Origin of the sequence: Saccharopolyspora flava, assembly GCF_900116135.1 — a bacterium.
Lineage (GTDB): Bacteria > Actinomycetota > Actinomycetes > Mycobacteriales > Pseudonocardiaceae > Saccharopolyspora > Saccharopolyspora flava.
Genome location: NZ_FOZX01000006.1, coordinates 286,706 through 342,723 on the forward strand (window position 1 = coordinate 286,706; position 56,018 = coordinate 342,723).

Consider the following 56,018-nt stretch of genomic DNA (forward strand, 5'->3'; position numbering starts at 1 on the left):
TCCCGCCCATCGGCCGGCCGGACTCCACCACGTCGCCGATCACCGACTTCAGCTGCAGGCCGATGTAGGCGAACACCAGGCTCTCCAGCAGCAGGTTGATCGCGCCCCACACGGTGTGCTCCTGCAGCCGCCCGGCGGCGCGCGCCCGCGGCAGGTTGTGGCCCACGTACAGCCCGGCGGTGACGACCGCGAGCACGCCGGAGCCGCCCAGCTCCTCAGCGGTCAGGTAGGCGATGAACGGCACCAGCACGCCCAGCAGCGTCGCCACCTGCACGTCGGGCACGTGCTGCCGGGCCAGCTGTGCGAGCATCCCGAAACCCAGCCCGAGCACGACGCCGACGACCACCGCGAGCGCGAACACCCACAGGCCCTGGGCCAGCGTCGGGGTCGTGCCGACGGCGGCCGTGATCGCCATCCGGTAGATCGTCAGCGCTGCCGCGTCGTTGATCAGGCTCTCGCCGCCGAGCACGGTCATCACGCCGCGCGGCAGCTTCAGCTGGCGGCCGATCGCGGCGGCCGTCACCGCGTCCGGCGGGGCGATCACCGCGCCCAGCACGATCGCCGATGCCAGCGGCAGATCCGGGATGAGCAGGAACGCGATCCAGCCGAGCACGAACGACGTGGCGATCACCTGCAGCACGCCGTGGTGCACGATCGGGCGGATCCGCGCCCGGAAGTTGGTGAACGAGCTCTCCAGCGCGGCCGCGTACAGCAGCGGCGGCAGGACCACGGTGAGCAGCAGTTCCGGGTCGATGTGCAGCGGGTCGAGCTCGGGGACCAGGGACACGGCCATCCCGATCGCCACCAGCAGCAGCGGTGCGGCGATCTCCCGCTTCCGCGCCACCGCCGTCACCAGCAGCGCCCCGATCAGCACCAGGATCAGCTGAACCACCGCACACCTCCGTCCACGATGGACACCCTAGGCGCGCACCACCACGATCACCCGAACCGACGAAACCCCCACCCCGAAAGGGGACCTCACGTTCACCCCACCCACACCTCAAGTCGAATACCGCGGTTTTCGACCGGTCAAAAACCGCGGTTTTCGACGGGGCGAATACCGCGGTTTTTGACCGGTGGGCGAGTCAGTGCTGGTCGCGGGCGGTGAGGGCGAGGTCGGGCATGTCGCTGAAGATGCCGTCGATCTTCTGGGCGTAGAGGGCGTGGAAGTAGCCGAGGACGTCGCCCCACTGGACCGGGTCGGCGGAGGACTGGAAGTCCGCGGGCAGGAAGGTGTTCTCGGCGCGGACCGTGTAGGGGACGACCTGGAGGCCGGCGGCGTGGGCGTCGGCGACGACCGTCGTCGGCTCGGTGAGGTGGCCGGTGTCGTCGACCGGCAGGATCACCTTGGTGTCGGGGCCGATGACGTCGGCGTAGGTCGCGATCTCCTTCAGCCCCTCCGGCGTGACCATGTCGGCGTAGGTGCGCGGGTCGCCCGCCTCGATGAAGTCCTGCGGGGCGCCGGTGTTGCTGATCAGCTGGACCAGCCGCACCCGCAGCTCGTCGCGCAGCCGCTTGAGGTTGCCGACCTCGAAGGACTGCACGACGACCTTCGAGTCCCGCTCGTTGAGGCCGTTGGCGTTGAGCGCCTCGACCAGACCCGGCTCGACCGGCAGGCCGATCGCGCGGAAGTAGCTGGGGTGCTTGGTCTCCGGGGCCACGCCGATGTTCCGGCCGAGCTCCTTCGACAGCCGGGCGCGCAGGTCCAGCACCTCCTGCAGCGTCGGCACCTCGTAGAGCCCGTCGTAGACCGTGTTGTGCTGCCGGACCTCCGGGATGCGCTCCTTCGCGCGCAGCGTCTTGAGCTCCGCGAGCGTGAAGTCCTCGGTGAACCAGCCGGTCATCTCGGTGCCGTCGATGACCTTGGTGGTCTTGCGGGAGGCGAACTCCGGGTGCTCGGCGACGTCGGTGGTGCCGCCGATCTCCGGCTCGTGCCGGGCGACCAGCACGCCGTCCTTGGTGGGCACCAGGTCCGGTTCGATGAAGTCGGCGCCCATCCGGGCGGCCAGCTCGTAGGAGGCCAGCGTGTGCTCCGGCCGGTAGCCGGAGGCGCCGCGGTGGCCGAACACCTCGATCTGCTCGGCGCCCGGCGTCGGCTCGGCGGCGGTGGCCGGTCCGGCGGCGATCACCCCCAGTGCGGCCGCTCCCGCGACGGACAACGCGATCAACCGTCCCCGAATCGTCATGTGCACTCCTCGCTGCGACTGTGGCGGGCCCACCCAACTCCCCGCAACCGACGCCCGGTGCACACCTGTGCGACCGGCGGCCGACCGGAGGGTGAACGCGGCCCGACGGACCGACGGCAGCGCGACCTGCGATGCGCCATCCGGACGCAACACTTCCCGGGGGCAGCGGCCACGTGGCCCACCGCACGCTCTACGCTGCGTTTCGTGCGAATCCTCGTGATCGGCGGTGGCGGCCGGGAGCACGCGATCGTGTTGTCCCTCTCCCGTGACCCCTCCGTGACGGCACTCGCCTGCGCGCCCGGCAACGCCGGTACCGCCGCGCTCGCCGAGTCCTACGGCGTCGACGTCGCCAAGCCCGACGAGGTGGCCGCGCTGGCCACCCGCTGGAAGGCGGACCTGGTCGTGTTCGGACCGGAGACCCCGCTGGTCGCGGGCGCCTCCGACGCGGTCCGCGCGGCGGGCATCCCGTGCTTCGGCCCGTCCAAGGCCGCGGCCCGCATCGAGGGCTCCAAGGCCTTCGCTAAGGACGTCATGGTGTCGGCGGGCGTGCCCACGGCGCGCAGCGAGATCGTGGACAACCCCGCCAAGCTCGACGCGGCGCTGGCCGGTTTCGGCCCCACCTGGGTGGTCAAGGACGACGGTCTGGCCGCGGGCAAGGGCGTGCTGGTCACCAGCGACTTCGACGCGGCCCGCGCGCACGCCATGAAGCTGCTCGACGGCGGCCACCCGGTGCTGCTGGAGTCGTTCCTCGACGGCCCGGAGGCCTCGCTGTTCTGCCTTGTGGACGGCACCACCGTGGTGCCGCTGCTGCCCGCGCAGGACTTCAAGCGCGTCGGCGACGAGGACGCCGGGCCCAACACCGGCGGCATGGGCGCCTACGCGCCGCTGCCGTGGGCCCCGGACGGCCTGGTCGACGAGGTGGTGCGCACGATCGTGCAGCCCACCGTCGACGAGCTGGACCGCCGCGGCACCCCGTTCTCCGGCCTGCTGTACGCGGGCTTGGCGCTGACCTCGAACGGCCCGCAGGTCATCGAGTTCAACTGTCGCTTCGGCGACCCCGAGACCCAGGCCGTGCTGGCCCTGCTGCACACCCCGCTGGCGCAGCTGTTCCACGCCGTCGCCAACGGCGAGCTCGCCGACCAGCCGCCGCTGGAGTGGGAAGCGGGTTCGGCGGTGACGGTCGTGCTGGCGGCCGAGGGCTACCCGGGCCGCCCGCGCGTCGACGACGTCATCCAGGGCGCCGACATCCAGGGCGTGCTGCACTCGGGCACCCGCCGCCGCGAGGACGGCGCGGTGCTGTCCTCGGGCGGGCGCGTCCTGTCGGTGGTGGCCACCGGCGCCGACCTGGCGGCCGCTCGCGACGAGGTCTACAAGCGGGTCGAGCGGGTTCACCTGCCGGGCGCGCACTGGCGCACCGACATCGCCCGCCGCGCCGCCGACGGCGAGATCACCGTCCCCCGCGCCTGACCTGACGCGTTCGCCCTGGCAGGCTTGCAGCCATGAGTGGTCAGCACCCCGCGCTCGCCGTCGCGGCGCGAGCCGATGTGGCTCCGTTCCAGGTCATGGAGGTCCTGTCCGCCGCTGCGAAGCGGCAGCGGGAGCTCGGTGACGTCGTGTCCCTGGCCGCCGGGCAGCCCTCGACGCCCGCGCCGAAGGCCGTGCGGGAGGCCGCCGCCCGCGCGCTGGAGGGCGACGCCCTCGGCTACACCGAGCAGCTGGGCGTCCTGGAGCTGCGGGAGGCCATCGCCGGGCACTACGAGAAGGCCTACGGCCGCTCGGTGCCGGTCGACGAGGTCGTGGTCACCACGGGCGCCTCGGGCGCGTTCCTGCTGGCGTTCCTCAGCGCGTTCGACGCCGGCGACCGGGTCGCGCTGGCCAGCCCCGGCTACCCCGCCTACCGCAACATCCTGTCCGCGCTGGGCTGCGAGGTCGTGGAGCTGCCCTGCGACGCCTCCACCCGGTTCCAGCCGACGGTGGCGATGCTGGAGGCCCTCGACGAGCCGGTGCGCGGGCTCATCGTGGCCAGCCCCAACAACCCGACGGGCACGGTCCTCTCCCGCGACGAGCTCGCCGAGCTGGCCGGCTGGTGCGACGCCCGCGGGGTGCAGCTGATCAGCGACGAGATCTACCACGGGCTGAGCTACGGCGAACCGCTGCACACGGCGCGCGAGTTCTCCGCCGAGGCGATCGTGGTGAACAGCTTCTCCAAGTTCTGGTCGATGACCGGCTGGCGGCTCGGCTGGATGCTGGTGCCGCCGCGGCTGCTGCGCGCCGTCGACTCGCTGACCGGCAACTTCACCCTGTGCCCGCCCGCGCTGTCGCAGCAGGCGGCCGTCGCGGCGTTCAGCCCGGAGGCCTACGACGAGGTCGAGGCGCACGTGGCGCGCTACCGGGAGAACCGCGCGCTGCTGCTCGACGGGCTGGCGAAGGCGGGCATCACCGACGTCGCCCCGGCCGACGGCGCGTTCTACGCGTGGGCGGACATCAGCGACCACACCGACGACGCCGCGTCGTTCTGCCGCCGCCTCCTCGACGACACCGGGGTCGCGCTCGTGCCGGGCGTGGACTTCGACCCGGACCGCGGCCACCACTACCTGCGCCTCTCCTTCGCGGGCGACCCCCGGGAGATCACCGAGGCCGTCGACCGCCTCGGCGCCTGGCTCTGACGGTTTTAGCCAGAATCACCCGGGATTTCAGTGCTCTGACCCCGGGCGGTTCTGGCTAGAACTGTCCACCGGCAACCCCGAGGAGACCCTGATGTTTCCCGGGTCCGGGTCTCGCGACCTGCCGTTTCGGGCGTTCTGTCTGGCAGGCTGGGACTGCGGGAAGGTCCCGGCGAGAGGTGGTCGCGATGTGGTGGAAGATCCTCGGCGGACTGCTGGCCCTGTGGCTGGTGATGTCCGTGGCCGGGTTCCTGATCAAGGGCCTGTTCTGGCTCGCCGTCATCGGCGGCGTCCTGTTCCTAGCCACGGCGGCCATCGGCTGGTCCAAGGACAAGAAGCAGATCAAGCCCTAGGCGGCGAGCTGGTCCTGGAGGAGGTCTCGGGCGCGGGCCGCTGAGGTCCAGAGCTCGGCGTGCAGGCCGGCCCGGCGGGCGCCTGCGATGTTGTCCTCGCGGTCGTCGAAGAACAGGCATTCCTCGGGGCGCGCGTCGAGGGTGTCGAGCAGGACCCGCCAGATCTCCGCGTCGGGTTTGACGACCCGCAGGTCACCGGAGAACAGCAGGTGCTCGAAGTACCGGGCCCACGGCTTGCTCTCGGCGGCGCGGCCGAACGTCGTCGAGGCGTTGGACAGCAGCGCCAGGCGCACGCCGCGCCGGTGCAGGTCCTCCAGCAGCGCCAGCGCCTCCGGATCGGTCGACATCCAGCCGTCCACGTCGACGCTGGTCAGCCGCTGGATCAGGGAGTCGTCGAGGTCGCGGTCCAGGCGCGCGGCCACCGCCCGCCAGTAGTCGGCGTCGGTGCAGCCCGCGTCGTAGGCGCGGCGCTCGGCCCAGTAGGCCCGCTCGAAGGTCTCCGGGTCGGCGTCCAGCAGCGCCGCGAGCTCGGGCAGCGCCGTGATGCGGCGGCTGATCACCTCGCCGTAGTCGAACACGATCCACCGCAGCACCGGCCACCTCCACGCATCGGGCGCCCGATCCGGTCCGGTCAGACCCCGGCTTCGGCGATCCGGCGCAACGCCTCTTCCACGTCCGACTTCGACACGTTCCGGTGCGTGACGAAGCGGACCTGGCCGTTCATCGGCACCGCCAGCACACCCACCGCGCGCAGGCGCTGCAACGTCAACTGCACGTCCGGGACCGCCGCCAGCAGCATGTTCGTCTGCGGGGCCGTGACCTGCCAGCCCTGCTCGACGAGGCCGTCGGCGAGGATCCGGGCGTTGTCGTGATCGTCCCCCAGCGCGTCGATCCGGTCCAGCGCGATCAGCCCGGCCGCCGCCAGCACGCCGCCCTGCCGGACGCCGCCGCCGAGCATCTTGCGGACCCGCCGACCGGCCTTGATGAACTCCGCCTCACCGGCCAGCACCGAGCCGACCGGGGCGCCGAGTCCCTTGCTCAGGCACACCTGCACGCTGTCCACGCCCACCGTCAGGGCCGCCGGCGGCACGCCGAGCGCCACCGAGGCGTTCCACAGCCGCGCGCCGTCGAGGTGCACCTTGAGCCCGAGCTCCTTCGCCGCGGCCGCGAGCCGGGCGTGCTCGTGCGGCGGGACGACCGCGCCGCCCGCGCCGTTGTGGGTGTTCTCCAGGCACAGCAGCGTGGTGTGCAGGGCGTCGTAGGCCATCGTCAGGTTGGCCTGGGCGCGCACCGCTTCGGCGGTCGGCCTGCCCGGTCCGGCGTCCCAGTCCAGCGGGTCCGGCATCCCTCCGGCGAGCCAGGCGGCCGAGCCGAGTTCGTGGTTGAGCACGTGCGCACCGCGCGGCGCCAGGAACCGGTCGCCGCGCTTGAGGTGCAGCATAAGCGCGATCAGGTTGCCCATCGTCCCGCTGGGCACCCACAGCGCGGACGAGGTGCCCAGCAGCTGGGCCACCCGTTCCTCCAGGGCGCGCATGGTGGGATCGTGGTCGAGTACGTCATCGCCGACGTCGGCGGCGGCCATCGCGGCCAGCATCTGCTCGTCGGGACGAGTCACCGTGTCGGAGCGGAGGTCGATGGGCGCCGGAGTGGTCACGAACCGATCACATCACACCTGCGGGGGGTCGGGGCAATGGCCCTGTGAGACGTGAATTCACCGCTGCGGTATCAATCACAGGTGGATCCGTCCCCGCGGGCGTGCAACGGCCGGGGCGCGCGATCCCGTCATAGCAGTGCAGGCAACGAACGAGCGGAGAGTTCCGCGTGGACCAGCGCGAGGAGCAGGAGTTCGCGGAGTACTTCGTGGCTCGGCGGGAGGCGGTGCGTCGCATGGCGTACATGATGTGCGGTGATTGGCACCGCGCGGACGATCTCGCCCAGACCGCGTTCATCGCCCTGCACCGTCACTGGCGGAAGGTCCGGGACAAGGGCGCGCTCGACGCCTACGTGCGCCGGACCCTCACCCGCGCGGTGATCGACGAGTCGCGGCGGCCCTGGCGACGGGAGAGGGCCGCCGAGACTCTGCCCGACAGTCCGGTCGACGACCCGGACGTGGACGACTCGGTGTCCACCAGGCAGACCCTGATAGCCGGGCTGCGCCAGGTGCCGCCGAAGCAGCGCGCCGTGCTGGTCCTGCGCTTCCTGGAGGGGCTGGACGTGGCAGGCGTCGCGGCGGTCATGCGCTGCAGCGAAGGAACCGTGAAGAGTCAGTGCGCCCGGGGATTGGCGACGTTGCGGGAGGCGCTGGGAGACGAGCTCGGGGATCTGAGGTCCGCGTGAAGGGGGTGCGGGTTGGACGAGCGCAAGCTCGAAGAGCTTTTCCGTGACTCGGTGCGAACCGTTCCGCCGGCGTCGTTCGACGAAGGTGACGTCGCGAGCGCGTCGCGCCGGATCACGGCCCGGCGCCGGATGACCGCCACCGTCGGCGGCACGGCGGTGGCCGCCGCCGTGCTGGTCGGCGGGATCGGCGTGGGTTCCGGCTGGTTCTCGTCGTCGACGGACACCGTGGCGAGCCCACCGCCGGTGGCACCGCTGACGGCGGCGCCGGCCCCGGTGCCGCAGATCGAGTCGGACGGGATCACGCCGCGTTCGGGGGGCTGCCGGCCCGACCCGAGCGTGGTCGCGGCCGTCGAGGCGACGCTGCCCGAGGCGGGCGGCACCCGGCCGACCCCGGTGCTGTCGTGCCCGACCGGTGCCAAGGCGGCGGCGTTCCCGCTGCGCGACGGCCCCGCGGCGGGCCGGGTGACGGTGCTGGTCAGCCCGGCGGGCACCGCGCAGGCGGGCCAGTCGACGCCGGGCGACGTGCGGCGTCCCGACGGGGCTCAGCAGTCGGTGCGCAAGGCGCGCAGCGGCAAGCTCGTGGTGGTGGTCAGCGAGCCCGAGCAGGGGTCGCCGGCGGCGCCGTTCGGCACCAGGCTGGCGCACGTCGCGGGTGATCTCGCGGCCCGGTTCTAGCTGGTCGACGGCGTGCTGCGCGCCCGCGACGGCCGCAGCCAACGGGACAACTCGGACACGGCTTAGGATCGCGTGTCATGACAGCGGCCAGCACACCCAAGGGCGAGCGGCGGCGGCAGGCGTTGGTGGCGGCTGCGGCGCAGCTGCTCGTCGAGGGCGGGTTCGACGCGGTCCGGCACCGGGCCGTGGCCGAGCGCGCCGGGCTTCCGCTGGCCTCGACGACCTACTACTTCTCGTCGCTGGAAGACTTGATCACCGCGGCGGTCGAGCACAACGGCCGGGAGGAGCTGGCCGCCGGGCACGCCCGGCTGGCCGACCTGTCCGCGCAGCCGCGCAGCACCGACACCGTCATCGAGCTGCTGCTGGACCTGCTGCTCGGCGTCGACTCCCGGGACGGCGGGGTCGAGCCGGTGCTGCTGCGCTACGAGCGCCTGGTGGGCTCGCCGCGCCGCCCCTACCTCACGCCGCTGATGCGGGAGATGGCCGCCGAGCTGCAGCAGCTCCTCGCGGAGATCTTCCGCCGCAGCGACATGGAGGTCGGGGCGGAGCGGCTCACCGAGGTGGTCGCGCTGGTGGACGGCGCGGTGGTCAACGCGCTCATCGAATCGGACCCGGATCCGCGCGGGGCCGCGCGCCGGATGCTGCGCGCTCAGCTGTCCTGAGGCGCGTGCAAGAACGCTGAACCGGTCGCCGTGCGAACCGCGCGCGCATTTTCACATCAGAAGTCCCAGGTGATTTCCGCGTAATTCCCGTTGGTGGCCAATCGTTCGCACTCAAGACATTTCTCGGCGATATTCTTCGTCTGCGGTTCTCGCCCCAGCGGAGTGGGTTGCGGGATTTTGACTTCGTGCGCGCACAGAGCTGGAATAACCTGGCCGGAATATACCGCTCCGGGCCTCATCGTCGTCGCGTGGCGAAGGGTCTGACCAGTGCCGACTATCCAGAACACGTCCTGCCGATCCTCGGCGAACCCGTTGTTGTTCATCCGCTCCCGTTCCTGTGCACAAGCCGCGAATGCTCGGGCCAACGATAGGGTGGCGCCGCTGCATCAGTCCAGAATCCCACACCTGATCGAGCGCAAAAGGCGAATTCGCCGAATGAGCGATTGACCTCGGCTTTCAAGATCGATCCGTCCTCTTCGGCCACTCGTCAGATCTGCGCCGCCCGGTACAACTCCGCGTACGAACCACCCGCCGCGATCAGCTCGTCGTGATCGCCCAGCTCCACGATCCGGCCCTCGTCCAGCACCGCGATCCGCTCGGCCGAGCGCGCGGTGTGCAGCCGGTGCGCGATGGCGATGACCGTGCGGCCCGCCAGCAGTCCGGCCAGGGCGCGCTCGAGGTCCCGCGAGGTGGTGTTGTCCAGCAGCGACGTCGCCTCGTCGAGCACCACGGTGTGCGGGTCGGCGAGTAGCACCCGGGCCAGCGCGAGCTGCTGCGCGCGGGCCGCGGGCACCGCGAGCCCACCGGCGCCGAGCCGCGTGTCCAGCCCGTCGTCGAGGCCGCGCACCCAGTCGCGCAGGCCGACGGCGGCGAGCGCGTCGAGCAGCTCCGCGTCGCCGGTGTCCCGGTCCAGCAGCGCGAGGTTGTCGCGCAGCGAGCAGGCGAAGACGTGCTGCTCCTGGGTCAGCAGCACCACCTCGCGGCGCAGCGCCTCGGTGGGCAGCGCCGAGACCTCGGTGCCGCCGAAGGCCACCGACCCCGAGTCGGGGCGCCCCGTCCCGGCGATCAACCGGCCCAGCGTGGACTTGCCCGCGCCGGACGGGCCCACGATCGCCAGCCGCTGCCCGGCGGGCACGACCAGGTCGATGCCGTGCAGCACCTCGCGCTCCGGCCGGTAGGAGAACCGCAGGTCGCGCACCACCAGGTCGCGGCCGTCGGACCGCGTCGCCGGGTCGCGCGGCCGGTCCACCGGGACCTGCGAGACACCGCGGATCCGCTGCAGCGCGGTGCCGCCGACCTGCAGCTCCTCCAGCCACATGAACAGCTCGTCCAGCGGCGCCGACAGGGACTGGGCGTAGAGCACGACCGCGACGATCGTGCCCAGCTCGGCCGCGCCGGTGGCGTGCGCCCAGCCGCCGATCAGCAGGATCGCGGCCACCGGCAGCACGTAGGACAGCTCCAGGCACGGCAGCCACACCGTCAGCAGCGACCGGTGCCGCTTCTCGGCGGCCACGGCCGCGCCCAGCACGCGCTCGTTGCGCGCGGTCCGCCGCCCGCCGAGCCGCAGCGCGGCGATCGTGCGGGCGCCCTCCACCGACTCGTGCGTGCCGGCCTGCACGTCCGACCAGCGCTCCATGGCCTCCTGCACCACCGGCAGCGAGCGCGGGTAGTACCAGCGGGTGCTCAGCACCAGCAGCGGCACGGCGACGAGCATCCCGCAGGCCAGCAGGGGCGCGGACAGCACCATCGCGGCCGTGGTGAGCGCGATGGCGATCAGCGCCGCCGAGATCTGCGGCAGGGCGTTGCGGATGGTGAAGTCGAGCCGGTCGACGTCGGTGGTGGCCCGGCTGAGCAGGTCACCGGTGCCCGCGGCCTCCACGGTCCCCAGCGGCAGCGCCAGGGCGTGCTCGACGACGTCCTCCCGGGCTTCGGCGAGCAGCTGCTCGCCGAGCAGCATCGCCCGCAGCCGCGCGGCCCTGGCCAGCAGCGCCTGCACGATCAGGACCAGCAGGAACGCCCCGGCCAGCAGGTCGATGCGGAGCACGGCGGTCCCGGCCTGCACGGAGTCGACGAGCACGCCCAGCAGCTGCGGTCCGAGCAGGCCGACCGAGGTGGCCAGCACGTACAGCGCGGTGGTGATCAGGAACCGGCCGCGGTGGGCGCGGACGGTCTCGCGCAGGTGGCGGCGCAGCGCGGCGGCATCGGCGAGCGGCAGCTTCACGGTTCTCCCAAGATCACTGGTCCGCCAGGACCAGGTGCCGGTCGGCGACCGCCGACCACAGCGGGCTCTGGCTGAGCACGACGGTGGTGCGCCCGGCCCGCAGGGCGCGGACGCGCTCGGCGATGCGGGACTCGGTGTGCGCGTCGACCGCCGAGGTCGGGTCGTCGAGGACCAGCACGTCGGCGTCCGCGCTCAACGCCCTGGCCAGCAGCAACCGCTGCCGCTGGCCGCCGGAGAGCAGCCGGGCGCGCTCGTCGAGCAGGCCGTCGGGCGGCAGCGCGGCGAGCACGTCGGAGGCGTCGGCCGCGCGGATCGCGGTGTCGAAGCCGACCCGCTCGCCCAGCGCGATCCCGTCCCGCACGTCCCCGGCGAACAGCAGGTCCTGGTTGTGGGCGAGCAGCACGCGGCGGTGCCGCTCGTCCGGGTCGACGTCGGCCAACCGGACCCCTCCCGCGACCGCCGATCCGGCGAGCCGCTCGGCCACGGCCTCGCCGCGATCCCCGGCGTCGATCACCACCAGCTGCCCCGCCGGGACCTCGACCTCCTCGTCGACCAGGCCCAGCGGGCCCTCCGGCAGCGGCACCGGACGAGCCGGGGGCGCGGGATCGACCTCGACGCGGGCCAGCGCGGTGGCGCGCCCGGCGGCGATGCGCGCGGCGGCGAACGCGTAGGCGGTCTCGGTGGCGGTGCGCACCGGGATCACCAGGAACGCCGAGACCCCGTAGAAGGTCACCAGCTCGCCGACGGTGATCGACCCGGCCAGCGCCATCCGGGCTCCCAGCCAGGTCACCAGCACCGTGACCAGGCCGGGCAGCAGCACCTCGGCGCCGCCCAGCCACGCGTCGACCCGACCGGTGGCCACGCCCGCCCGGCGGACCCGCTGGCCGGTCTCGGCGAAGCGCGCGAAGAACCGCCGCTCGCCGCCGATGCCGCGCAGGATCCGCAGCCCGGAGACGATGTCGGCGGCCTGCGCCCCGAGTTCTCCCAGCTCATCGCGCTGCACCTGCTCGCGGCGTTGCAGCGGGCCCAGCAGCGGGCCGATGCCGAGCACCGCCAGCGGCACGCCGATCAGCACCACCAGGCCCAGCGGCGGCGAGATCCACAGCACCAGCGCGCTCCCGCCGGCGAACGCCAGCAGGGAGCCGACCGCGCGGCCCAGGTTCTCGAACAGCTCGCCGATCTTGAACACGTCCGAGGCGCCCATCGTGACGACCTCACCGGCCTTGACCTCGCGCGGCAGCGCGCCGCCGAGCCGGATCACCTGCTCCAGCACGAACCGCTGGGCGTCGGCGGTGCCGTGGATCCACAGCGTGTGCGAGGCCCAGTTCACCGCGGTGGCGGCCAGCATCTGCACCAGGCCGAGCAGCAGCACGACCAGCGCCCAGCGCAGCAGGGCGCCGGTGTCACCGGCTCTGATGCCCTCGTCGACGGCGCGGCCGACGATGAGCGGCAGCACCGCCGTCGGCAGCATCCACAGCGCTCCGGACACGGCGGCCAGCGACACCAGGCCGGGACGCCGGGCGAGCAGGTCGACGAGGAAGCGCACCGCGCCGTTCCGGGTCACGAGCACCGACGTTAGCGATGATCAACAGTCCCGGCGACCGAATTTTCCAGCAGGTGAGCCGGTCTGGACCGGGCGGGTGCGGCGGGACAGGATGCGCCCATGGCGAACCCCACCGGCAGTACCCTGTCCCACCTCGAGTGCACCGCCTGCGGCCGCACCTGCGACGCCGACGAGCTGCACCGGTTGTGCGCCGACTGCGGCAAGGTGCTCTACCCGCGCTACGACCTGGCGAAGGTCGCGCTGAGCCCGTCGGACCTGCTCGGGCGGGAGCCGTCGATGTGGCGGTACCGGGAGGTGCTGCCGATCCGGGACGCCGACCACGTCGTCAGCCTCGGCGAGGGCTTCACCCCGCTGCTGCCCGCGCCCCGCCTGTCGGCGCGGCTGGGCCTCGGCGACGTGCGGATCAAGGACGAGGGGCAGAACCCGACCGGCAGCTTCAAGGCGCGCGGCATGTCCGCCGCCGTGTCGCGGGCCCGCGAGCTGGGCGCGAAGGCCGTCGCCGCGCCGTCGGCCGGCAACGCCGGAGGAGCGCTGGCCGCCTACGCCGCGCGGGCCGGACTCGCTGCCGGGGTGGTGATGCCCGAGGACTGCCCGCGCATCAACCAGGTCGAGGCCGTCGTCTCGGGCGCCGACACGTGGCTGGTCGACGGCCTGATCGACGACGCCGGACGCCTGGTGCGCACCACCTCGGAGGCGCGCGGCTGGTTCGACGTCTCCACCCTCAAGGAGCCCTACCGGGTGGAGGGCAAGAAGACGCTGGGCTACGAGCTGGCCGAACAGCTCGGCTGGGAGCTGCCGGACGTGGTGATCTACCCGACCGGCGGCGGCACCGGGCTGGTCGGCATGTGGAAGGCCTTCGCCGAGATGACCGAGCTCGGCTGGATCGGCGAGAAGCGCCCGCGCATGGTCGTCGTCCAGGCCGAGGGCTGCGCGCCTCTCGTCCGCGCCCACGACCGGGGAGAACGGCACGCGCCGCGCTGGGAGGACGCCGCCACCGACGCCAGCGGCCTGCGGGTCCCGGTCGCCGTCGGCGACTACCTGATCCTCGACGCGGTCCGCGATTCCGGCGGCACGGCGGTGTCGGTGAGCGAGGACGAGATGCGCGAGGCCACCCGCGAACTCGCCGCCGCTGAGGGCATCTACCCGGCACCCGAAGGAGCGGCGACCCTGGCCGCGCTGCGGCGCCTCCGCGACACCGGCTTGGTCACCGAGTCCGACCGGGTCGTCCTGTTCAACACCGGCGCGGGCCAGAAGTACCCGGACTTCGTCCCGGCGTCCCCGGAGTTCGTCCCCGCGGACTCCCCGGCCTGGGCTTCGGGGCTCTGACTAGGGCATAAGTATCCTGGGCGCGTGACTGAGAAGCCCAGCATTCCCAATGTTCTCGCCGGTCGTTATGCCTCTCCGGAGCTGGTCGAGCTGTGGTCGCCGCAGCACAAGATCGTTCTCGAGCGGCGCCTCTGGCTGGCCGTGCTGCGCGCCCAGGCCGACCTCGGCATCGAGGTCCCGGAGCAGGCCGTGGCCGACTACGAGCGGGTGCTGGAGCAGGTCGACCTCGACTCCATCGCCGCGCGCGAGCGCGTGACCAGGCACGACGTGAAGGCGCGGATCGAGGAGTTCAACGCGCTGGCCGGTCACGAGCAGATCCACAAGGGCATGACCTCCCGGGACCTGACCGAGAACGTCGAGCAGCTGCAGGTCCGCCGCAGCCTGGAGCACGTCCGCGACCGCACGGTCGCCGTGCTCGCGCGCCTCGGCAAGCTCGCGGGCGAGAACGCCGAGCTGGTCATGGCCGGTCGCTCGCACAACGTCGCCGCGCAGGCCACCACCCTGGGCAAGCGCTTCGCCACCGCCGCCGACGAGCTGCTGGTGGCGTTCCGGCGCCTGGAGGAGCTCCTCGAGCGGTACCCGCTGCGCGGCATCAAGGGCCCGGTCGGCACCGCGCAGGACATGCTCGACCTGCTCGGCGGCGACACCGCCAAGCTCGCCGAGCTGGAGCGCCGCGTCGCCGGTCACCTCGGCTTCGCCAGCACGCTGACCAGCGTCGGCCAGGTCTACCCGCGGTCGCTGGACTTCGAGGTGCTGAGCCTGCTGACGCAGCTGGCCGCCGCCCCCTCCAGCGTCGCCAAGACGATCCGGCTGATGGCCGGGCACGAGCTGGTCACCGAGGGCTTCAAGCCCGGCCAGGTCGGCTCCAGCGCCATGCCGCACAAGATGAACACCCGCTCGTGCGAGCGGGTCAACGGTCTCGCGGTGATCCTGCGCGGCTACCTGTCGATGAGCGGGGAGCTGGCCGGTGACCAGTGGAACGAGGGCGACGTGTCCTGCTCGGTGGTGCGCCGGGTGGCGCTGCCGGACGCGTTCTTCGCCTTTGACGGCCTGCTCGAGACGTTCCTGACGGTGCTGGACGAGTTCGGCGCGTTCCCGGCGGTCATCTCCCGCGAGCTGGACCGCTACCTGCCCTTCCTGGGCACCACGAAGGTGCTGATGGGCGCGGTGCGCGCGGGCGTGGGCCGGGAGGTCGCGCACGAGGCGATCAAGGAGAACGCCGTGGCGGTGGCCCTGGACATGCGCGAGCAGGGCGCCGAGCGCAACGACCTGCTCGACCGCCTCGCCGCCGACGAGCGCCTGCCGCTCGGCCGCGAGGAGCTGGAGGCCCTGCTGGCCGACCGGCTCGCCTTCACCGGGGCCGCGTCGGCGCAGGTCGCCGACGTCGTCGCCGCCATCGACAAGGTCGCCACCCAGTACCCCGAGGCCGCGGCCTACTCCCCGAGCGACATCCTCTGACGCCCAGCTGGTCGCACGATTTCAACGGAAATCGTGCGACCCCGGGCTCAGTCCCAGTGGGCGTTGAAGAAGTCGACCTCGCACTTCGTGGCCTGCTGGAACAGGCGCAGGCAGCGGGCGCGCTCGCGCTCGTCGAGCTCGGCGCCGACGCGGTCGAGCTCGGAGCGCAGCCAGGTCACCCACTCCTGGAAGTCCGGGTTGGCGTGCAGCTCGATCCACTCGGCGTGCACGAAGTTGTCCGGCTTGGCCGGGGCCCGCACCGCCCACTCCAGGTAGGTCCACTCGGCGACGGTGAGCACCGCGAGGATCTCGGCGTAGCCGCCGTTGTCGCGGGTGTCGCGCATCAGGTCGCGGAACGCCACCGTCGCCGGGTCCAGCTCCGGGTCGACCCGGTCGGACTCGACGATGCCCAGCGCCTCGAAGGACCGCTGGAAGTAGGTGTTCTCCTCGCTGGTGACCACCGCGATGCTGCCTGCCAGCTTCAGCCGCGACGCGTACCGGTCGGCCTTGGCGACCGCGGCGCCCAGCAGCGCCAGGAAGTCGTCGACGAACTGGTAGTCCTGCACCAGGTACGAGCTCATGTACTCGTCGGGCATCGACCCGTCGAACAGCGCGTCGGTGAACGGGTGCTCGACGACGGCGGTCCAGTCCGGTTCGCTGCGCTCGCGCAGCCAGTCGGTGAAGTTCTCGCTCACGCTCTCCTCCTTCTCCGGCCCATCCCACCACGTGCGGGCGGTCAACCTGCGGTGGGAGACAATGCGCGTCGTGGTTGCACTCGCCGATTACCCCCAGATCGCGGCAGGCAAGGTTCGCCAGCTGCACGCCGTCGATGACGAACACCTGCTGCTGGTCGCCTCGGACCGGATCTCGGCCTACGACCACGTGCTGGACACGCCGATCCCGGACAAGGGCGCGGTGCTCACCGCGATGAGCGTGTTCTGGTTCGAGCTGCTGGCCGACGAGGTGCCGAACCACCTCGTGGCCCACGACGACCCGCGCATCCCCGCCGAGGTCCGTGGCCGCGCGCTGCTGGTCAAGCGGCTGTCGATGGTGCCGGTGGAGTGCGTCGCCCGCGGCTACCTGACCGGCTCGGGCCTGATCGACTACCAGCGCACCGGCGCGGTGTGCGGGGTGTCGCTGCCGGACGGGCTGGTGGAGTCCTCCCGCCTGCCGGAGCCGATCTTCACCCCGGCCACCAAGGCCGAGATCGGTGAGCACGACGAGAACGTGAGCTTCGAGGCCGTCGCCGCGCAGGAGGGCGCCGAGCGCGCCGCCGAGCTGCGCGACCTGACGCTGCGCGTCTACGCCCGCGCGGCCGAGCACGCGCGCGAGCGCGGCGTGATCCTGGCCGACACCAAGTTCGAGTTCGGCCTCAACGCCGCCGGTGAGCTGGTGCTCGGCGACGAGGTGCTGACCCCGGACTCCTCGCGCTACTGGCCGTCGGACGGCTACGAGGCGGGCAAGGTGCAGCCGTCGTTCGACAAGCAGTTCGTGCGCAACTGGCTGACCTCGGCGGAGTCCGGCTGGGACCGGCACTCCGACACGCCGCCGCCCGCGCTGCCGGACCACATCGTCACCGCCACCCGGGACCGCTACGTCGAGGCCTACGAGCGCATCACGGGCCGCTCCTTCGCGGACTGGCCGAAGACGCTCTGAGCGCGCCCGTCACCCCATCGCGGGAAAGGGCGGCGTGTCGTCCGGTGGGCCTGGCCTGCGGGTTTGATGGTTGCGGTGTGGAGGTTCGCCGGATTTGCGCCGGGGCGACACCTGGCTTTCAGGTAACGGTCACCCGCGCCAGGCCGAATGGGTGTTTGTGAGCACGCCGCTCGTGGTGTCGTTGTCGGGGCTGGAGCACCGGTCCCTGGACAGCTGCGCGGATTTCGCCGCGGAGCTCGACCGCCGGCACGTCCCGCTGTCCCTGCTGATCTCGCCGCGCCCGACCGATCTCGACGCCCGGGACCACAGGTCACCGATGCTGAGCTGGGTCGCCGACCGGGTCGGCGGCCGGGACACCGTCAGCCTGCACGGCTTCGCCCGCGTCTCGCCGGGTCTGCGCTCCCGGCTCGCCCCGGCGGCACGGCTGCCCGCGCACGAGGCCGGGCTGCGGCTGGTGGCCGCCTCGGCGGTGCTGGAGCAGGCGGGCCTGCGCACCCGCACCTTCGTGCCGCCCCGCTGGCTGGCGTCGCCGGGCACGGTCCTGGCCGCGCAGCGGCGCGGCTTCTCGGTGTGCGCGGACGCGATGGGGGTGCGCGATCTCGGCACGGGCCGGGTGCTGCGGTCCCGCATCCGGATCCTCGGCCCGGGCGAGGTCGCCGAGCCGTGGTGGTGCCGGGCGCTGGTGCTCGGGGCGGGTCGGGCGGCGCGCCGGGGACGCGCGGTGCGGCTCGCGGTGGAGGCGCAGACGTTGGCGAAACCCGCTGTGCGGCCTGCGATCCTGGACGCGATCGACCTCGCGCTGCACCACGGCGCGGACCCGGTCACCTACGCCTCGTTCGCGACGGCTCGTCCGGAGGCGGAGCGGGTTCCGACGCCGCGGATCCCGCACGAAGCGTGGTGAGCGGCAGTTTTAGCCATAACTGACCAGGCAAAACGGACTTCGATCATGGGTGGTTATGGCTAAAACCGCCCTACGGCCCTAGACCTCGGTGGCGGAGGCCCGGGGGAGCACGTCGACCGTGGTTCCCGCGGGGCTGAGCTCCTCGAAGCGGCGGTAGTGGATGGCCGGCATCGACAGCACCGCCTCGTGGATCGGGACGGCGGCGCGCGGAGCGACCGCGCGGAGGAAGTCGACCGCCTCGGAGAGCTTGAGCCACGGCGCCCCGGTCGGCAGGCCCAGGACGTCCACCCGCTGCTCGGGCACGTGGAACGCGTCGCCCGGGTGGTAGAAGGCGCCGTGGTCGACGAGGTAGCCGACGTTGTCGATGTTCGGGAGGTCCGGGTGGATCACCGCGTGCTCCCCGCCGACGACGGAGATCGACGATCCGCCCAGGTCGAGCGAGTCGCCGGGCTTCGCGGTCGTCGCGGTCAGGCCCTTCTCGGCGACGGCGGCGGCGCTGCCCGGGTCGACGACGAGCCGGGCGCCGGGGTTGGCCTCCAACAGGGCCGGGAGCCGGTCCAGGTCGAGGTGGTCCCCGTGCTGGTGGGTGATCAGCACGGCGTCCAGGTCGCGCAGGTCCTCGAAGTCGGACGAGAAACCGCCCGGGTCGAGCAGCAGCCGTCCGGCGCCGGTCTCCAGCAGCACGCACGCGTGTCCGAAGTGGGTGATGTGCACGCGAATCCTCCTCAGCGGCGAGCGAAATCCGCGCCCCACTCTGCCACCACCGGCGTGCGCGCGACGGACCGGCGAGACCCCCGAGCCCTCGCCGGTCCGCCGGTCGGTCACTGGACGGTGATCGTGACGCCCGGGACCGAGCCGCCGCCGACGCGGGCGTGCACCAGGTACTGACCGGGCGCGACGTCGCCGATGGTGGCGATCGCGTCGGCGCTGCCGTCGACGTCGCTGACGACGTGGGCGACGCCCTCGTCGGCGCCCATCGGGTGCTCGGAGTCGCGGACGAACGAGCCGGAGGAGATCCAGCTCAGCGCCTCCGGGCCGTGGTCGATGTGGATCCGGACCTGCTCGCCCGGGTGAACGACGGTGTGGTCGACGCTCAGCCCGCCACCCTGGGCGACGACCGCGGCGGGGGCCGGGCCGGCGGTGGTGGCGGTGGCCAGCGGGGCGACGGTGGTCAGCGCGAGCCCGGCGAGAGCGGCCCCGGCGAGTGCGGTGGTGAAGCGGCGCATGGCGAAATCCCCTCAGTGTCAGCGTTGTTGTTGCTGTCCTGAAGACGCCCGGGTCGCCGAGAGGTTCGAACCACTGCCCGATTTGTGTCCCACGTCACCGAGAGCGGGTGAGCTGTGACGCACGTCGGGCCCCTGCGCGGACGGGTGAACTCCCAGCTCAGGTACGCTGCGCGGGTACTGCTGGCCATCCGCCGGACCGGCGGATCTGCACGGAAACCGGGAGCAGCACCCGTGGCCCGAGTCGTTGTCGACGTCATGCCCAAGCAGGAGATCCTCGACCCGCAGGGACAGGCGGTGGCCAACGCGCTGCCCCGTCTCGGGTTCGACGGGATCACCGAAGTCCGCCAGGGGAAGCGGTTCGAGCTGGAGGTCGCCGACGACGTCGACGACGCCACCCTCGCCAACATCGCCGAGACCCTGCTGGCCAACCCCGTGATCGAGGACTTCGAGGTTCGGCGGGTGGAAGCATGAGCGCGAAGGTCGGGATCATCACCTTCCCCGGCACGCTCGACGACGTCGACGCCGCGCGCGCGGTGCGCCGCGCCGGTGGCGAGGCCGTCGCCCTCTGGCACGCCGACCACGACCTCAAGGGCGTGGACGCCGTGGTCGTGCCCGGCGGGTTCTCCTACGGCGACTACCTGCGCTGCGGCGCGATCGCCAAGTTCGCCCCCGTGATGACCGAGGTCATCATCGCCGCGGGCAAGGGGATGCCGGTGCTGGGCGTGTGCAACGGCTTCCAGATCCTCTGCGAGTCCGGCCTGCTGCCGGGCGTGCTCACCCGCAACGCGGGCCTGCACTACGTGTGCCGCGACCAGTGGCTGAAGGTGGAGAACAACTCCAGCGCCTGGACCACGCGCTACGACGCCGGTGCCGAGCTGCTCATCCCGATCAAGCACGGCGAGGGCAACTACATGGCCGACCAGGCCGTCCTCGACCAGCTGGAGGGCGAGGGCCGCGTGCTGTTCCGCTACGCCGGGGAGAACCCGAACGGGTCGCAGCGCGACATCGCGGGCATCACCGACGCGCGCGGGCGGGTCGCCGGCATGATGCCGCACCCCGAGCACGCGATCGACCCGCTGACCGGGCCCACCGACGACGGCCTCGGCATGTTCCTGTCCGTTCTGGATTCTTTGGTGGCAGCGTGACCGACAAGATCGATTCCGTCGGGGTGGCCGAGAAGTCTCCCGACGTCGACCAGCCCTACCGCGAGCTGGGGCTCAAGGACGACGAGTACCAGCGGATCCGCGAGATCCTCGGCCGCAGGCCCACCGAGGCCGAGCTGGCGATGTACTCGGTGATGTGGAGCGAGCACTGCTCCTACAAGTCCTCCAAGGTCCACCTGAAGTACTTCGGCGAGACCACCACCGACGAGATGCGCGCCAAGATGCTCGCCGGCATCGGCGAGAACGCGGGCGTGGTCGACATCGGTGACGGCTGGGCGGTCACCTTCAAGCTGGAGAGCCACAACCACCCGTCCTACGTCGAGCCCTACCAGGGCGCGGCCACGGGCGTCGGCGGCATCGTCCGCGACATCATGGCGATGGGCGCCCGCCCGGTCGCCGTCGCCGACCCGCTGCGGTTCGGCCCGGCCGAGGCCGAGGACACCAAGCGCGTGCTGCCCGGCGTGGTCGCCGGCGTCGGCGGCTACGGCAACTGCCTGGGCCTGCCGAACATCGGCGGCGAGGTCGTCTTCGACGACACCTACGCGGGGAACCCACTGGTCAACGCCATGTGCGTGGGCGTGATGAAGACCGAGGACCTGCACCTCGCGCACGCCACCGGCCAGGGCAACAAGATCATCCTGTTCGGCGCCCGCACCGGTCTCGACGGCATCGGCGGCGTGTCCGTGCTGGCCTCGGAGACCTTCGACGGCGACGAGAGCGCGGGCGGCCGCAAGAAGCTGCCGAGCGTGCAGGTCGGCGACCCGTTCGCCGAGAAGGTGCTCATCGAGTGCTGCCTGGACCTGTACCACTCCGGCCTGGTCGTGGGCATCCAGGACCTCGGCGGTGCCGGGCTGTCCTGCGCGACCTCCGAGCTGGCCGCGGCCGGTGACGGCGGCATGCGCGTCGACCTCGACCAGGTCCCGCTGCGCGCCACCGGCATGAACGCCGCCGAGATCCTCTCCAGCGAGTCCCAGGAGCGCATGTGCGCGGTCGTGGACCCGTCCAAGGTGGACGAGTTCATGGAGGTCTGCCGGAAGTGGGACGTCACCGCGAACGTCATCGGTGAGGTCACCGACGGCGAGAACCTGGAGATCTACTGGCAGGGCGAGCTCGTCGTGGACGTGCCGCCGCGCACCGTGGCCCACCACGGCCCGGTCTACGAGCGTCCCGTCGAGCGGCCGGGCGAGCAGGACCTCATCGCCGCCGACAACGCCAACACGCTGGCGCGCCCGTCCACCCCGGACGAGCTGCGCGAGACCATCCTGACGATGGCGGCCTCGCCGAACCTGTGCTCGCGCGCGTGGGTCACCGACCAGTACGACCGCTACGTCCGCGGCAACACGGTGCTGGCCCAGCCGTCCGACGGCGGTGTGCTGCGCATCGACGAGGAGACCGGGCGCGGCATCGCGGTCGCCACCGACTGCAACGCCCGCTACACCCGCCTCGACCCCTACACCGGCGCGCAGCTGGCGCTGGCCGAGGCCTACCGGAACGTGGCCACCACCGGTGCCACGCCGATGGCCGTCACCAACTGCCTGAACTTCGGTTCGCCGGAGGACCCGGGCGTGATGTGGCAGTTCCAGCAGGCGGTGCGCGGCCTGGCCGACGCCTGCGCCGAGCTGGGCATCCCGGTGACCGGCGGCAACGTCAGCTTCTACAACCAGACCGGGCAGCAGGCGATCCTGCCGACCCCGGTCGTGGGCGTGCTCGGCACGATCGACGACGTCACCCGCCGCATCCCCACCGGCATCGGCGGTGAGGAGGGCGAGACGCTGATCCTGCTCGGCGAGACGCGCGAGGAGTTCGGCGGTTCGGAGTGGTCCCGGGTGGCCCACGACCACCTCGGCGGCACGCCGCCGCAGGTCGACCTGGCCCGCGAGAAGCTGCTGGCCGACGTCGTGCTGGCGGGTTCCCGCGACGGCATGATCTCCGCCGCGCACGACCTGTCCGAGGGCGGTCTGGCGCAGGCGCTGGTCGAGACGGCGCTGATCGGCGAGTGCGGTGCCCGCGTGGTGCTGCCGGAGGGCGTGGACCCGTTCGTCCAGCTGTTCTCCGAGTCGTCCGGCCGGATCCTGGTGGCGGTCCCGCGGTCGGAGGAGCTGCGCTTCACCGACATGTGCACCGCCCGCGGCCTGCCGTGGGCCAAGGTCGGCGTCGCCGACGCGGGTTCGAACTCCCTGGACATCCAGGACGTCGCCGAGATCCCGCTGCCCGAGCTCCGCGAAGCCTGGGAAGGCACCCTGCCGAAGCTCTTCGGCTGACCCTTCATTCGACGGGGGCCCCGACCACTTCGGTCGGGGCTCTCGCCATTCCGCCCCCGGCCGCAGGCCATCCCGATCCCCAGTCGCAGGCCATCCCGGTCCCCGGTCGTCTCGGTCCCCCGTCGTCCCGGTGAGGCTCGTACCTCCCGACGGTGCCGGGGTGACCCGAATACTCCGGTATTCCGTTACCCGATTACGGCGGTATTCCGTGACCGGATTACTCCGGTATTCGGGGACCCGATTACGGCGGTATTCCGCGTGCCGATTACCGGCGTAATCGGGTCACCCCGAGGCCGGGGTCAGCCGTGGGCGAGGGCTTGGAGGGCGGACATCGGGCCGTTGAAGTGGTTCTGGTCCAGCGGGTCCGAGGTGTGCTGCCAGAAGGTCCAGTACAGCCAGCCGGTCGGGAGGGCGCCGGGGGTGTCCGCGTAGCGGGCGATCCAGAGCGGGTTGGTGGTGGCGAAGTTGCCGACGCCGCACTGGGTCCACCAGTTGGTGCTGGTGTAGATGACCGGGTAGCGGCCGGTGCGGGCGCGGTAGGTGTCGCTGAAGTCCTTGATCCACCCGGTGAGCGCCTCGCCGCTCATGTCGTAGCAGGTCTGCCCGTACGGGTTGTACTCCACGTCGAGCGCGCCGGGCAGGGTGCGGCCGTCGGCGGACCAGCCGCCGCCGTGGTCGACGAAGTAGTGCGCCTGGTCGGCGCCGCTGGAGGCATTGGGGATCGCGAAGTGGTAGGCGCCGCGGATCATCCCGACGTCGTAGGAGCCGGTGTACTGCTGCCCGAAGTAGGGGTTGGTGTAGCTGGTGGACTCGGTGGCCTTGACGTAGGCGAACCGCTTGCCCTGCCCGTACCAGGCCGGCCAGTCCACGTTGCCCTGGTAGCTGGCGACGTCCATGCCGGGCACGCTGAGCAGCGGGTCGAGCTCCGGCAGCGGCAGCGGGTCGAGCGGTTCGAACTTGCGGATCTGCGACCCCAGCGTCGCGTTGTCCTCGTCGGTGATCGCCGGGCTCGCCTGGGCGGGGGCGGTGATCACCGCGCAGGCCACCGCGAACATCGCTACCAGGGCTGATCGACAGCGTGCCGTCATCGTCGCCTCGCATCACGGGTGGTCGTGGGCCGTGTCGGGTGGCTACGCATCGTGCCCCGAAAGTGTCGCGAATGTTTTCCGAGGGCGGAAGATGCTGTGTTAGCTTTTGACCGGATCGGCTCAATCCGTACCTCTGCGGGGCACCCGAACAGGGGTTTTGGCGAGGAGTTGCCAGCGCAACCTCTTGGGGTGGGTTGAGCGTCTAAGAGTTGGGGGACCGAACTCCGCCACCGCTGCGCGGTGAATGCGATCGCGGACGGTAGCGGTGCTGTGCGCGTGGGTCGCGCGGATGGCCGCCCGACATCGGTGTGACGGTTGCTCCGCGTGCCGTACGTGATGTTCGACCGCCAGGCTCATCCGGTCGTATGCTCCGACGAGAAACGGCCCGGGCTAGGACGACGAGTGGAGGGCGCCCAGGCATGACTGGCTGGACCGCGCCGGTGCCCAGCGCTCACGAGGTGGCCGCCAAGGTGAACCGAACCGACCGACGACGTTTCGCCGCGGTCTGGGCTCAGGCGTTGATGGGGACCAGCTACGTCCCGATGACCAGCGCCGAGGTCGAAGGCCGTCTGCAGGGCTACACCGACCGGCTGGTCGACGCGCTGATCGGTGAGCCGTTCGACGCCTCGCCCGCGCGGGCGGTGGGCGTCGACCTCGTCGGCGTGCACTTCACCAGCGCCGAATCGCTGGCGCGCACCGTCGAGCTCATCGGCGGCGAGATCCTCGACGTGCTGCACCTCGGCGACGACCCCGTGTGGCGCGGCCGGGTCGCCGCGCTGCAGGCCGCGCTGTGCTCGGGGTTCGTGCAGGCCGCGCGCAAGCGCACGCTCGACGAGCAGGAGGCCATCCGGCAGGCCGTGCTCGACGCCCGCGACGCGGTCGAGCTCGCGCTGCGCACCAGCGAGGCCCGCTTCCGCGCGATCTTCTCCGAAGCGGCCATCGGCATCGGCATCGCCGACACCGAGGGACGGATCCTGGAGGTCAACGGCTCGCTGGCGCGCATCCTCGGCCGCTCCGCCGACGACATCCGCCGGATGCAGGTCGCCGACATGGTGCACCCGGCCGACCCGGACCGGACCTGGGAGCTCTACGAGGAGCTGCTGCGCGGCGAGCGCGAGCAGTTCCGGGTGGAGAAGCAGTTCTCGCGGCCCAGCGGCAAGACCGTGTGGACCGAGCTGTTCGTGTCCCTGATCCGCGACGAGGACGGCAAGCCGCTGTACCAGGTGGCGCTGATCGAGGACGTCACCGACCGCCGCGAGCTGCAGGAACGCCTCCGCTACCAGGCGATGCACGATCCGCTCACCGCGCTGCCGAACCGCGCGCTGTTCCTCGACCGGCTGGAGTCGGTGCTGCAGCGGCACGGACCGGAGGACCGGGTCGCGCTGTGCTACATGGACCTCGACGGGTTCAAGGTCATCAACGACAGCCTCGGTCACCACGTCGGCGACGACCTGCTGGTCACCGTCGCCGAGCGGCTGGCGGCGACGGTGCAGGGCGATGACCGGCTGGTCGCGCGGATGGGCGGCGACGAGTTCGTCATCCTGCTGCAGAACTCCGCCGGGACCGAGCAGGCCGTGGAGGTCGCCGACCGGGTGCTGGACGCCATCGACGAGCCGATCCGCATCGACGGCCACGAGCTGACCGTCTCGGCCAGCATCGGCATCGTCGAGCGCGAGATCGCCGGGCAGACCGCGGCCGAGCTGATGCGCGACGCCGACGTGACCCTGTACTGGGCGAAGTCCGACGGCAAGGCCCGCTCGGCCCAGTTCGACCCGGAGCGCAACGCCAACGAGGTCGCCCGGCTGCGCCTGGCGGCGTCGATGCCGGCCGCGCTGGAGCGCGAGGAGTTCTACGTCGACTACCAGCCGCTGATCGGGCTGCGCGACAGCTCCGTCGTCGGCGTCGAGGCCCTGGTCCGGTGGGGCCACCCCGACCTGGGCAGACTCGGGCCGGACAAGTTCATCGGGCTCGCCGAGGAGACCGGGCTGATCGTCCCGCTGGGCCGGTGGGTGCTGCGCAAGGCGTGCGAGCAGGCCAAGCGGTGGCAGGACCGGTTCGGCGACGAGGCCCCGTTCGTCAGCGTCAACCTCGCGGTCCGGCAGTCCCGCGACCCGAACCTGGTCCAGGACGTCGCCGAGATCCTGGAGGAGACCGGGCTCGCCCCGCACCGGCTGCAGCTGGAGCTGACCGAGAGCGCGATCATGTCGACCGCCGACGAGCCGCTGGACAAGCTGCGGGCGCTGTCCCGGATGGGCGTGCGGATCGCCATCGACGACTTCGGCACCGGCTACTCCAACCTCGCCTACCTGCGGCACCTGCCGGTGCACGAGCTCAAGATCGCCGGGTCCTTCATGGAGGGCCTGCGCGACGCCGAGCGCGCCGACCCCGTCGACGCCCGCATCGTCGGCACCCTCGTCGACCTCGCCCACACCCTGGGGCTGACGGTCACCGCCGAAGGCGTCGAGACCCAGGCGCAGGCCCGCAGGATGGCCGAGATCGGTTGCGAGACCGGCCAGGGCTACCTCTGGGCCAAACCCGGGGACCCCGAGACGGTCACCGGCTACATCGCCTCCCACCTCGAATGACCGACGTCCCACCCCTGGGACGACCCCTCACCACGTCTCGTGGGGTGGGGAAGTTTTCATGAAAACTTCCCTCTCCCCACGAACGCCGCGGGAGGCGCCGTGGGCGTGGGAGGGGCGAAGTTTTCATGAAAACTTCGACTTGGTGGGGGCCCGAGGTCGGGGAAGTTTTCATGAAAACTTCCCCACCCCGGGAGTCGACGTCACTTCCCGTTGCGTCGGGACTTCTGCTCCCGGGTGCGGCCTCCGAAGAGGACCGCGGCCGAGTTGACCAGGGCGAGGTGGCTGAAGGCCTGCGGGAAGTTGCCCGCGAAGCAACCGGTTTCGCCGTTGAACTCCTCGGCGTAGAGACCCACGTCGTTGGCCATGCCGACGAGTTCGTCGAACATCCGGACCGCCTCGTCGCGCCGGCCGCAGTAGGCCAGGGCGTCGACCATCCAGAACGAGCAGGCCAGGAACGAGCCCTCCTGCCCGGTCAGGCCGTCGACCTCGTTCGGCTGCTCGGTGGTGGTGTAGCGGTCGACCAGCACGCCGTGCTGCAGCTCGCGCTGGATCACCTCGACGGTGCTGCGCATCCGCTCGTCGGTGCCGGGCAGGAACCCGACCGAGGGCAGCAGCAGGACCGCGGCGTCGAGCGCGGTGCCGCCGTAGAACTGGGTGAACGCGCCCAGATCCGGGTTCCACGCCTCGCGCAGCACCTCCTCGCGGACCTGATCGCGCAGCTCCCGCCAGCGGTCCACGGGCCCGGGCAGCCCGTCCTCCTCGGCGGCGCGGACCGCGCGGTCGAACGCGACCCACACCATCACCTGCGAGTGCGTGAAGTGCCGGTCGGGGCCGCGCACCTCCCACAGGCCGCGATCCGGCTCCCGCCAGATCCGCTCCAGGTGGGTGAGCATGCCGCGCTGCACCTCCCAGGACTGCTCGCTCTCGGCGAGCCCGCGCTCCCGGGCCAGGTGCAGGGCGTCCATCACCTCGCCGTAGACGTCGAGCTGGGTCTGCCGGTAGGCGGCGTTGCCGACCCGCACCGGGCTCGCGCCCCGGTACCCGGCGAGCCAGTCCAGCTCCCACTCGACCAGGTGCCGCTCGCCGCCGACGCCGTACATGATCTGCAGGTCGGCGGGGTCGCCGGCGACGGCGCGGACCAGCCAGCTGCGCCACGCCGCGGCCTCGGAGGTGCAGCCGAACTCGTCGAGGGCGAGCAGCACCAGCGTCGCGTCCCGCAGCCAGCAGTAGCGGTAGTCCCAGTTGCGGTCGCCGCCAACGGCTTCCGGCAGCGAGGTGGTGGGGGCGGCGACGATGCCGCCGGTCGGCGCGTAGGTCAGCGCCTTGAGGGTGGTCAGGGACCGGCGCACGGCCTCCGGGTGCGGCCCGTCGTAGGCGATCTTGCCGGACCAGTCGCGCCAGAACCCCTCGCACTCCAGCAGTTCCTGCCCGGGGTCCAGCGGCGCGGGCGTCCGGCCGTGGTCGGACGCCCACTGCATCGTCCAGCACAGGCGCTGACCGGCGGAGATGGTGCCGGTGTAGCGGTGGGCGCGCTCGCCCTCGACCCGCTCGGGCAGTGCGTCGCCGCGCAGCACGACGGTGTGCGGTCCGGCGATCGCCAGGACGTGCTCGTCGAGCACCGGCTCGGTGGCCCGGACCCGGCGCACCCACGGCACCGAGTCGGCGTAGTCGAAGCGCAGCACCCAGTCGAGCTGGAACGGGACTTCGCCGGAGACGCCTTCGACGATCCGCATCACGCACGGCTCGCCGCTCTCGTTCATCTCGTGCGGCGGCATGAAGTCGATCAGCCGCAGCACGCCCGAGTCGGTGCGGAACTCGGTCTCCAGCACCAGCGTGGTGTCCCGGTAGCGGCGGCTCACCTCGCGCACCGGTTCGGTCGGCGCGATCGACCAGTACCCGTCGCCGTTGCCGCCCAGCAGCCGCGAGAAGCAGGAGGGCGAGTCGAAGCGCGGCAGGCACAGCCAGTCGAGCGAACCGCTCCGGCCGACCAGAGCCGCTGTCCGGAGGTCGGACAGCAGCGCGTAGTCCTCGATCAATCCGGGCCCGGTCACCCCGTCGACCCTAGGTTCGATCGGGGCGACCGGCCATCCGTCGAACGAGTTTCACCGGTAACCGGCGAAGCCGGCTTCTCCTCCACCACCCTGGCAGCCGGCGCCGCCGAGCAAGCTGAGCAGCCCTATTCTCCCGGCTCTTCGGCGAATCGCGCCAGCACGCCGTTGGGGATGACGGCCTGCACGGCCTCGTGGAGGTTGAGGCCGAGGTCGTAGCCGCCGAGGACGTCGGGCAGCCAGGAGCCCGGGACGGTGCGGTAGCCCGGCCAGTCCTCCGGGACCCGGGAGGACGAGGTGCAGGCCGGGACGAGCGTGGTGCCGTCGGACATCTCGGCGGTGTAGACGTTGCGGTCCTCGGCGGACGGCGCGTAGAGCATGACCTCACCGGCGAGGACGGCGCGCGGCAGGTCGTCCTCCGGGCGCTCGCCGTCGGCGATCTCGTCGAGGACGCGCTCCAGGTCGTTGGTGGGTTCCGGCCGGTGCAGCATCAGGTCCGAGGGGACGTACTGCTCGTTGAACTGGAACTCCTCGTCGATCTCGCCGTTCTCGTCGATGCGGTAGGCACCCACGACGCCCTCCGGCGGCATGTCGCCGTCCTCGTCCTGCGCGTAGCCGGGATCCGCGATGTACAGCCAGGTGTTCGGGTTCTCCTTGGCGTGCGCGCGCATCTCGTCGGTGATCGGCGGCGTCGGTTCGGTCATGGGGTTCGAGACTCCGTTGCTCAGCTGGACAAAGAACACGCCCCGCATCTGCCGAGCGCTCCCGTTGAAGGGTCCCATTCTCGGCGCGGCGTGGTCCGAAGAGGTCAGTCCGCCGTTTTGAGGTGCCGTCTCGCCTGCTGAAGGGGGAGACTTGATTCCCGGGGCTTTCGGGGAGGGGTGCTCGATGATCGGTCAGCGGGAAGCGTTGCGCATGTTCGGGTGCGAGGTCTTCGACCCGGCCGGGCAGCGCATCGGCATCGTGGGTCAGCTGTTCATCGACGACGACACCGAGCAACCCGCCTGGATCACGGTCCAAACCGGCCTGTTCGGCACCAACGAGAGCTTCGTGCCGCTCGACGGCGCCGCGTTCGACGGCGACACGCTGACGGTCTCGGTCGGCAAGGAGGCGGTGCGCCTGGCGCCGCACGTCGACCTGGAGCAGGGCGATCTGCCGCTGGCGACGGAGCGGGCGCTGTACCGGTACTACGGGATGACCTACGGCGTGGAGCCCGAGGACGAGTCCGAGCAGTCCGACGAGTACGTCGAGTCGGTGCGCCTGCGGTTGCGGCGCTGGGTAGCGGCCACCCGCTAGAGGGTCCACCCCCGTCGTTATATTGAGTACGGACTGTTACCTCTACTTGCGGGTAACAACTGGGAAATCCGGCGATCGCCGTGCCGTTCGGCCCCTTGCGCGCGAGCCGGTTTCAGCTGCTCATTCCCGGTAGGACCGGGTTCATTGGGAATGCGTTAACCCCAACGTCCGATTGTGTGGCGCAAAATCGCCAACGTCGCCCATACGAGTGCACTCGCTGGTTACGTTCCGCTCTGAAACACCTCCGCTCGGCCCCACCCGAGCGGAACCGTTTGAAGGAGGGGAACGCATGAGGAAGCTGCTCTTCGGCACCGGGGCAGGGGTTGCCGCGGCGGCGCTCGTGTTCGCCGGAGCTCCCGCCGGCGCACAGCCGCAGGTCGACCTGGCCCCGCTGACCCTGCACCCGCAGGCTCAGTCGCGGGACACCGCGGACGTCTACATCGTCAACCTCAAGGACGGCATCGCCCCGCAGGGCGTCGCCGAGGAGCTGGGCGTTCAGGCCCGGCACACCTACACCAAGTCCATCAACGGCTTCTCCGCGAAGCTGACGCAGGACCAGCTCAACAAGGTCCGCGCCAGCGACAAGGTCCAGAACATCTCGCAGAGCTACCACATGGAGGTCGAGCCGAACGTCAAGCCGGCCGCCGCCGGCTCGTGGGGCCTGGACCGCCTGGACCAGCCGCAGCTGCCGCTGGACGACAACTACAGCCCGGCAGGCAACGGTGAAGGCGTCACCGCCTACATCATCGACACCGGCATCTCGCCCAACCACCCCGACTTCGGCGGTCGCGCCTCGGTCGGCTTCGACGCCACCGGTGGCGACGGCATCGACAAGCAGGGCCACGGCACGCACGTCGCCGGCACCATCGGCTCGAACACCTACGGCGTGGCGCCGGGCGTCAAGCTCGTCGGCGTCCGGGTCCTGGACGACCAGGGTCAGGGCACCACCGAGTCCGTCGTCGGCGGCATCGACTGGGTCGCCCAGAACCACGACGAGAACGCCGTGGCCAACATGTCGCTGGGCGGTCCGAAGGACCCGGCCCTCGACGAGGCCGCGACCAACCTGGTCAACAGCGGCGTGTTCCTCGCGGTCGCCGCGGGCAACGAGTCGCAGGACGCCTCGCAGGTGTCCCCGGCCAGCGCCGAGGGCGTGTTCACCACGGCCGCGTCGGACAACACCGACACCTCCGCCGAGTTCACCAACTTCGGCGAGACCGTCGAGGGCTACGCCCCCGGCGTGGACATCGTCTCCACCGTCCCCGGTGGTGGCACCGAGGCGATGAGCGGCACCTCGATGGCCAGCCCGCACGTGGCCGGCGTCGGCGCGCTGTTCCTGGCCGCCAACCCGGGTACCGCTCCGGCCGACGTCATCAAGGGCCTGCAGGGTCAGGCCTCGACCGGCGTCATCCAGGGAGCCCCGCAGGGCACCCTCGCCGACCTGCTGCAGATCGGCGACCTGTGATCGCGTGATGCGGTAGAGCGCCGTCGCGGGCCCTTCCTGAGCGCTTCAGGGAGGGCCCGCACTGCATCGGCGCTGCTGCTTTCGGGGGTTCCGGGACTCCGCTGATCGGGCCACATGGCCTCATCGCCCGAGATGTCCGGCGAAAGTCGGTTCCGGCGGAGGTTCCCGGTGGATACGTTGCCAGAAGCAGGGGGAGCTCAGTGTCCATTGCGGTGCCCGCGCGACGACGTCGGGCAGGTGCCGCCGGGGCACATCGAGGAGGGATGTGCCGTGTTACCCGGATACACCGAGGAACTGACCAAGGCGTCGACCGAGGTCGCGGAACCTCCGGGCGGGGAGCCGCCCGCACCGGAGCAGCTCAGCCAGCGCGCCGTGCAGGCGCAGGTCGCCTCGGTCACCCGAGCGGCCAAGGCGCAGGCGGGCAGCGGCGGAGTGCTGCAGGTGGTGCACGGGGCCAAGCGGGTCGGCTGGGCCGCCTACGAGCTCCAGGCCGGTGCCACGCACCTGGTCCAGGGCGTGGCCAAGCCGCCGTACGCCCAGACCGGAACGCTGGATTCGCTGGAGTCGCGCAAGCTCGCCGAGGGCGTGCGCTACCAGGTGCTCTACGACCGCTCGGCGCTGGCTCGGCCGCCGCAGCTGGACATCACCACCAAGCTCGTCGCGATGGGCGAGCAGGCGCGGGTGATCCACGTGGCGCCCACCAAGCTGATCATGGTGGACAACGAGATCGCGCTGCTGCCGCTCACGGTCACCGAGACCTCGGTGGAGAGCGCGGTGGTGGTGCGCAGCTCGGCGATGCTGGCGGCGATCGCCCGCATCTTCGAGGACCTGTGGCGCTACGCGGCGCCGTTCACGGCCAACCAGGACCTCGACGGCAACGAGCTGCGGCCCACCGAGGAGGAGCGGTGGATCCTGTCGCTGCTGGCCTCGGGCGCCACCGACGACACCATCGGCCGGCTGATGGGCTTCAGCGCTCGCACCGCGCACCGCAGGGTGCGGGAGCTGATCGCGCGGCTGGGTGTCGAGACGCGGTTCCAGGCCGGGATGCAGGCGGTCAAGCTCGGCTGGCTGTGAGGCCGGTCGGTCGCGTCTCGCAGGTGAATCGATCAGGCGCCTCGGTCCCGGTTCTGCACATCTGAGCACCGGCTCCGAGGCGCACGGTCGGCCTTCCCCTGGTCGCGCCTCGGTCTCGCGTTGCCGACGGCCGTGAGCACCGGACGGTTTTAGCCATCATTGACCATGATCGAAGTCCCGTTTGTCCGGTTAATTATGGCTAAAACCGTCACGACTAGACTTCCGCTCATGGCGAAGCGCGGTGCGGTGGACCCCGGGGAGATGCGCGCGGCGGTCGCCGCCGTCCGCGACTGGCTCGACGACGCCGAGCGGCGCCCCGCCAGGCCCGAGCTCGCCAAGGCCGTGCGCCTGAGCCTGCGGACCCTGGAGCAGATCGCGCCCGGCAACAGCGTCGAGGTGCGGGTCCCGCCGTTCGCCGCCGTCCAGTGCGTCGAGGGGCCCCGGCACACGCGGGGGACCCCGCCGAACGTCGTCGAGACCGATCCGCGGACCTGGCTTCGGCTCGCCACCGGGCACCTGACCTGGTCCGATGCCGTCGAGGAAGGCCTGCTGAGCGCGTCGGGCTCGCGCTCCGACGTCTCCCAGTGGCTGCCCCTCGTCCGGGTGGACCAGGGCTGAAGCGGTGATCGGACGCTACGTGCGGTGATGAGATGGCGAACACGCTTCAGGTGGGGTTCGCCCAGGTTTCGGGCGTCTTACACTGAGGTGTAACTCCGGCTCCGTCCTCCAGGGAGTTCTCGGTGGTCACCGACCGTCCGGCTAACGCCAGCACGACAACGGACCTTCCCTTCCCGACTTTCGACACCTCGGCCGAAGCCGTAGAGCGGGACATCCCCCGCGAAGAATGCGGTGTCTTCGGCGTGTGGGCCCCTGGCGAAGAAGTCGCCAAGCTCTCCTTCTACGGGCTCTACGCCCTCCAGCACCGAGGCCAGGAAGCCGCCGGCATCGCCGTCGGCGACGGGTCCCAGGTGGTCGTCTACAAGGATCTGGGCCTGGTCAGCCAGGTGTTCACCGAGCAGACGCTCGCCTCGCTGCACGGCCACGTCGCGGTGGGCCACTGCCGCTACTCCACGACCGGCGGCGGGTCCTGGGAGAACGCCCAGCCGACCTTCCGCACCACCGGTGCGGGCAGCGGCCTCGCGCTCGGCCACAACGGCAACCTGGTCAACACCGCCGAGCTGATGGACCGCGCGAGCGAGACCGGCACCCGGCTCGACGGCGGCAACCTGTCGTCCCCGGCCAACGGCTGCGACCGCGCCACCAGCGACTCCGACCTGGTCACCGGGATGCTCGCGGCCAAGGCCGCTGACATCGGCCTGGAGCAGGCCGCGATGGAGCTGTTCCCCACGGTCTCCGGCGCGTTCTCGATGGTCTTCTGCGACGAGGACACCCTCTACGCGGTGCGCGACCCGCAGGGGGTGCGGCCGCTGGTGCTGGGCCGCCTCGAACGCGGCTGGGTCGTGGCCAGCGAGACCGCGGCGCTGGACATCGTCGGCGCCTCGTTCGTCCGCGAGGTCGAGCCCGGTGAGCTGCTGGCCATCGACGCCGACGGGCTGCGCTCGCAGTCCTTCGCCAGCCCCAAGCCCAAGGGCTGCGTCTTCGAGTACGTCTACCTGGCCCGCCCGGACACCACCATCTCCGGCCGCACGGTGCACGGCACCCGCGTCGAGATCGGCCGCCGCCTGGCCAAGGAGCACCCGGTCGACGCGGACCTGGTCATCCCGGTCCCCGAGTCGGGCACCCCGGCCGCGGTCGGCTACGCCCAGGCCTCCGGCATCCCGTACGGCAACGGCCTGGTGAAGAACTCCTACGTGGGCCGGACGTTCATCCAGCCCTCGCAGACGATCCGCCAGCTCGGCATCCGGCTCAAGCTCAACCCGCTGCGCGAGGTCATCCGCGGCAAGCGGCTCGTCGTGGTCGACGACTCCATCGTGCGCGGCAACACCCAGCGCGCGCTGGTGCGGATGCTGCGCGAGGCCGGGGCCGTCGAGGTGCACGTGCGGATCGCCTCGCCGCCGGTGAAGTGGCCGTGCTTCTACGGCATCGACTTCGCCTCCCGCGCGGAGCTGGTCGCCAACGGCCTCGACGACGACGGCGTGCGCCGCTCGATCGGCGCCGACAGCCTCGGGTACGTCTCGCTGGACGGTCTGATCGCCGCCACCGAGCAGCCCCGCACCCGGCTGTGCGCGGCGTGCTTCGACGGCGAGTACCCGATCCCGCTGCCCGACGACGCGCGGATCGGCAAGTACCTGCTGGAAGGCCTCGGCAACGAGCGCGGCGTGGCTGGACCGGCCGAGCCCGTGCTGCCCAGCGGTTACGGCGCGGAAGACGCGCTGCAACGGCCCTGACCTCGCCGTCGCCGCGTAGCGTTGGCCGTGCCAGGATTGCGCGTCCGGCGAATCGCAAATCGCACTAGATGTGGAGCCAGTCGTGTCCGAAGACCTGATCGCAGGGTCTGCCCCATCCGAAAGCCCGAAGGCCACCTACGCCGCGGCGGGAGTGAGCATCGAGGCCGGTGACGAGGCGGTGGAGAAGATCCGCCCCTGGGCGGAGCGCGCGACCCGGCCGGAGGTGCTCGGCTCCCTCGGCGGGTTCGCGGGCCTGTTCCAGCTCAAGCTCGATCGCTGGAAGGAGCCCGTGCTGGCCTCGTCCACCGACGGCGTGGGCACCAAGCTGGCCGTCGCGCAGGCGATGGACAAGCACGACACGGTCGGCATCGACCTGGTCGCGATGGTCGTCGACGACCTCGTGGTGGCCGGGGCCGAGCCGCTGTTCCTGCAGGACTACATCGCCGTCGGCCAGGTCGTCCCGGACCGGATCGCCGACCTGGTCAAGGGCATCTCCGAGGGCTGCGTGCAGGCCGGCTGCGCGCTGCTGGGCGGGGAGACCGCCGAGCACCCGGGCATGATGGCGCCCGGCGAGTACGACATCTCCGCCACCGGCGTGGGCGTCGTCGAGGCCGACGGGATGCTGGGCCCGGACAAGGTCCGCCCGGGCGACGTGGTCATCGCGATGGGCGCCTCGGGCCTGCACTCCAACGGCTACTCGCTGGCCCGGCACGTGCTGCTGGACCTGGCGCGGATGCCGCTGGAGGGCCACGTGGAGGAGTTCGGCCGCACCCTCGGCGAGGAGATGCTGGAGCCGACCCGGATCTACGCCAAGGACTGCCTGGCGTTGGCCGCCGAGGCGGAGGTGCGGACGTTCGCGCACGTCACCGGCGGTGGTCTGGCGCAGAACCTGGCGCGGGTCATCCCGGCGGGCCTGACCGCGACGCTGGACCGCGGCACCTGGACGCCGGCCCCGGTGTTCCGGATGATCGCGCAGCGCGGCCGGGTCGAGGCCGACGAGATGGAGAAGACCTTCAACATGGGCATCGGCATGGTCGCCGTGGTCACCGCCGAGGACGTCGACCGCGCCCTGGCCGTGCTCACCGCCCGCCACGTGCCCGCCTGGGTCCTCGGCGAGGTCGCCAAGCAGTCCACCGTCGAAGGCGCGGAGGAGGACGACCGGGTCGTCCTGCGGGGCAACCACCCGCGCTTCTGACCCTTCGGGAACGAAAAGCCGCAGCGCTCTCCTCGGGTGCTGCGGCTTTTCGCGTTCTGAGCAAGGTAACCACGACTCAAGAGAAGTAGAGCCGGGTCGTGCGGGCCGCCTCTCGGCGGGTGGCACTGCAAGGCTCCAGCCGGACGGTATTCCAAGCAGGCGATAGTTGGAGCCCGGGGGCACGCGCACGACGCCGGCACCCTGAACAACGAAGGAGGGCCGCCGAGGATTCCCGGGACGCCGACGATCACCCGTTGGAGGGTCCGATCTCGTCCGGTCCGACGCAGCACGAGGGGCGGTGCGGGAGTTGATCCCGCACCGCCCCTCGGCGCTCGTTCATGTCCAGTCCCGGTTTCCCGGGTGTGTCGCAGACGTGAGTGGCGCCGCCGGTTCGTCACCGGCGACGCCATTCACCTCGTGCTGCTCTGGTGGGTCCTGCGAGCTAAGCGACGCACTCCGCCCTCGAACGAACAGCGTTCAACCGCTGTTCTCGCTGGAGGAGTGCGTCAACGTCGACCGTAGTCGTAGTCGTCGTACCCGTCGTCGTGCGAGTCATCGCGGTCTTCGCTGGACCACTCGCCGGACTCCGAGGTCGACAGCTCGCGCTGCAGAGCCTCGATGTCCATGGACGGGGAACTGTACTTAAGCTCGCGGGCCACCTTCGTCTGCTTGGCCTTAGCCCGGCCGCGCCCCATGGCTCGACCCCCTCGCACAGGGTGTGCGGGGCGGACAGGGGAAAGCCGGCCCCGCATGATCTCGACAACTTTTCCTGTAACTACCGTACCGTGTCGAGGCGGTTGAACGCGACGTGGTGCCGCGAGTTGGCGGTCGTGTCTTGGGTGATGTGCCCCTCGCCCGTTCCGATCACCCTCCCGGCGGGCTCCGGAGGGGGTCGCGAGTCGGGCGAAGCGCCTAGTGGCGGGCATGACACCATGCTCGCTGTGCCAGAGCCGTTCGTCGCCTACCTGAGGGTCTACGAGCCCCTGTCGTCGTTCGAGTCACCGCTGCGCGAGGAAGTCGAGGCGGCGGTGGAACGCGGGTCCGTGGACCCGTTCGACGCGGGGTTGTGGGAGCAGCACCTGTGGCTGCGCAGCCAGCTGGCCGCGCCTCCCCGGCTGCTGCCCGGTGAGAACGCGGACGGCGAGGTCCAAGGCGTCGGCGGAGTCCTCGTGCTGGACCCGAAGGAGGTCCCGACCGCCCCGGCGGCCACCGTCGGCCCCGGGCCGCTGGTGTGCCCGCTGGACGTGCGCGGGCGCGCAGCCGCGGCCCTGGTCGGGTTCCTCGGCGACGCGGACGTCCCGCTGCGCACGGCGGCCCTGCCGGAGTCGGTGGAGAAGGCCCGCACCCGCGCGGGCGCGGTGGTCAGCGAGCTCGGCGGCGACGCCGTGCACGTGCTGTCGTCGACCTGGACGGTCCCGCTGCCCTGGTTCGTCGTCGTCGACCCGACCGAGCGCTGCGTGTTCACCGAACCCGAGCGGCGCCGGGTCTGCTGGCGGGTCGCCATGGCCGACGCCCGCCGCCGCGTCGCCCGCGCCCACTCGGTGTCGCAGCAGTCGATCGGCGAGGACGGCCCGACCCGGATCCTCAAGGAGACCGGGCGCTGGCTGGAGCGGTTCCACCCGCACAGCGCCGTCGAGCTCGACTACGGCGGGCTCGTGCAGCTCATGACCCAGGACGACCTCGACGCCGACACCTCGGCCGAGGACGTCCACGCCATCGTCGACGCCATGGAGGCCGACGACGCGGAAGAGGTAGGCACCCGCTACGAGCAGCTCCGGGACTTCTGGTCCGAGTTCGCCTCTCGGGAGCACCACAACTGATCCGTGGTCTTCTGATCCGTGGTCTTCGCACCGCCGGTTCCACGCGCACCCGCGTCCGAACCCGGATTACTCCGGTAATCGGGAACCCGATTACGGCGGTAATCCGTGTTCGGACGCCCGGGGCACCTTCGGGACCCGGAATACCGCCGTAATCCGTTCACCGAATACCGGAGTAATCCGTCACCACCCGGGGTCGGGACGGGTGCGGGGTCAGGGGTGGCAGCGGATTTCTCCGTTGAGGACTGCGAACCAGCCTTCCGGGGCGTCCCGCCAGGTGTGCCAGGCGGTGGCGAGGGATTCGAGCTCGTCCGCGGTGGTCAGGCCGTAGGAGATCGCCTGGGTGGCGAAGGCGGAGCGGCGGATGCGGTCCGCCCAGAGGTCGCCCCACCAGGTGCGCTCCTCGGGCGTGTCGTAGCACCAGGCCGAGGCCGTGCACTCGATCTCGGTGAAACCCGCCCGCAGCGCCCAGGTCTTGAGGTACCTGCCGCCGTCCGGGAAGGCCTCGTTGCGGTGCGCGACCGCGCGGTAGAGCTCCAGCCAGCGGTCCAGGCCGGGGTTGTCCGGGGACCAGCGCATCCCGCCGTAGTCGGCGTCGCGGGCCGCGACGATGCCGCCCGGCCGGCACACCCGGCGCATCTCGCGCAGCGCGGCGACCGGGTCGGTGAGGTGCTGCAGGACCTGGTGGGCGTGCACGACGTCGAAGGAGTCGTCGGCGTAGGGCAGCCGGTAGACGTCGGCGGTCTCGAACTCGACGTTGCCGACGCCGCGCTCGGCAGCGGCGGCGCGGGAGATCGCCAGCGGGTCCTCGACGTTGTCGATGCCCAGGACCCGGCCCGGTGCGACGCGCTCGGCGAAGTCCAGGGTGATCGTCCCCGGCCCGCAGCCCACGTCCAGCACCTCGACGCCGGGCCGGAGGTCGCCGAGCAGGTAGCCGGCGGAGTTCTCGGCCGTCCGCCACCGGTGCGACCGCAGCACGCTCTCGTGGTGCCCGTGCGTGTAGGTGTCCTGAGCACTCATCGCTCACCATCCCGAGATGTGGGAGTTCCGTTCCGGAATATGAGCGTATCGCGAACGAGTTGCTGGTGAGAAGCTTTCAGGGGCGAATGATTCCGAACGCACCAAAGGCCAGGTCCCCGACTTCCATCGAAATCGGGGACCTGGCCTTTGGTGGAGATCGCGCGGATCAGTCCAGGGCGCCGGGGATGAGGCGGACCGCGCCGACCGGCTCGCCGCCGCCCAGGACGGGGATCTCGGCGAGGTCGGAGACGCCCTCGACGCCGAGGCGGGAGAGCAGGCCGGTGGCGATGGGCAGGCGCGGGCGGTCGGCGCCGTCGGCGATCTTGATCGCGGCCGCGTGCCCGTCCGGCAGCGCGAACGCGAACACGCCCTCGGCGCCGATCTTGCTGATCAGGCCGGGGACCGCGCCCATCAGCCGGGTGTCCTCCCGGTCGGTGCCCGCGACCAGCCACGGGTGCTCGTGCATCGCGTCCCCGACCGGCGTGCCGACGAGCCGCTGGAACACCCGGGCCAGCCCGGTCAACGAGATCGCGAACAGCGGGGCGCCGCAGCCGTCCACCGCCGTGTTCGACAGCGGCTCACCCGCCAGCTCGACCACCGTCTCGGCGATCGCGACCTGCAGCGGGTGCTTCGGGTCCAGGTAGTCGGCCGTCGACCAGCCGTTGATCACGCAGGTCGCCAGCATCGCGGCGTGCTTGCCGGAGCAGTTCATCGCGATCCGCCGCTCCACCGACACCCCGCGGCGCGCCTCGGCGCCGAGCGGCAGGTCCGGCGGGCACCGCAGGTCGTCCTCGGTCAGCGAGTAGCGGGCCAGCAGCTCGCCGACGCGGCGCACGTGATCGGCCTCGCCGCTGTGCGACGCGGCCGCCAGGGCCAGGTCGGCGGCGGGGAGTTCGAGCCCGCAGCGCAGCATCCCGGCCGCCTGGGCGGGTTTCAGCGAGGAGCGCGGGTACATCGGAGCGGTCGCGTCACCCAGCGAGAGCAGGGGCGCACCGTCCGGATCGATCATCACCACCGAGCCGTGGTGCAGGCCTTCCCGAAGTCCACTTCGGACGATCTCGACGAGTGGAACAGGTTGGATCAACGCCGGTCTCGCTCCTCAGCCAGAAGGTCATCCACCGAAGCAGCGCCTTCCCGGTAGCGGCGGGCGATCTCGGCGTTGAGCCGATCCACGACCTGCTGGACCTCGCGGCGGCGCTGCGACACCGAGTCCTCCTCGGCGGTGTAGGCGCTCAGCGCCCGGTCCAGTTTCTCATCGGACAGCGACATCACGTCGGACAGGTCCACGTCGGAGACCAGCGCCTCCACGTGCCTGCGGTGCGCTTCCGCGCGCGAGGGCTCCGTGGTCTGGTAGCGGCCCGAGCCCATCGCCGGGCCCACCGCGTTGTCGGACAGGATGGCGACCAGCTGCTCGACCACCGACCGCGAACCGTCCTCGCGCCGCCTGCGCTGCTCCGCCCGCACGATGTCGATGCGCGCGTGCAGCACCCGGCGCAGGTAGGACAGGTCCGTCTCCTCCTGGGCGGCCTCGTCCCGCAGCGCGCGCACCTCGCCCAGCGCGTGCTGCTCGATGCCACTGGTGTAGTCCGGGGACAGGACCCTGTCGATGCGGCGCCGTCCACCCGGGCGGACTTCGATCACGTGGCCATCCTCCGGCAATTCGGTCGAGCTCGCCAACATTTCGGGTGATGTCATTACGACAACAGTGTGACGCCGAACGTTCGATCAGCGTTCCTCAGTGGTCGCAACGACCCTGATCGGGCGATCGGCATGCCTCAAGGCATACCCGCCCTGTCAAATGCCGACGTCACTTGACGCGGAGAACTTGAGGACCGTTACCGAACCTAATCTCATCAGCGGCCGCGGAGCCGCTCCGCCGCCACCCGGCCGGGCGGCTCGCCGGTGTCCGGCGGGACCGAGTCCGGGTCGACCGCCGCGGCCACCGACCGCTCCTCCCCGGGATCGCCCGCCATCAGCTCCGCGTCCACCGGGGCCGAGCGCTTCAGCAGCGCCAGCGCCACAGGGCCGAGCTCGTGGTGCTGCACCACGCTGCCCACTCGGCCGACCTTGCGGTCGCCGTGCAGCACCGGATCGCCCGTCTCCGGCGAGACCTCCACCGAGCCGTCCAGGTGCAGCAGCACCATCCGGCGCGGCGGCTTGCCCACGTTGTGGACCTTCGCCACCGTCTCCTGACCCCGGTAGCAGCCCTTCGCGACGTGCGCCGCCAGGTGGATCCAGCCCAGCTCGTGCGGGATCGCGCGGTCGTCGGTGTCCAGACCCACCCGCGGCCGCAGCGCCTCCACGCGCAGCGCCTCGAACGCCAACGTCCCCGACGGCCGGATGCCGGCGTCGGTGAGCTTGAGCCACCAGTCCACCATCGACTCGCGCGGCACCAGCAGGTCGTAGGTCTGCACGGTGCGGAACGGCACGTTGCGCACGAACCCGCCGCCCGGCAGCCCGCGCACCTCGTACGCCCCCGACGGCACCTCGGTGAACCCGGCCAGGATCCCGCCCGCGTCCGGACCGATCGCGGTGAGCACCGCGAACTCCGACGTCGCGTCGCGCGGCTCCACCTTCGACCAGAACCGCATCGCGTCCAGGTACTGCAGCAGCGTCTGCCTGCCGTCCACGCCGATCGACGGCAGCGCGCTCGTGGCCTCCGCGCCCGCCTCGGTGTCCAGGTACACCACGCCCTCGTGGTGGGCCACCATCATGTGGCTGTCCACCCGGCCGTGCGTGTCCAGCACCAGCGCCTCGGTGCCCTGCCCCTCCGGCAGCTCCGTCAGGTGCTGCGAGAGCACCAGGTGCAGCCAGCTCAGCCGCTCCTCGCCCGGCACCGCGATGACCTCCCGGTGCGAGCGGTCCACCAGCACCGCCGAACGCGCCGCCGAGCGCTGCTCGGCGAACGGGTCGCCGAAGTGCCAGGGCACGCCGACGTCCACCGACTCCTCCGGCGCGGGCACCGCGCCCGGCAGATCCAGCAGGGGTGAAACCATCAGCGCTCCTTGAATCACGTGCTCGTCCGACACCGGGTTCAGCCGATGTCGGCGTTCCGGCATTCCCGGCAGGTGCCGGACAACGCCAGGTGCGTGGCGTCGAGAGCGAACCCGTGCTCGCGGAGCAGCTTGTCCGCCAGCTCGTCCATCGTCTCGATCGCCACCTCGTCGATCCGCCCGCAGCGGTGGCACGCCAGGTGGACGTGCTCGTGCTCCTCGGCCGAGTAGGTCGGCGCGCCGTGCCCCAGGTGCGTGTGCCGCACCAGCCCCAGCTGCTCCAGCAGGTCGAGCGCCCGGTAGATGGTGGTGATGTTGATCGTCGGCGCGGTGTCCTGCACCTTCTTGCACACCTGCTCGGGCGTGGCGTGGCCCAGCTCGCGCACGGCGTCGAGCACCATCTGGCGCTGCGGCGTCATGCGCATGCCGCGTTGGTGCAAGGTGCTGCGCAGCGATCCCTGGTCGCTCAATGCCCGCTCCTGTGCTCGGCGCGAATCCCCTTCGATCGTAACCTCCGGGCGCGGCGCCGGATCTGGACGCTCTACGCTCGCGGCATGCGCGTACTGGCACTTCTGGACGGGACCCTCGCCGACCCCGAGGCACCGCTGTTCCGCGCCGACGACCTCGGCGTGATGCGGGGCGACGGCTGCTTCGAGACGATCCTGGTCGTCAACCGCGAACCGCGCGAGCTCGGCCCGCACCTGGACCGCATGGAGCGCTCGGCGCGGCTCATGCAGATGCCGCTGCCGGACCGCCAGGCCTGGGAACGCGCAGGTCAAGCCGTCATCGACGCCTGGCCGTGGGACGACGAACCCGAGATGGGCCTCAAGTTCGTCTGCACCCGCGGCATCGACGGCGGCGACGGCACCCCGCACGGCTTCGCGATGGGCATGGACGTCGGCCCCGAGACCAAGCGCAAGCGCGACCACGGCGTCGAGGTCGTGACCCTGGACCGCGGCTACCCCTCGGACCTGATGGAGCGCGCCCCCTGGCTGCTGCTCTCGGCCAAGACCCTGTCCTACGCGGTCAACATGGCCGCCCTCCGCGAAGCCGAATCGCGCGGCGCCGACGAGGTCATCTTCACCTCGAGCGACGGTGTGGTGCTGGAAGGGCCGACCTCGACCGTCGTGCTCGCCCAGGGCCGGAAGCTGCTGACCACCCCGCCGACCTCGGGGGTTCTCCAGGGGACGACGCAGGGGGCTCTCTTCCGTGCTGCTGAGGCGGCCGGGTGGGAGACCGAGGTCGTCAACTTCCCCGTGTCGGCTCTGTTCGAGTCCGATGGGGTGTGGCTGGCGTCCAGCATTCGGAAGATCACGCAGGTGCGGGCGGTTGATGGGGCGTCGATCAAGGCAGACGAAGCCCTGCACACCGACATCGCTGGGCTTTATGAGTCGAATTATTGAGGTTGACGGTGTGGTCCGTCTGGCTGCTTCAGCGCGGGTGATCTGGGGTTTCGTCTACTGACAAGACTCCGTGGTCACCTTGCTTGGCGGTGCCAGAAGCGGAACCTGACACGCCTTCTGGCTCCGGGATCCGAGGCTTATGTATGCCGATACACGACACGTCGGCTGTCCTCCCCAGAAGACGTGTCAGAACCCGCGGCGGTGCCGGTTGCTCAGGTGGGGTACTGAGAAACCGGCTTCGCCGGTTGCCTGACGAGACTTCTGTCCCCGGCCTTCGGCCTTCTCGGGTGTCAGCCGACGACTCGGTCGAGCTTGGCTGAGAGGCGGGGCTGGAGTTCGTGCTCGGAGGTGGCTCGTTCCTCGACGTAGGCGAGGGCGCCGTCGACTACTCCGTAGAGGCGGCTGGCCGCGGTGACGTCCTCGGCGCTCGGGGAGCGCAGGACCGCGTCCGAGCCGAACTCCCAGGTCGTGGTGTTGCGGGGAGTGCCGATGAGCAGCTCGGTCACGCCGGTCTCGTGCGTCAGCAGGAACTCGATCGTGTCGTCCGGCTGCGGGCGCAGGAAGCCCTGCTCGCGGAACGCCGGCGCGACGACGTTGCCGCCCTCGCCGTCCAGCTTCCAGGCGCGGGACTCGTAGATCAGGAACGGGCGACCGTCGTGGGAGATCGTCACCTGCTGGATGAACCGGTAGGTCTCCTCCAGCGACGGGTGCGAGGCCTCGCCCTCACCGCGCCACACGCCGACCAGCGGCAGCAGCGACAGGCAGGCGTCATCCAGCGACGGGCCCATCCGCAGGTTCGCGGTGTCGCCCTCGCCGGGGAGGTCGTCGAACTCGGGGACGTTGAGCTCCCGAGTGATCTTGGCTCGTTCCGCCGCAGCGGCCACTGCGGCGTCGCCGCTGCCCGGCTGCGGTTCGTTCGGCGTTGCAGTCATCGCGTTGAGGCTACAACGAGGCCCTGGTCAGTCGTTGAACAGGCGGTACACCACGTAGAAGGCGAACCAGATGGTCGCCACCGCGGCGAGCCCGACGAGCGTGACGAGGCCGTAGTGCATGAAGTCCAGGAGTTCCACGCGCAAAGGATAACCACGCCGACGCCCCGGCGGAGTGTGGCGTGCGGCATGATCGGCGTGCCGCGCGGTCGGTGCAGGCCGCTGAACACCAGGAACGTCAGAGCCGGGACGAGGATCACATGGACTTCGAGACGCTGCGCGAGCGCGCGCTGGCCTACCGCGAGGAGCTGCTGGCCCGCAAGGACGAGATCGCTCCGGCCGACTTCGGGTGGTACCCGTACGACACGATGGCCAACATCTTCCACCTGGACGCCCTGCTCGGCGGCGAGAACCGGCAGGTCTTCGACCGCATCGCGGGCACCCGCATCGCCGACATCGGCGCCGCCGACGGCGACTTCGGGTTCTTCCTGGAGGACGAGCTGGGCTGCGAGGTCGACCTGATCGACAACGCGCCCACCAACTTCAACGGCCTGCGCGGCGCCCGGCGCCTGGTGGCGGAGCTGCCCTCGAAGGCCCAGGTGCACGAGATCGACCTCGACGCCCAGTTCCGGCTGCCCGCCGAGCACTACGGCGCGGTGTTCTTCCTCGGCCTGCTCTACCACCTGAAGAACCCGTTCCTGGTGCTGGAGCGGCTGGCCGAGCGCGCCGAGCTGTGCTTCGTGTCCACCCGCGTCGCCCAGGTCACCCCGGACGGCACCCGCATCGCCGGCCAGCCGGTCGCCTACCTGCTCGACCCGGCCGAGGCCAACAACGACGCCACCAACTTCTGGATCTTCAGCGAGACCGGCCTGCGCCGCCTGTTCGACCGCACCGGCTGGGACGTCGTCGAGTTCACCACCGTCGGCTGCCGGGAGGACTCCGACCCCCGCACCCCCGACCGCGACGAGCGCGCCTTCGCGCTGCTGCGCTCCCGCAAGGCCTGACGCCCGAGACCCGGCAGGCGGGGCCCGGCACGACGAAGGGCCGGCACCTCGGTGAGGTGCCGGCCCTTCGGGTCGATCAGATCAGGCGACCGCGATGTCCACCGCGTGCACGCCCGCGCCGGTCGGGGAGACCTGGGACTCGCCCTTGCCGCTGCGGTGCAGCGCGCGGACGGTCCAGTCGCCCGGGGCGGCGTAGAACCGGAAGTCGCCCTCCTCGGAGGTCACGACCTCCGCGGTGAACTCACCGGAGGAGTCCAGCAGGCGGACGAAAGCCCCGCCGACGGGCGACTCCCCGGACCGCACCTTGCCGGCCACGACGACCTGGTCGGTGGCCTCGTCGACCGCGGTTGCCGACTGCTGCGGCGCTCCGCATCCACTCATGACACGCACTCCTTGCTCGGTGTTACCGGGGTGATCAGGCCTCGGACGGGTTCTCGATCGGCACGCCGATCAGCGAGCCGTACTCGGTCCAGGAACCGTCGTAGTTCTTGACGTTCTTGTTGCCCAGCAGCTCGCGCAGCACGAACCAGGTGTGCGAGGAGCGCTCGCCGATGCGGCAGTAGGCGATGGTGTCCTTGCTGGTGTCCAGCCCGGCCTCGCCGTAGATCTCCTTGAGCTCCTCGTCGGAGCGGAAGGTGCCGTCCTCGTTCGCGGCCTTGCTCCACGGCACGTTGATCGCGCTCGGGATGTGGCCACCGCGCTGCGCGGCCTCCTGCGGCAGGTGCGCCGGGGCCAGCAGCTTGCCGGAGAACTCGTCGGGCGAGCGGACGTCGACCAGGTTCTTCTTGCCGATGGCGTCGACGACCTCGTCGCGGAACGCGCGGATCGAGGTGTCCGGCTCCTGGGCCTTGTAGGTGGTGGCCGACTTGGTCGGCTCGTCCTTGGTCAGCTCGCGGCCGTCGAGCTCCCACTTCTTGCGGCCGCCGTCGATCAGCTTGACGTCGCTGTGGCCGTAGAGCTTGAAGTACCAGTAGGCGTAGGCGGCGAACCAGTTGTTGTTGCCGCCGTAGAGCACCACGGTGTCGTCGTTGCTGATGCCCTTGGCCGACAGCAGCTTCTCGAAGCCCTCGCGGTCGACGAAGTCCCGGCGCACCGGGTCCTGCAGGTCGTTCCGCCAGTCCAGCTTGATGGCGCCCGGGATGTGGCCGCCGTCGTAAGCGGTGGTGTCCTCGTCCACCTCGGCGAACACCACGCCGGGGGTGTTCAGGTTCTCCTCGGCCCACTCCGTGGAGACCAGGACGTCTGCGCGGCTCATCGAGCGACTCCTTCGTTGATCTTCGAACTTCGGTTTCAGTCTGCTGTGGACGCCCCGGCCGGCGCGAACCGGCGGAGCACCAGGTACATCTGGCATCCGAGGCAGTAGCCGAACACCGCGTTGAGCAGTGCCGCCACCAGGGCGAAGGCGTTCGCCACGATGCCGAGGGTGGTCAGGTCCGCCGCGTAGCCGATGGTGGCCACGAGAGCGAAGGTGAAACCGACCCCTTGCGAGAAGCGGACGGGTTCGGGGGCTTCCCGGTCTTCCGGGGCGATCGGCGCCAACCGGGGCTGCACGGCGCTCCGGTAGAGGGCACCCCACGGGTTCAATCCCATGCCGATGAACGCGCACAGACCGAACAGAACCATCTGGGCCGCCATCACGCGCCAGCTCGTGGTGACCAGACCCAGCGCGAGGATCGCGCTGGTGATCGCCGCGGTGAACCGAACACCTCGCGGGTCGAGCGTCGTGACAGACATTCTTCGAAGGCCTCCTGACGATGTGGACTGGGTCTGCCGAGTCCGTCAGGCGGTCGAGGGCGCACGCCGGCGAGAGCCATGAGGGCATGACGAGGCCGTGCAGGAGCGCGTACTACCGCCCGGTCAGTGCCATCAACACAGGCTGCTACCCACGCGGCAGAGATCAACCGCGCGCCTTCGGGTCAGCAGTACATGCACGCCCGGCAGATTACCCGGATAGACCGATCGCCGGGAAGAACGTTCATACAGTGGGACGGGCCTTGTAGAGCAACTCGTCTTGCTTGGCGGTGCGGGTAGCGGAACCTGACACGCCGCCTGGACTCCGTGCGCCACTCCTGATGTATGCCAATACACGGCGTCGCGGCGTACTCGCCAGACGACGTGTCAGAACCCGCGGCGGTGCGAGCTGCTCGGGTGGTGGAAGAGATCACGGCTCCGCCGTGAGCGGCTCGGGGTCCGTTACCAGGTCAGAGGTGCGGCTCGATGGCTTCGGCGAGGGCCGCGGGGCGCGGCACGCCTCCGATGCGGAACAGCTCGCGGCCCGCGTCGTCGAGGACCAGGGTCGTCGGGGTGGTGTGCACCCGCAGCGGAGTGGACCACTCGGGGTGATCGGTGAGATCCACCTCGACGTGCCTGACCCGGTCGTCCTTGCCCGCGAAGTCCGCCAGCAGGATGCGGGTGTGCCGGCACGGCTGGCAGAAGGTGGTCGACAGCTGCAGCAGCGTCACCCGCGCGTCCGGGTCCGGGGCGTCGGCGAGCTGCTGCTTGAGCCCGTCCGGGAACTGGTCGGTCACGATCTCCTCACCCCCGCTGCTGCGCACCTTGCCCTGCCGCGCCTGCCACACCAGGCCCAGCACCAGCGCCACCGGCACCACGACCAGCAGCGCGATCACGCCCGGGCTCATCCGGTCGACACCCCGCTCCCGCTGATCGTCACGTTCTCGGCGGTGCCCTCGATGACCATCGCGCCGCGCTCCACCCGCACCGCCGTGGGCTGCACCTCGAACGGCAGCATCCCCGGGTCCAGGGTGGTGTTGAACTGCTTGAGCACCGACTGCTCGAAGATCGGCGGCAGCTCGATCTTGCCGAAGGCGCTGTTGTTGAGCTCCAGCTTCCGCGGCTCGATCTCCATCTTGCCGTTGACCAGCGACAGCACCGCGATCACCCGGACCTTGTTGTCCGAGCCCGCGATGTTGACGGTGCCGTCGAGCTGCACCAGCGCCCGCTGGTCCTCGCCGCCCTCGGCCAGCCGCCGGTCGGCCTCGCTGACGTTGCCGTCGTCGTCGGCCAGCGCGTTCGGCGCCGCCGGTTCGATGGTCAGGTCCTGGATGCCGATCAGCCGCGCCACGTCGGAGGCCCGCAGCTTCACCCGGCCGACCAGCTGGTCCACCGAGATCGTGTCGGCGGTTCCGGCGATGACCTCGGAGGTGGCGACCTTCGCGCCGTGCAGGTCGGCCTCGATGCCGACCTCGTTGAACGGGCCCACCGGGACCGCGTTGGCCACCAGCTGCACGTCGCGGTAGTTCCCGGCCGCGACCTGGGTCAGGAACGGGAAGCCGTTGATCGAGACTTCGGGGTTCTCCGGCAGCTTGAGCTGCTGGGCGACCTTCTTCGACACCTGGTACTCCGCGAACGCGGCCGACCCGAAGTCGGCGGCGACCAGGAGACCCAGGACGAGGACGAGGGTGATCGCGAGCTTCTTCACTCCGAGCGTTCCGTTCTGTCGGGGCGCCGGTCACCCGACCGCGTGGGATCGGGTCGCCCCACTGTAGTCATCGCCCACGCCGCGATCCGGTCCACCAGCTCGGGAGTGGTCGAGCTCTCCGCGTGCCGCATCCCCTCGACCGGCCAGAACTCCGCGCCGCCCGCGTCGGCGAGGGCGCGGGCGTCGGCGAGCGGGAAGTAGTGGTCGTCGGTGCCGTGCACGATCAGCTGCGGGATCTCGATGCGGGTGGCCAGCTCGATCGGCGAGGTCGGGACCCGCGGCCACGGTCCGGCCAGCCGCACGCCGAGCAGCCGCGCGCTCGCCCGGCCGTGCGGCTGCTCCAGCAGCCAGTGCACCCGGCGCATCGCGGGCGTGTCGCGCACGAACCAGCGGGCCGGGCTGCTCACCGACACCACCGCGTCCGGCGGCGTCCCCAGCGCGGCCTGGCGCAGGACCACGGATCCGCCCAGTGAAAATCCGAGTGTGACCACGCGCTCACATCCGGCGGAGCGCAGGTGTGCGACGGCGGCATCGATGTCCATCGCCTCGTTCGGGCCCACGGTGGTGCGACCACCGGAGCGACCGTGACCGCGGAAGTCGGTCGCCAGCACCGGCCCGTGCGTCGCCAGCCGCGCCAGCACCGCACGTACGCTGGGCTTCCGGATGTGGTTGGTGAACCCGTGACCGACCACGAAGCCCACCGGGGCGGGCAGTCCGGGACCGGGGTGCAGCCGTCCCCGCAGCCGCGTGCCGTCTTCGGCGCGCAACGTGACGGGCCGGTCCGGAAACATGCCCGAAACACGGGGCCGCCTTCCGTTCACAATTGTGATGCCCTCGGTTGGACCTGGGTTTTTCCGCCGCATGTCGGTTATTCTCCTTGCCATCCACAGGCAACGACGCCGAGTCATCCGACCACTGCGGGTGATGATCCACGACAAGGCTGTCGACTCTTGCGCCTGGAGATGGAGGCCCCAGATGAGCTCCGAGCTGCTCCTGCTGACCGGTGAGTCCGACTGCGATGCGGTCCTGCCGTCGCTGGCACTGCTGCCGCACCGCGTCCGAATCCTCCCCGCCGACCCCGGAGCCATCCTGTCGGGCGGTGCCCACGACGTCGTCATCGTCGACGCCCGCACCGACCTGGCCGGCGCCCGCGACCTGTGCCGCCTGCTGTCCGCGGGTGACGTGCCGGTGATCGCGCTGGTGAACGAGGGCGGTCTGGTGACCGTCAGCGCCGAGTGGGGCGTCGACGACATCCTGCTGCCCAGCACCGGCCCGGCCGAGATCGACGCCCGGCTGCGGCTGCTGGTGTCGCGCCGCAGCAGCGCCTCCAGCAGCGGCGACGGTTCGCTCAGCGTCGGCGACCTGGTGATCGAGGAGGCCACCTACACGGCCCGGCTGCGCGGACGCGCCCTCGAGCTCACCTACAAGGAGTTCGAGCTGCTGAAGTTCCTGGCCAACCACGCGGGCCGGGTGTTCACCCGCGCCCAGCTGCTGCAGGAGGTCTGGGGCTACGACTTCTTCGGCGGCACCCGCACCGTCGACGTGCACGTCCGGCGGCTGCGCGCCAAGCTCGGCCCGGAGCACGACTCGATGATCGGCACCGTGCGCAACGTCGGCTACAAGTTCGTCCGCCCGAACCGCGGCGGCGCCGCCACGCCGCTGGCCGCCGAGACCGAGTCCGCCGAGCCGGTCACCACCGAGATCACCGACGCGGACCTGCACAGCCTCAACGCGTAACACCGAGATCAACGGCAGGAGCCCCCGATCACCGATCGGGGGCTCCTTCGCGTCCGGATCGGTAGGGTCGGAGGCGTGCAGCTGACTTGGCGTAATGGACTGGACGACGGCGAGACCGCCGAGGTGATGGGGCTTCTCGAGGAGACCGAGAAGGCCGACGGCGTGGCGCCGGTGGGCGAGCACGTGATCCTGCGGCTCAAGGCCCATCGCGACGTCGTCCACCAGATCGAACCGGTGCAGGCCGACGTCCGCTCCGAGCACTTCATCATCCGCGACTCGGGCGGGGCCCTGATCGGCTACGCCCACCTCGACACCGAGCACGAGCCGGGCGCCGGTCAGCTGGTGGCGGAGCTCGCCGTGCACCCGGAGCACCGCCGTCAGGGCGCGGGCGGCCGGCTCGTCGAGGCGCTGCTGGAGCGCGCCGAGCTGGGCACCGATCCCGACGCCGACACCGGGCGGCTGCGGATCTGGTCGCACGGCGAGCACCCGGGCGCGGTGCGGCTGGCCGAGCGCTACGGGCTGCACCGGCCGCGCGAGCTGTGGCGGATGGGCCGCGAGCTGGCCGAACCGGAGCTGCCCGAGGTGACGCTGCCGGAGGGCGTGACGATCCGCGCGTTCGAGCCGGGCCGGGACGAGGCCGAGGTGGTGCGGGTGAACCACCGCGCGTTCGTCTGGCACCCCGAGCAGGGCGACATGACCGAGGACGACGTGCGCACCAAGGAGCGCGAGGACTGGTTCGACCCGCAGGGCTTCTTCCTGGCGGTCGACGCCGCGGGCGCGCTGCAGGGCTTCCACTGGACGAAGGTGCACCCGGACGGCACCGGCGAGGTCTACGTCGTCGGGGTCGATCCGCACGCGCAGGGCGGTGGCCTGGGCAAGTCACTGACCGTGGCCGGATTGCGGTACTTGCGCGACACTGGCCGTAGTCGCGTCATGCTCTACGTCGAGGCGGACAACGTCCCCGCGGTCAAGGTCTACCAGCGGTTGGGCTTCGCCAAGTGGGACAGCGATGTGCAATTCGGACGCTGATCTGCCGCTGCGCTGAGTCACGACGGGACCGGAACGCGGGCGTCCTCATCGCCCGTTCGAATGTGGTCCCGCTTACTCAGGGTGCCTTGTTCACTTCGCGTTCACTTCGATGGCGGGGCATGTCCACTCGGGCTGCTTAGCGTCGGGCTCAAGCGGCAAAAAGCACGAGCGTGCGCGCTCGGCCGCGTCCCGCAAGTTTGTCCCCTTGGTGGAGGAACGAAGTGAGAATCAAGCGGCACAGCGCTGCGTTGGCCGTCGTCGCCGCGGGCGCGCTCGTGCTCGCCGGCTGCGGCTCGGACCAGAACGTCCCGCAGGGCGGCGGCAACCCGGCCCTCGACAGCGTGCAGGTCGAGTGCGGCACCAAGCCGGTCTCCGGCGAGGGCTCCTCGGCGCAGAAGAACGCCGTCGACGTCTTCGCCCGCGACTACGGCCTCAAGTGCGAGAACCAGACGGTGAACTACACCAAGTCCGGTTCCGGCAAGGGCGTCGCCGCGTTCACCGCCGGCCAGATCGACTTCGGCGGCTCGGACTCCGCGCTCAAGGAGGAGAAGGGCGAGGTCGCCAAGGCCGCCGAGCGCTGCCAGGGCAACCCCGCCTGGAACATCCCGATGGTGTTCGGCCCCATCGCGATCTCCTACAACCTGCCGGGCGTCAGCGACCTGACCCTCACCCCGGACCTGATCAGCAAGATCTACATGGGCGAGATCCGGAAGTGGGACGACCCGGCGATCAAGGCCGCGAACCCCAACGCCCAGCTGCCCTCGATCGACATCGTCCCGTTCTTCCGCTCGGACGAGTCGGGCACCACCGAGAACTTCCAGAAGTACCTCAACACCGCCACCGGTGGCGCGTTCACCGGTGAGGGCAAGACCTTCCAGGGCGGCCAGGGCGTCGGCCAGGGCCGCGACGGCTCCGACCAGGTCGCGCAGTCGGTCAAGGCGACCGAGGGCGGCTTCACCTACGTCGAGTGGTCCTTCCCGAAGAACCTGGGCCTGGGCATCGCCAAGATCGACAGCGGCGCCGGCCCGGTTGAGCTCAACACCGCCAACGTCGGCAAGGCCATCGAGGAAGCCAAGATCGAGGGCCAGGGCCACGACCTCCGCGTCGACCTGAAGTCGATCTACGGCAACAAGGCCGCGGGCGTCTACCCGATCGTCCTCAACACCTACGAGATCGTCTGCTCGAAGGGCTACGACCCGGAGACCGCCAAGGCGGTCAAGGCGTTCCTGACGGTGGCCGCCAACGCCAACCCGCAGGAACTGGAGAAGGCGGGCTACGTCCCGCTGCCCGAGGCCTTCAAGACCAAGGTCCTGGACGCCGTCAACGCCATCGCATGACCGTGTGACCGGGCCCGCTCGCACTCCGGGCGGGCCCCTGGTCCGATGGAAGAGATGAGAGGCTGCGAACAGCAGTGACCGACTCGACTAGAGCCGAGACGCGCCCCGCGGACACCACCGGTGCCCAGCGGGGCGCTTCGGCGCATTCCGGACCGGAGGCTCCCATTTCCGCTCCAGAGACGTCCGCGGGCAAGAAGCCGTCCCGCGTGGGCGACAAGGTGTTCTCCTCGCTCGCCACCGCGTCCGGGGCGTTCGTGGTGGCGGTGATCGCGGCGATCGCGATCTTCCTGCTCATCCGGGCGATCCCCGCGCTGCAGGTCGACCAGGTGAACTTCCTGACCAGCCGGGAATGGGACACCGGGAACCCCAACGACATGAGCTTCGGGATCCTGGACCTCGCCTGGATCACCGTGGCCAGCTCCGTGCTCGCGCTGGTGATCGCGATGCCGCTGTCCGGCGGGATCGCGCTGTTCCTCACCCGCTACGCGCCCACGAGCCTCGCCCGCCCCTTCGCCTACATCGTCGACCTGCTGGCCGCCGTGCCCTCGGTCGTCTACGGCCTGTGGGGCTTCATGGTCCTGGGACCGGTGCTGCAGCCGGTGTCGGGATGGCTGCACTCCACGCTCGGCTGGATCCCGATCTTCGGGCAGGGCAACATCACGCCCGTCGACTCCGTCGGCAACGTCTTCACCGCGGGCATCGTGCTCGCCGTGATGATCATCCCGACGATCACCGGAGTCACCCGCGAGGTCTTCGCCCGCACCCCGAACTCCCAGGTCGAAGGCGCGCTGGCGCTCGGAGCCACCAACTGGGAGGTTATCAAGACCACCGTGTGGCCCTTCGGCCGCAACGGCTTCGTCGGCGGTTCGATGCTCGGCCTCGGCCGCGCGCTGGGCGAGACGATGGCGCTGACCATCATCCTCAGCTGGACCACCGCACCGCCCGGGTACACGCTCTTCGACAGCGGTGCGACCTTCGCGTCCAAGATCGCCCTCGGGTCCGCGGAGTTCAACAACAACCTGCAGGTCGGTGCCTACATCTCCGCAGGTCTGGTGCTGTTCGTCATCACCTTCGCAGTCAACGCGATCGCTCGCTGGATCGAGAGCGCGTCCAGCGCAAAGGGGAAGTCATGAGGACCGACGCCGCCGACGTGGAGCAGCTGGCGACCGCGCCGGCCTTCCAGAGCATCGGCTTCGGCCGGAAGCTGAAGAACAACCTGGCCACCGTGCTGTTCGCGGCGGCCTTCGTGATCGCCGTCATCCCGCTGCTGTGGGTGCTGTGGACGCTGCTGGAGCGCGGCCTCAAGCCGATCCTCAACGCCACCTGGTGGTCGCACTCCTTCAAGGGCCTGCTGCCGATGGACTTCGGCGGCGGCATCTACCACGCCCTGGTCGGCACCGTCTTCGAAGGCCTGGTCTGCCTGGTCTTCGCGGTCCCGCTCGGCGTGATGGTCGCGGTCTACCTCGTCGAGTACGGGCAGCAGTCGAAGCTGGCCAAGGCCGCGACGTTCATGGTGGACATCCTCAGCGGCCTGCCCTCGATCGTGGCCGGCCTGTTCATCTACGCGCTGTGGATCACCACCTTCGGCATGACCCGCAGCGGGTTCGCGGTGGCGCTGGCGCTGCTGCTGCTCATGCTGCCGGTCGTCGTCCGGGTCACCGAGACGATGCTGCTGATCGTGCCGAACGAGCTCCGCGAGGCGGCCTACGCGCTGGGCCTGCCGAAGTGGAAGACCATCGTGCGGATCGTGCTGCCGACCGCGCTGTCCGGCATCGTCACCGGCATCATGCTCGGCCTCGCCCGCGTGCTCGGCGAGACCGCACCGCTGCTGATCCTCGTCGGGTACTCCTCGGCGATCAACTTCGACCTCTTCAGCGGGGAGATGGCGTCGTTGCCGCTGACGATCTTCATGGAGCGCAGCACCGGCACCGAAGCCGGTGAATACCGGATGTGGGGGGCCGCGCTCACCCTCGTGATCGTCATCATGCTGATCAACCTTGTCGCGACCGGTCTGTCCAAGATCTTCGCGATCAAGACGAAGTAGGGACTTACGACATGGCCAAGCGTCTCGACATCAAAGACCTGAACCTGCACTACGGCAAGTTCCACGCCGTGCAGGACGTGACCCTGCAGGTCCCGGCCCGCAGCGTCACCGCGTTCATCGGTCCCTCCGGTTGCGGCAAGTCCACCGTCCTGCGGTCGCTCAACCGGATGCACGAGGTCATCCCGGGCGCCCGCGTCGACGGCAAGGTGATGCTCGACGGCGAGGACATCTACGCCGACGACGTCGACCCGGTGCAGGTCCGCAAGACCATCGGCATGGTCTTCCAGCGCGCCAACCCGTTCCCCACCATGTCCATCCGCGACAACGTGGTGGCCGGGCTGAAGCTGGCCGGGGAGAAGAACAAGGCGCACCTCGACGAGGTCGCCGAGAAGGCGCTGCGCGGCGCGAACCTGTGGGAAGAGGTCAAGGACCGGCTGAACAAGCCCGGCGGCGGCCTCTCCGGCGGTCAGCAGCAGCGGCTCTGCATCGCCCGCGCCATCGCGGTGCGCCCCGACGTGCTGCTCATGGACGAGCCCTGCTCGGCGCTGGACCCGATCTCGACCCTGGCGATCGAGGACCTGATCTCGCACCTCAAGCAGGACTACACGATCGTCATCGTCACCCACAACATGCAGCAGGCTGCTCGGGTCAGCGATCAGACCGCGTTCTTCAACCTGCGGGCTGTTGGGGAACCCGGGCAGCTCGTGGAGATCGATGAGACTGGGAAGATCTTCTCCAATCCGACTCAGAAGGCTACTGAGGACTACATTTCCGGTCGGTTCGGCTGATCTTTTTGTATTGACAACTACTCCGTGGTCCCTTTGCTTGGCGGTGCGGGTAGCGGAACCTGACACGCCTTCTGGCTCCGGGATCCGAGGCTTATGTATGCCAATACACGACACGTCGGCTGTCCTCCCCAGAAGACATGTCAGAACCCGCGGCGGTGCAAGCGTCTTAGGTGGGGCAAGGAGAAACCGGCTTCGCCGGTTGCGTGACCGTGGTTGAAAAAGGGCGGGGCTTCTCGTGGAAGCCCCGCCCCTTTTTCTGCTCAGGTTGGTAGTTCGTCTGCTACCGAGGAGATGAAGGCGCTGGAGTCCTTGGGGTTGAGCGCGTTGGTGCAGACCTGCTCGAAGGCCTTCAAGTAGTCCGACGTGTCGGCGGCCTTGTCGAGGAAGCGGGAGTTGGCCGAGTCGCCCAGGTGCACCACCTGCGGGTCGGCTTCGTCGGCGAAGGAGAAGACCGCGGCGCGGTCGCCCATCAGCGGGTGGCCGCCGACCTTGAACGGCAGGACCTGCAGCGTCACGTTGCGGCGGTAGCCCAGCAGGACCAGGTGCTCCAGCTGCTGGCGCAGCACCGCCGGGCCGCCCACGCAGCGGCGCAGCGCGGACTCGTCCAGGACCGCCCACAGCTCCAGCGGGTTCTCGCCCAGCAGCCGCTGCTGGCGGATCGAGACGACCTTGAGGCGCTCGGCGATCTCGTCGTCGGTGAACACCTGCGAATCCGCCATCAGCAGCGCGC

Annotated in this window: 57 protein-coding genes (2 of these 57 running past the window's edge); 29 read left to right on the top strand and 28 right to left on the bottom strand. The window is 70.8% G+C overall.

What is annotated here, in order from left to right; translation table 11 throughout:
• Both BM424_RS19240 and BM424_RS19245 read right to left on the bottom strand, forming a co-directional pair.
• Positions 1-892: the 5' portion of a Na+/H+ antiporter gene (locus BM424_RS19240; protein WP_093419915.1), read on the bottom strand. The gene continues 722 nt to the left of window position 1, outside the view; 892 of the gene's 1,614 nt are visible here — the first part of the coding sequence; it begins with the start codon at positions 890-892; its stop codon lies beyond the left edge, outside the window.
• A gap of 193 nt (positions 893-1,085) precedes the next feature.
• Positions 1,086-2,186: a glycerophosphodiester phosphodiesterase gene (locus BM424_RS19245; protein ID WP_093419917.1), complete on the bottom strand. Its 1,101-nt coding sequence runs from the start codon at positions 2,184-2,186 to the stop codon at positions 1,086-1,088.
• A 204-nt stretch (positions 2,187-2,390) separates the two neighbouring features.
• Here BM424_RS19245 and purD point away from each other — a divergent pair, with 204 nt between their 5' ends.
• The 3 genes from purD (at position 2,391) to BM424_RS28930 (ending at position 5,202) form a co-directional block, all read left to right on the top strand.
• Positions 2,391-3,653 (top strand): phosphoribosylamine--glycine ligase, encoded by a 1,263-nt coding sequence (gene purD / locus BM424_RS19250; protein WP_093419920.1) that lies wholly within the window; start codon positions 2,391-2,393, stop codon positions 3,651-3,653.
• Between the two features lie 32 nt (positions 3,654-3,685).
• Positions 3,686-4,852, top strand: coding sequence for a pyridoxal phosphate-dependent aminotransferase (locus tag BM424_RS19255; protein ID WP_093419922.1), 1,167 nt, complete (start codon positions 3,686-3,688; stop codon positions 4,850-4,852).
• A gap of 185 nt (positions 4,853-5,037) precedes the next feature.
• Positions 5,038-5,202, top strand: coding sequence for a hypothetical protein (locus BM424_RS28930; protein ID WP_175548164.1), 165 nt, complete (start codon positions 5,038-5,040; stop codon positions 5,200-5,202).
• Here the strand turns inward: BM424_RS28930 and BM424_RS19260 are convergent.
• Together BM424_RS19260 and BM424_RS19265 are read right to left on the bottom strand one after the other, a co-directional pair.
• Positions 5,199-5,792 (bottom strand): HAD family hydrolase, encoded by a 594-nt coding sequence (locus tag BM424_RS19260; RefSeq protein ID WP_217649765.1) that lies wholly within the window; start codon positions 5,790-5,792, stop codon positions 5,199-5,201. The two genes, BM424_RS28930 and BM424_RS19260, sit on opposite strands and share 4 nt — an antisense overlap.
• A 41-nt stretch (positions 5,793-5,833) precedes the next feature.
• Positions 5,834-6,856, bottom strand: a complete 1,023-nt coding sequence (locus BM424_RS19265; RefSeq protein WP_093419927.1) for a threonine aldolase family protein — start codon at positions 6,854-6,856, stop codon at positions 5,834-5,836.
• A 167-nt stretch (positions 6,857-7,023) separates the two neighbouring features.
• Here BM424_RS19265 and BM424_RS19270 point away from each other — a divergent pair, with 167 nt between their 5' ends.
• The 3 genes from BM424_RS19270 (at position 7,024) to BM424_RS19280 (ending at position 8,876) form a co-directional block, all read left to right on the top strand.
• Entirely contained in the window at positions 7,024-7,539 is a 516-nt protein-coding gene (locus BM424_RS19270; RefSeq protein ID WP_093419930.1) for a SigE family RNA polymerase sigma factor, read from the top strand.
• Positions 7,540-7,590: 51 nt separating this feature from the next.
• Positions 7,591-8,214, top strand: a complete 624-nt coding sequence (locus BM424_RS19275; protein WP_245775965.1) for a hypothetical protein — start codon at positions 7,591-7,593, stop codon at positions 8,212-8,214.
• Between the two features lie 77 nt (positions 8,215-8,291).
• The gene (locus BM424_RS19280; protein ID WP_093419935.1) at positions 8,292-8,876 is read left to right on the top strand and encodes a TetR/AcrR family transcriptional regulator; all 585 of its coding nucleotides are present in this window, start codon (positions 8,292-8,294) and stop codon (positions 8,874-8,876) included.
• 56 nt (positions 8,877-8,932) lie between these two features.
• Here BM424_RS19280 and BM424_RS19285 read toward each other — a convergent pair whose 3' ends face one another.
• The 3 genes from BM424_RS19285 to BM424_RS19295 form a co-directional block, all read right to left on the bottom strand.
• On the bottom strand, positions 8,933-9,199 hold the full coding sequence (locus BM424_RS19285; protein WP_093419937.1) for a hypothetical protein: 267 nt from the start codon (positions 9,197-9,199) through the stop codon (positions 8,933-8,935).
• Positions 9,200-9,363: 164 nt separating this feature from the next.
• Positions 9,364-11,097 carry an ABC transporter ATP-binding protein gene (locus BM424_RS19290; protein ID WP_093419939.1) on the bottom strand — a complete coding sequence of 578 codons (1,734 nt, stop codon included), beginning with the start codon at positions 11,095-11,097 and terminating at the stop codon, positions 9,364-9,366.
• A 13-nt stretch (positions 11,098-11,110) separates the two neighbouring features.
• Positions 11,111-12,661, bottom strand: coding sequence for an ABC transporter transmembrane domain-containing protein (locus BM424_RS19295; RefSeq protein WP_245775966.1), 1,551 nt, complete (start codon positions 12,659-12,661; stop codon positions 11,111-11,113).
• A gap of 99 nt (positions 12,662-12,760) precedes the next feature.
• Here BM424_RS19295 and BM424_RS19300 point away from each other — a divergent pair, with 99 nt between their 5' ends.
• The gene (locus BM424_RS19300) at positions 12,761-13,987 is read left to right on the top strand and encodes a threonine synthase (protein ID WP_093419942.1); all 1,227 of its coding nucleotides are present in this window, start codon (positions 12,761-12,763) and stop codon (positions 13,985-13,987) included.
• 24 nt (positions 13,988-14,011) lie between these two features.
• Positions 14,012-15,445 carry an adenylosuccinate lyase gene (purB, locus tag BM424_RS19305; RefSeq protein ID WP_093419944.1) on the top strand — a complete coding sequence of 478 codons (1,434 nt, stop codon included), beginning with the start codon at positions 14,012-14,014 and terminating at the stop codon, positions 15,443-15,445.
• Positions 15,446-15,492: 47 nt separating this feature from the next.
• On the opposite strand, the gene BM424_RS19310 is transcribed toward purB, so the two are convergent.
• The gene (locus tag BM424_RS19310) at positions 15,493-16,140 is read right to left on the bottom strand and encodes a TenA family protein (RefSeq protein WP_093419947.1); all 648 of its coding nucleotides are present in this window, start codon (positions 16,138-16,140) and stop codon (positions 15,493-15,495) included.
• A gap of 70 nt (positions 16,141-16,210) precedes the next feature.
• On the opposite strand from BM424_RS19310, the gene BM424_RS19315 reads away from it, so the two are divergent.
• Together BM424_RS19315 and BM424_RS19320 are read left to right on the top strand one after the other, a co-directional pair.
• Entirely contained in the window at positions 16,211-17,101 is an 891-nt protein-coding gene (locus tag BM424_RS19315) for a phosphoribosylaminoimidazolesuccinocarboxamide synthase (RefSeq protein ID WP_093420167.1), read from the top strand.
• Between the two features lie 157 nt (positions 17,102-17,258).
• Entirely contained in the window at positions 17,259-18,002 is a 744-nt protein-coding gene (locus BM424_RS19320; RefSeq protein WP_093419949.1) for a DUF2334 domain-containing protein, read from the top strand.
• Between the two features lie 78 nt (positions 18,003-18,080).
• Here BM424_RS19320 and BM424_RS19325 read toward each other — a convergent pair whose 3' ends face one another.
• Positions 18,081-18,716, bottom strand: coding sequence for an MBL fold metallo-hydrolase (locus tag BM424_RS19325; RefSeq protein WP_093419952.1), 636 nt, complete (start codon positions 18,714-18,716; stop codon positions 18,081-18,083).
• A gap of 107 nt (positions 18,717-18,823) precedes the next feature.
• Positions 18,824-19,228 carry a hypothetical protein gene (locus BM424_RS19330; RefSeq protein WP_093419954.1) on the bottom strand — a complete coding sequence of 135 codons (405 nt, stop codon included), beginning with the start codon at positions 19,226-19,228 and terminating at the stop codon, positions 18,824-18,826.
• Between the two features lie 231 nt (positions 19,229-19,459).
• On the opposite strand from BM424_RS19330, the gene purS reads away from it, so the two are divergent.
• The 3 genes from purS to purL are packed head-to-tail and all read left to right on the top strand — an operon-like array spanning position 19,460 to position 22,652.
• On the top strand, positions 19,460-19,699 hold the full coding sequence (gene purS, locus BM424_RS19335) for a phosphoribosylformylglycinamidine synthase subunit PurS (protein WP_093419957.1): 240 nt from the start codon (positions 19,460-19,462) through the stop codon (positions 19,697-19,699).
• A complete protein-coding gene (purQ, locus tag BM424_RS19340; RefSeq protein WP_093419959.1) occupies positions 19,696-20,373 on the top strand; it encodes a phosphoribosylformylglycinamidine synthase subunit PurQ in 678 nt (225 codons plus the stop codon). Before purS ends, purQ begins: the two co-directional genes overlap by 4 nt.
• Positions 20,370-22,652 (top strand): phosphoribosylformylglycinamidine synthase subunit PurL, encoded by a 2,283-nt coding sequence (gene purL, locus BM424_RS19345; RefSeq protein ID WP_093419962.1) that lies wholly within the window; start codon positions 20,370-20,372, stop codon positions 22,650-22,652. Before purQ ends, purL begins: the two co-directional genes overlap by 4 nt.
• Positions 22,653-22,951: 299 nt before the next feature.
• Here purL and BM424_RS19350 read toward each other — a convergent pair whose 3' ends face one another.
• Positions 22,952-23,707: a lysozyme gene (locus BM424_RS19350; protein ID WP_245775967.1), complete on the bottom strand. Its 756-nt coding sequence runs from the start codon at positions 23,705-23,707 to the stop codon at positions 22,952-22,954.
• Between the two features lie 452 nt (positions 23,708-24,159).
• Between BM424_RS19350 and BM424_RS19355 the strand changes: the two genes are divergently transcribed.
• Entirely contained in the window at positions 24,160-26,325 is a 2,166-nt protein-coding gene (locus BM424_RS19355) for a putative bifunctional diguanylate cyclase/phosphodiesterase (protein ID WP_175548165.1), read from the top strand.
• Positions 26,326-26,525: 200 nt separating this feature from the next.
• On the opposite strand, the gene BM424_RS19360 is transcribed toward BM424_RS19355, so the two are convergent.
• Both BM424_RS19360 and BM424_RS19365 read right to left on the bottom strand, forming a co-directional pair.
• Entirely contained in the window at positions 26,526-28,376 is a 1,851-nt protein-coding gene (locus tag BM424_RS19360) for a glycoside hydrolase family 15 protein (RefSeq protein WP_245775968.1), read from the bottom strand.
• 125 nt (positions 28,377-28,501) lie between these two features.
• Positions 28,502-29,077, bottom strand: coding sequence for a type VII secretion system-associated protein (locus tag BM424_RS19365; protein WP_093419968.1), 576 nt, complete (start codon positions 29,075-29,077; stop codon positions 28,502-28,504).
• 184 nt (positions 29,078-29,261) lie between these two features.
• Between BM424_RS19365 and BM424_RS19370 the strand changes: the two genes are divergently transcribed.
• The 6 genes from BM424_RS19370 to purM all read left to right on the top strand — a co-directional run bounded on the left by BM424_RS19370 (position 29,262) and on the right by purM (position 35,748).
• On the top strand, positions 29,262-29,669 hold the full coding sequence (locus BM424_RS19370) for a PRC-barrel domain-containing protein (protein WP_093419970.1): 408 nt from the start codon (positions 29,262-29,264) through the stop codon (positions 29,667-29,669).
• A gap of 289 nt (positions 29,670-29,958) precedes the next feature.
• Positions 29,959-31,131: a S8 family peptidase gene (locus tag BM424_RS19375; RefSeq protein WP_093419973.1), complete on the top strand. Its 1,173-nt coding sequence runs from the start codon at positions 29,959-29,961 to the stop codon at positions 31,129-31,131.
• A 270-nt stretch (positions 31,132-31,401) separates the two neighbouring features.
• A complete protein-coding gene (locus tag BM424_RS19380; RefSeq protein WP_093419975.1) occupies positions 31,402-32,205 on the top strand; it encodes a helix-turn-helix domain-containing protein in 804 nt (267 codons plus the stop codon).
• A 228-nt stretch (positions 32,206-32,433) separates the two neighbouring features.
• Positions 32,434-32,823 (top strand): sterol carrier family protein, encoded by a 390-nt coding sequence (locus tag BM424_RS19385; protein ID WP_093419978.1) that lies wholly within the window; start codon positions 32,434-32,436, stop codon positions 32,821-32,823.
• A 122-nt stretch (positions 32,824-32,945) separates the two neighbouring features.
• Positions 32,946-34,553, top strand: coding sequence for an amidophosphoribosyltransferase (purF, locus tag BM424_RS19390; RefSeq protein WP_425442035.1), 1,608 nt, complete (start codon positions 32,946-32,948; stop codon positions 34,551-34,553).
• An 82-nt stretch (positions 34,554-34,635) separates the two neighbouring features.
• Entirely contained in the window at positions 34,636-35,748 is a 1,113-nt protein-coding gene (gene purM, locus BM424_RS19395) for a phosphoribosylformylglycinamidine cyclo-ligase (RefSeq protein ID WP_093419980.1), read from the top strand.
• Positions 35,749-36,254: 506 nt separating this feature from the next.
• On the opposite strand, the gene BM424_RS19400 is transcribed toward purM, so the two are convergent.
• Complete coding sequence (locus tag BM424_RS19400; protein ID WP_093419982.1) at positions 36,255-36,443, bottom strand: DUF3073 domain-containing protein; 189 nt, start codon at positions 36,441-36,443, stop codon at positions 36,255-36,257.
• A gap of 246 nt (positions 36,444-36,689) precedes the next feature.
• On the opposite strand from BM424_RS19400, the gene BM424_RS19405 reads away from it, so the two are divergent.
• Positions 36,690-37,568 (top strand): DUF8083 family protein, encoded by an 879-nt coding sequence (locus tag BM424_RS19405; RefSeq protein WP_093419984.1) that lies wholly within the window; start codon positions 36,690-36,692, stop codon positions 37,566-37,568.
• Between the two features lie 210 nt (positions 37,569-37,778).
• On the opposite strand, the gene BM424_RS19410 is transcribed toward BM424_RS19405, so the two are convergent.
• From BM424_RS19410 to BM424_RS19430, 5 genes are all read right to left on the bottom strand, one after another.
• Positions 37,779-38,585, bottom strand: a complete 807-nt coding sequence (locus tag BM424_RS19410) for a methyltransferase domain-containing protein (protein ID WP_093419986.1) — start codon at positions 38,583-38,585, stop codon at positions 37,779-37,781.
• A 166-nt stretch (positions 38,586-38,751) separates the two neighbouring features.
• Positions 38,752-39,669, bottom strand: a complete 918-nt coding sequence (locus tag BM424_RS19415; RefSeq protein WP_093419989.1) for an asparaginase — start codon at positions 39,667-39,669, stop codon at positions 38,752-38,754.
• Positions 39,666-40,226 carry an RsiG family protein gene (locus tag BM424_RS19420; protein ID WP_093419992.1) on the bottom strand — a complete coding sequence of 187 codons (561 nt, stop codon included), beginning with the start codon at positions 40,224-40,226 and terminating at the stop codon, positions 39,666-39,668. The genes BM424_RS19415 and BM424_RS19420 overlap by 4 nt, the downstream gene beginning before the upstream one ends.
• Positions 40,227-40,438: 212 nt before the next feature.
• Positions 40,439-41,581, bottom strand: a complete 1,143-nt coding sequence (ygfZ, locus tag BM424_RS19425; RefSeq protein ID WP_175548166.1) for a CAF17-like 4Fe-4S cluster assembly/insertion protein YgfZ — start codon at positions 41,579-41,581, stop codon at positions 40,439-40,441.
• Between the two features lie 38 nt (positions 41,582-41,619).
• On the bottom strand, positions 41,620-42,048 hold the full coding sequence (locus BM424_RS19430; RefSeq protein WP_245775969.1) for a Fur family transcriptional regulator: 429 nt from the start codon (positions 42,046-42,048) through the stop codon (positions 41,620-41,622).
• A gap of 84 nt (positions 42,049-42,132) precedes the next feature.
• Between BM424_RS19430 and BM424_RS19435 the strand changes: the two genes are divergently transcribed.
• Complete coding sequence (locus BM424_RS19435; protein ID WP_093419994.1) at positions 42,133-42,981, top strand: aminodeoxychorismate lyase; 849 nt, start codon at positions 42,133-42,135, stop codon at positions 42,979-42,981.
• 290 nt (positions 42,982-43,271) lie between these two features.
• Here BM424_RS19435 and BM424_RS19440 read toward each other — a convergent pair whose 3' ends face one another.
• Positions 43,272-43,913 (bottom strand): heme-binding beta-barrel domain-containing protein, encoded by a 642-nt coding sequence (locus BM424_RS19440; protein ID WP_093419997.1) that lies wholly within the window; start codon positions 43,911-43,913, stop codon positions 43,272-43,274.
• A gap of 257 nt (positions 43,914-44,170) precedes the next feature.
• Here BM424_RS19440 and BM424_RS19445 point away from each other — a divergent pair, with 257 nt between their 5' ends.
• Positions 44,171-44,914 (top strand): class I SAM-dependent methyltransferase, encoded by a 744-nt coding sequence (locus BM424_RS19445; protein ID WP_093419999.1) that lies wholly within the window; start codon positions 44,171-44,173, stop codon positions 44,912-44,914.
• A gap of 81 nt (positions 44,915-44,995) precedes the next feature.
• On the opposite strand, the gene BM424_RS19450 is transcribed toward BM424_RS19445, so the two are convergent.
• The 7 genes from BM424_RS19450 to BM424_RS19475 form a co-directional block, all read right to left on the bottom strand.
• Positions 44,996-45,295 (bottom strand): DUF1416 domain-containing protein, encoded by a 300-nt coding sequence (locus tag BM424_RS19450; protein ID WP_093420002.1) that lies wholly within the window; start codon positions 45,293-45,295, stop codon positions 44,996-44,998.
• A gap of 34 nt (positions 45,296-45,329) precedes the next feature.
• Positions 45,330-46,169, bottom strand: coding sequence for a sulfurtransferase (locus BM424_RS19455; RefSeq protein WP_093420004.1), 840 nt, complete (start codon positions 46,167-46,169; stop codon positions 45,330-45,332).
• Between the two features lie 35 nt (positions 46,170-46,204).
• Complete coding sequence (locus BM424_RS19460; RefSeq protein WP_093420007.1) at positions 46,205-46,648, bottom strand: DUF4395 domain-containing protein; 444 nt, start codon at positions 46,646-46,648, stop codon at positions 46,205-46,207.
• Positions 46,649-46,780: 132 nt separating this feature from the next.
• Positions 46,781-47,002, bottom strand: coding sequence for a putative leader peptide (locus BM424_RS29885; protein ID WP_425442036.1), 222 nt, complete (start codon positions 47,000-47,002; stop codon positions 46,781-46,783).
• A gap of 113 nt (positions 47,003-47,115) precedes the next feature.
• Positions 47,116-47,553, bottom strand: a complete 438-nt coding sequence (locus BM424_RS19465; RefSeq protein WP_093420009.1) for a TlpA family protein disulfide reductase — start codon at positions 47,551-47,553, stop codon at positions 47,116-47,118.
• The gene (locus BM424_RS19470) at positions 47,550-48,353 is read right to left on the bottom strand and encodes an LmeA family phospholipid-binding protein (RefSeq protein WP_093420012.1); all 804 of its coding nucleotides are present in this window, start codon (positions 48,351-48,353) and stop codon (positions 47,550-47,552) included. The genes BM424_RS19465 and BM424_RS19470 overlap by 4 nt, the downstream gene beginning before the upstream one ends.
• Positions 48,350-49,144, bottom strand: coding sequence for an alpha/beta hydrolase (locus BM424_RS19475; protein ID WP_093420014.1), 795 nt, complete (start codon positions 49,142-49,144; stop codon positions 48,350-48,352). The genes BM424_RS19470 and BM424_RS19475 overlap by 4 nt, the downstream gene beginning before the upstream one ends.
• A gap of 184 nt (positions 49,145-49,328) precedes the next feature.
• Here BM424_RS19475 and BM424_RS19480 point away from each other — a divergent pair, with 184 nt between their 5' ends.
• From BM424_RS19480 to pstB, 6 genes are all read left to right on the top strand, one after another.
• Positions 49,329-50,090, top strand: coding sequence for a winged helix-turn-helix transcriptional regulator (locus tag BM424_RS19480; protein ID WP_093420017.1), 762 nt, complete (start codon positions 49,329-49,331; stop codon positions 50,088-50,090).
• A 75-nt stretch (positions 50,091-50,165) separates the two neighbouring features.
• Positions 50,166-51,119, top strand: coding sequence for a mycothiol synthase (gene mshD, locus BM424_RS19485; RefSeq protein ID WP_425442037.1), 954 nt, complete (start codon positions 50,166-50,168; stop codon positions 51,117-51,119).
• Positions 51,120-51,340: 221 nt separating this feature from the next.
• Positions 51,341-52,456, top strand: a complete 1,116-nt coding sequence (gene pstS, locus BM424_RS19490; protein WP_093420022.1) for a phosphate ABC transporter substrate-binding protein PstS — start codon at positions 51,341-51,343, stop codon at positions 52,454-52,456.
• Positions 52,457-52,662: 206 nt separating this feature from the next.
• Positions 52,663-53,589 carry a phosphate ABC transporter permease subunit PstC gene (gene pstC, locus BM424_RS19495; protein WP_245775970.1) on the top strand — a complete coding sequence of 309 codons (927 nt, stop codon included), beginning with the start codon at positions 52,663-52,665 and terminating at the stop codon, positions 53,587-53,589.
• On the top strand, positions 53,586-54,500 hold the full coding sequence (gene pstA, locus BM424_RS19500) for a phosphate ABC transporter permease PstA (protein WP_093420027.1): 915 nt from the start codon (positions 53,586-53,588) through the stop codon (positions 54,498-54,500). The genes pstC and pstA overlap by 4 nt, the downstream gene beginning before the upstream one ends.
• Before the next feature lie 11 nt (positions 54,501-54,511).
• Positions 54,512-55,288, top strand: a complete 777-nt coding sequence (gene pstB / locus BM424_RS19505; RefSeq protein ID WP_093420030.1) for a phosphate ABC transporter ATP-binding protein PstB — start codon at positions 54,512-54,514, stop codon at positions 55,286-55,288.
• Between the two features lie 260 nt (positions 55,289-55,548).
• Here the strand turns inward: pstB and BM424_RS19510 are convergent, their stop codons facing one another.
• Positions 55,549-56,018: the 3' portion of a helix-turn-helix domain-containing protein gene (locus tag BM424_RS19510; protein WP_093420032.1), read on the bottom strand. The gene runs 370 nt beyond the window's last position; only the last 470 of its 840 coding nucleotides appear in the window; its start codon lies off the right edge, out of view — the gene reads right to left on this strand; its stop codon occupies positions 55,549-55,551.

Coding starts and splice junctions, on each gene's coding strand:
- BM424_RS19400 (WP_093419982.1), bottom strand. CDS start 36,443: ATGGGGCGCGGCCGGGCTAAGGCCAAGCAGACGAAGGTGGCCCGCGAG.
- BM424_RS19465 (WP_093420009.1), bottom strand. CDS start 47,553: ATGAGCCCGGGCGTGATCGCGCTGCTGGTCGTGGTGCCGGTGGCGCTG.
- BM424_RS19385 (WP_093419978.1), top strand. CDS start 32,434: ATGGCGAAGCGCGGTGCGGTGGACCCCGGGGAGATGCGCGCGGCGGTC.
- ygfZ (WP_175548166.1), bottom strand. CDS start 41,581: ATGGTTTCACCCCTGCTGGATCTGCCGGGCGCGGTGCCCGCGCCGGAG.
- BM424_RS19375 (WP_093419973.1), top strand. CDS start 29,959: ATGAGGAAGCTGCTCTTCGGCACCGGGGCAGGGGTTGCCGCGGCGGCG.
- BM424_RS19445 (WP_093419999.1), top strand. CDS start 44,171: ATGGACTTCGAGACGCTGCGCGAGCGCGCGCTGGCCTACCGCGAGGAG.
- BM424_RS19350 (WP_245775967.1), bottom strand. CDS start 23,707: ATGTTCGCGGTGGCCTGCGCGGTGATCACCGCCCCCGCCCAGGCGAGC.
- BM424_RS19460 (WP_093420007.1), bottom strand. CDS start 46,648: ATGTCTGTCACGACGCTCGACCCGCGAGGTGTTCGGTTCACCGCGGCG.
- BM424_RS19365 (WP_093419968.1), bottom strand. CDS start 29,077: ATGACCGAACCGACGCCGCCGATCACCGACGAGATGCGCGCGCACGCC.
- BM424_RS19455 (WP_093420004.1), bottom strand. CDS start 46,169: ATGAGCCGCGCAGACGTCCTGGTCTCCACGGAGTGGGCCGAGGAGAAC.
- pstA (WP_093420027.1), top strand. CDS start 53,586: ATGAGGACCGACGCCGCCGACGTGGAGCAGCTGGCGACCGCGCCGGCC.
- BM424_RS19370 (WP_093419970.1), top strand. CDS start 29,262: ATGATCGGTCAGCGGGAAGCGTTGCGCATGTTCGGGTGCGAGGTCTTC.
- BM424_RS19435 (WP_093419994.1), top strand. CDS start 42,133: ATGCGCGTACTGGCACTTCTGGACGGGACCCTCGCCGACCCCGAGGCA.
- BM424_RS19480 (WP_093420017.1), top strand. CDS start 49,329: ATGAGCTCCGAGCTGCTCCTGCTGACCGGTGAGTCCGACTGCGATGCG.
- BM424_RS19450 (WP_093420002.1), bottom strand. CDS start 45,295: ATGAGTGGATGCGGAGCGCCGCAGCAGTCGGCAACCGCGGTCGACGAG.
- BM424_RS19475 (WP_093420014.1), bottom strand. CDS start 49,144: ATGTTTCCGGACCGGCCCGTCACGTTGCGCGCCGAAGACGGCACGCGG.
- BM424_RS19410 (WP_093419986.1), bottom strand. CDS start 38,585: ATGAGTGCTCAGGACACCTACACGCACGGGCACCACGAGAGCGTGCTG.
- BM424_RS28930 (WP_175548164.1), top strand. CDS start 5,038: ATGTGGTGGAAGATCCTCGGCGGACTGCTGGCCCTGTGGCTGGTGATG.
- purQ (WP_093419959.1), top strand. CDS start 19,696: ATGAGCGCGAAGGTCGGGATCATCACCTTCCCCGGCACGCTCGACGAC.
- BM424_RS19440 (WP_093419997.1), bottom strand. CDS start 43,913: ATGACTGCAACGCCGAACGAACCGCAGCCGGGCAGCGGCGACGCCGCA.
- BM424_RS19330 (WP_093419954.1), bottom strand. CDS start 19,228: ATGCGCCGCTTCACCACCGCACTCGCCGGGGCCGCTCTCGCCGGGCTC.
- BM424_RS19255 (WP_093419922.1), top strand. CDS start 3,686: ATGAGTGGTCAGCACCCCGCGCTCGCCGTCGCGGCGCGAGCCGATGTG.
- BM424_RS19245 (WP_093419917.1), bottom strand. CDS start 2,186: ATGACGATTCGGGGACGGTTGATCGCGTTGTCCGTCGCGGGAGCGGCC.
- BM424_RS19280 (WP_093419935.1), top strand. CDS start 8,292: ATGACAGCGGCCAGCACACCCAAGGGCGAGCGGCGGCGGCAGGCGTTG.
- BM424_RS19285 (WP_093419937.1), bottom strand. CDS start 9,199: ATGAACAACAACGGGTTCGCCGAGGATCGGCAGGACGTGTTCTGGATA.
- BM424_RS19300 (WP_093419942.1), top strand. CDS start 12,761: ATGGCGAACCCCACCGGCAGTACCCTGTCCCACCTCGAGTGCACCGCC.
- pstB (WP_093420030.1), top strand. CDS start 54,512: ATGGCCAAGCGTCTCGACATCAAAGACCTGAACCTGCACTACGGCAAG.
- BM424_RS19355 (WP_175548165.1), top strand. CDS start 24,160: ATGACTGGCTGGACCGCGCCGGTGCCCAGCGCTCACGAGGTGGCCGCC.